This is a genomic window from Nocardia sp. CC227C, from assembly GCF_030767025.1.
Lineage (GTDB): Bacteria > Actinomycetota > Actinomycetes > Mycobacteriales > Mycobacteriaceae > Nocardia.
The window spans coordinates 459,101-515,390 of sequence record NZ_JASITE010000005.1 but is presented as its reverse complement, the minus strand read 5'-3'; the positions used below and the strand labels follow the sequence as shown (position 1 = coordinate 515,390).

Below are 56,290 nucleotides of genomic sequence, written 5' to 3'. Positions count from 1 at the left end.
CGAGTTCGTAGTCGGGCTGCTCGGCGAGTTCGCGTTTCTCCTTGGCCAGCAACGCTTTCTCGGAGTCGCGCTGGGTGCTCACCGAGACGTACTCACCGGCCGCCATGGAGATCGCACCGGCGGTGAGTCCGGCGACGCCCGCGGTGAGGATATTGGTGGCGTCCGTGGTCGCGGCCGCGACGCCCACCACCAGACCGGCGGTGGAGACGATGCCGTCATTGGCTCCGAGCACTCCGGCCCGCAGCCAGTTGAGCTTGGACGCGAACCCTTCGGCATGCGGTTCGTGCGGGTGCGACTGCGTCCCGGTTGTCTGGTCCACGACCGCAGCCTAAGTGATTCCTCCCATGAATCAAGCGAGGTAAAGCTCTCCTTTGCCGGTATGCGGCCGATTAGCTGGAAATATGGACGGCATGGCCCGCTTCTGTCTGCGTCACTGGTCCACTCTCGTTCCCCTGATCGCCGCCCTGGTGCTGGCGGTTTCCTGGGGTCGCGATCTGAACGCGGCAGCGGTGATCCTGGTGAGCGCGGCCTTGACGGGGGCGGTGCTGTCGGCGGTGCATCACGCCGAGGTGGTCGCGCACAAGGTCGGCGAACCGCTGGGCGCGCTGGTGCTCGCGGTGGCGGTGACGGTCATCGAGGTCGGCCTGATCGTCACGCTCATGCTGTCCAGTGGGGACAAGGCGGCATCGCTGGCCCGCGACACCGTCTTCGCGGCGGTGATGATCACCTGCAATGGCATTGTCGGCCTGTCGTTGCTGGTGGGCGCGCTGCGGCGGCGCGTGGCGGTCTTCAATGCCGAGGGCACCGGGGCGGCACTGGCCACGGTGGCCACCCTGGCCACGCTGTGCCTGGTGCTGCCGACCTTCACCACCAGTGAGCCGGGTCCGGTGTTCTCGGGTGCGCAGTTGGCCTTCGCGGCGGTGGCGGCGCTGGTGCTCTACGGCGTGTTCGTCATGGTCCAGACGGTCCGGCATCCGGGCGACTTCCTGCCGGTCGAGGGCGGTCCGGCCGCGACGGTCGACGTCGAGCACGAGGAGCCGCCGACCGGCGGGCGCGCCCTGGCCAGCCTCGGTCTGCTGCTGCTGGCCCTGGTCGGCGTGGTGGGCCTGGCCAAGACCGTCTCCCCGAATATCGAAGCCGCGATCGCCTCGGCCGGGCTGCCGCAGTCCGCGGTCGGTGTGGTGATCGCGCTGCTGGTGCTGTTGCCGGAGGCGCTCGCGGCGGTGCGGTCGGCCCGGCGGGGCCGGGTGCAGATCAGCATGAACCTGGCGCTCGGCTCGGCCATGGCCAGTATCGGACTGACCATTCCCGCCATCGCCCTGGCCTCGATCTGGATCGAGGGTCCGCTCATGCTGGGCCTCGGCGCCACGCAGATGGTGCTGCTGGCCCTGACGGTGGTGGTCGGCGCGCTCACGGTGGTGCCCGGCCGGGCCACGCTGCTGCAGGGCTGTGTGCACCTGGTGCTGTTCTCCGCCTTCCTGTTCCTGGCCGTCAGCCCCTGAGGTTCACGAGGTCCAGCGGTACACCTGTCCGTCGCGTAGCTCGTAGGCGCGGGCGGGCGGCGTCGAATCGCCATGGTGCGGACGTCCGGCGAGCATGGCCATCACCCGGGTGCGGCCCCGGGTGATGCGGCCGTTCTCGGACCAGTGCACGTAGGGGTGAACGAGTTTCGCGAATGTGGTCCAGTCGTCGGCTTCGATGGCCCCCAGGATCGCGGTCACGGTCTGATCCACACCGCCAGTGAACTCCTCCGAGCGCGGCGCGGGAGCCGAATCCCGCGAATCCGTGGGTCGCTGACCACGGCCATCGTGATTGCTGACAGTTCACTTGCTGCGCGCTCGAGGTATTACCGACGGCTCCGAAGCCCTGATGCCATTGGTTCACCGCAGGCGTGACGCGCACCATATTGATAGCCGTTACCGCTGATAACAGGTTTCACAACAGCTGCTCACATGCTGATATAGCCGCTTGACCTGGTCGGCGAGGTTATTACCCGTTGGTAACCAGGCGGTGTCGATCACACCATAACTCGATTTGTTGTAACCGCCCGTAACCATTAGCTTTGATGGCAGGCAGTGTTGCCGATCACGGAGAAGAATGATTTGAAGCCCGATACCCGGTCGCTCCCGACCTCATCCGCCGCGCGGATCGTGCGCGACAACTTCTCCGGAACCGTCGTGTCCTCCCTGCGCACCTTCGGACGGGCCGCCGGGATCGCCCAGGAGACCGTCACCGGCGCGGCGAGCGATATCGCGCGCGGGCAGTTCCAGTGGCGGGAGGCCATCATCCAGGCGTGGCGGCTCATCACCGTCACCGCGCTGCCCGCGATCCTCATCGCCATCCCGTTCGGCGTCATCGTCTCGGTGCAGGTCGGCAATATCATCCACACCCTCGGCGCGGATTCGCTGCTGGGCGCGGCGGGCGGACTCGGCGTCATCAAGCAGGGCGCGCCGCTGGCCACCGGCTTCCTGCTCGGCGGCGCGGGCGCGGCGGCCATCGCGGCCGATCTCGGGGCGCGCACCATCCGCGAGGAGATCGACGCGCTGAACACCATGGGCATCAGCCCGATTCACCGCCTGGTCATCCCGCGCATGGTGGCCATGCTGTTCGTCGCCCCGCTGCTGAACATCCTCATCATCTTCGTCGGCGTGCTCGCCGGATACGCGGTCGCGGTCGGCGGCCAGAACGTCACGCCGGGCAGCTACTGGGCGACCTTCGGCTCCTTCGCCACCACCGCCGACGTGTGGGTGTCGCTGGTGAAGGCGGTCATCTTCGGCTTCCTGGTGGTGGTCATCGCCTGCCAACGCGGACTCGAGGCCAAGGGCGGCCCGCGCGGCGTGGCCGACGCCGTGAACGCCGCGGTGGTGCTCTCGGTGGTGTCCATCGTGGTGGTGAACCTGGTCGCCACCCAGATCACCGCCATGTTCCTGCCCACGAGGCTGGCATGACCACATCGACCTACGTCCCCAAGGGACTCGGCTGGTTCGCGCGCTTCTACCGCCGCCGCGGGCTGATTCTGCGCCGCATCGAGAATCTCGGCTTCGTGCTGGCCTTCGTCTGGCAGGTGCTGTCGTCGATTCCGTTGACGCTGAAGCGCTATCGCGACGAGACCATGCGCGCCATCACCAATATGACGTGGGGTCGCGGCTCGGTCATCGTGGGCGGCGGCACCGTCCCGATGATGATCGTGCTCGGCCTGGTCATGGGCGCGTCGGTGGCGGTGGAATCGTTCGCCACCCTGGACATGCTCGGCATGGGACCGGTGACCGGCCTGGTGTCGGCCTACGCGACCACGCGCGAACTCGCGCCCATCGCGGCCGCCATCGGCTTCGCCGCGCAGGCGGGCTGCCGGATGACCGCCGAGATCGGCTCCATGCGCATCTCCGAGGAGATCGACGCCATCGAATCGCTCGGCCTGCGCTCGGTGCCCTTCGTGGTCACCACCCGCGTGCTGGCCGGTGCGGTGGCCATCATCCCGACCTTCCTGATCGCGCTCATCCTGTCGTACCTGTCCTGCCGCGGCCTGATCACGCTGGTGCACGGGTCCGCCGCGGGCGTGTACGACCACTATTTCTTCCAGTTCGTCACCGGATTCGACGTGATCGCGGCGGTGATCAAGGTGGCCATCTTCGCCACCGTGGTCATCCTCATCCACTGCTACTACGGGTTCTTCGCCACCGGCGGACCGGAGGGCGTTGGCATCGCGTCGGGCAAGGCGGTGCGGGCCAGCTCCGTGGCGATCGTCGCCATCGACATGGTGCTGTCCATCGCGCTGTGGGGCTTCAACTCGGCGATCACGTTCACGGGGTAGGGATGCCGAATTACGGAATGCCCGGGGTCGCGGTCGACCGCGGCCGGGCGATGAAGGTGGGAGCCATCGCGGTCGCGGTGGTGGTGGCCGTGACCGCGGCCTGGTACGGCGTGCGCGCCATGACCGCCGAGGCGGGACTGCGCATCTCGCTGCACACCGAGCAGATCGGTGACGGTGTGCTGGCGGGCACCCAGGTGCGCCTGGACGGCGTGCTGGTCGGCAAGGTCGTGGCGATCACGCCCGCCGCGCGCGGCACCCAGCGCATCGCCCTGCGACTCGACGAGTCGCGGCTGTACGGCCTCGACGACTCGCTGCTGGTGGACTACGCGCCGCAGAATCTGTTCGGCATCAGCGAACTCGAGCTGCGCCGGGGGCCGGGCGGCGCGCCGCTGCGCACCGGCGCCGAGATCGACCTGACCGGGGCCAACTCGGCGGGGGTGTACGACGCCACCATGGGTTCGCTGCTGCGCAGCATGTCGCAGGTCGGCGACTCGGTGCTCACCCCGCAGCTGGCCACGGTGATCGCGCAGGTCGCGGCCGATGTGGAGGCGTTCACGCCCCTGGCGCAGGCCATTGTGACGGCCTCGCGCACCGTGGTGGACAACCAGAGGATGCCGCCCTCACAGCTGTTCGGCAATCTCGGCCCGGCCTTCGACGGCGGCGGCCGGTTCGCGGGCGCGGCGGTCGAGGTGGTCGACGTGATCCGCAGTATCGAACGGCTGCAACAGGATCGGGAATCCTACGACCACGGCGTGGACATCGTGGTGAACAAGCTGCTGCCCACCCTGTCGGAAACCCTGGGCCAGGCCGGAACCCAGCTCTCCGCCACCACCGACACGCTCGCCGCCATCCTGTCGGTGCTGGCGCAGATGGTTCCCGCGCCGCAGCGCACCGCCGGTGAGCTGACCGAACTCCTGCAGCGGCTGCGCGCCGCCATGCCGGACACCCCGAACGGTCCGGTGCTGAACGTCGAAGTGGATCTGCGCGGCGTGCCCGCCGTGGCGGTGCCGCTCCTGGGTGCGGGAGGCAGCCGATGAAGGTGGGGGCCGCCGCCTGGCGGCTGGGACTGTTCGCGGTGGTGATCGTGGCCGTGCTGGCCATGGTCATCCAGCTCATCGAACGGCCCGTCGCGGGCGAGACCGAGGCGCACGACGCGCTGTTCACCGATGCCAACGGCCTCAAGGTCGGCGATGACGTGCGCATGTACGGCGTACAGGTGGGCAAGGTGAAGAGAATCGACCTGGACGGCACCCGGGCGCGGGTGCGTCTGACCGTCAAGTCCGACGCCGCCGTCTACGACAACAGCACACTGGCCATCCGCTACCAGAACCTGACCGGGCAGCGCTACATCGACCTCCAGCAGCAGCCGCGGCCCGGGGTGCGCCTGCCCGCCGGAGCCACCGTCGGCGTCGAGCAGACGGTGCCGTCCTTCGATGTCACCAGCCTGTTCAACGGCCTGCGTCCGGTGCTGGCCACCATTTCCCCCGATGCGATCAACCAGTTCACCGCCAGCATGGTGGCGGTGATCGAGGGCGACGGCAGCGGCGTCGGCCCGGCCCTGGACGCCATCGGCCGGCTCGCGTCCTACGTGGACAACCGCCAGCAGGTGATCGGCACCCTGATCCGCAATATGTCGGAGCTGTCGGACCGGGTCGGTGGCCGGGTGCACCACCTGGTGCCGCTGCTGGCCCGGCTGTCGGACATCTTCGAATCGCTGCGCGAGAACATCGGCGGTCTGGCGCGATTCGCGGTGACCGCGCCGTCGGTGCTGGCCCCGGTCGACTCGCTGCTGCGCACCCTGGGCCTGGCCGAGGGCAACGACGTGGACGAGCTGATCCGGCGACTGTTCCCCGATCCGCGGGAGGCGGTGGCGGTGTTCGGGCGACTGCCCGCGGTGCTGGCCGCCGCGGACGCCGCGCTGCCGTCGGCCTCGGGCTGGACGCCGCAGTGCAGCAGGGGAACCGCGGAACTGCCGGGCCTGCTCCAGGTCCTGGTTTCCGGACAGCGGGTGGTGCTGTGCAACGGATGAGACTGTCGAGCCTGCTGCCCCGCGCGCGCAGGGTCATCGACGACGACACCCGCAAGCGGCAGGAACTGCGCCGCGGCGTCGTCGGCGCGGTTCTGCTCGCCGTCTGCCTGCTGGCGGTGGGCGCGCTGTACGTGGTGCCGTTCGGAAAGCACACCTACACGGCGGAACTGACCGAGGCCCAGTCGGTGAAGGCCGGTGACGACGTGCGCATCGCCGGTATCTCGGTGGGCGAGGTGGAATCGCTGGAGCTGAAGCCGGACAAGGTCGTCATGCGCTTCACCGTGAACTCCAATGTGTTCGTGGGCGATCAGACCGCCCTGGACATCCGCATGCTCACCGTGGTCGGCGGCCACTACGTGGCGATGTTCCCGGCGGGGGAGCGGCCGCTGGGCGGCACCCCGATCCCCGCGGACCGGGTCCGGCTGCCGTACAGCCTGATCCAGACCTTCCAGGCCGCGGCCGCGCCGCTGCAACAGCTCGACGGCGATGCGCTGCACCGCAATCTGTCCGCATTGAGCGGTTCGCTGGAGGCCGCGCCGGACACCCTGCGCACCACCCTGGACACGCTCGGCACCTACGTCGACGCGTTGAACCGGCAGCGCACCCAGGTCTCGAACGCCGTCGCGGTGCTGGACGAGTACGTGCGCATGTACGACGGCGCGAAGACCGACCTCGGCCGCCTGATGGACAATGCCAACCTGCTGGTCACGGTGCTGCTGGACAAGCACGCCGAGATGGCCGAGGCGATCCGGCTGCTGAGCGGCGTGCTCGATCGGGTGGCGGTGCTGGGTCCGGTGTGGAACGACCGGCTGCAGACGAGGGTCACCGACGCGGTGGCGGCGCTGCGCACCCTCAGCGGGGAATTCCAGCCCATGCTCACCGCCGCGCAGGGTTTGCAGGACAAGTTGTCGCAGTTGGTGATTCCCGACGGCGGGGTGGGTGTGGACCGGTCCGGCCGGACCATCTCCCCGCCCGCCGCCATCTGCGTGCCGCTGCCCGGGAGGGACTGCTGATGTTCAAGCGGATGCTCGGATCGCAGGCGTTCATGTCGGTCGCCGGTGCGCTGGTGATCGTGCTCGTCGCAGTCATCGGTTACGTCGTCGTGTTCGACCCGATGAAGAAGACCATCTCCTACACAGCGATCATGCCCGACGCGGTGGGCCTGTACGAGGGCAACAAGGTGACCATGCGCGGGATCGCGGTCGGCACCGTGGATTCCGTGGAGCCGGAGAACGGCAAGGTGACCGTCGGCTTCTCGGTGGACGCGAAGTACCCGGTGTACGCCGACGCCGCCGCCACCACCGTCTCCGAATCGATTGTGGCCGACCGTAATCTGGCCGTGCTGTCCAGCGGTGAGGATCGGGCGCTGTGGGATCCGTCCCGGCCCATCACCAATACCCTCACCCCCAAGAGCATTACCGAGACGTTGACCGCGCTGGCGAATCTGTCCGCCGAGATCCAGCGGGCCGACGCCCCGGACGTGCTGGGCCGCGGCCTGGTCGCGCTCGACGACGCCACCCGGGGCACCGGCCGCGAGATCAACGACATCGTCAACGAACTCGGTGCGGCCATGACCTCCCCGGATGCCGACATCGCGCATCTGGTGGGCATTTTCGACTCCTTCGCCTCGGTGGCGGAGAAGGTGGAGACGCACTGGGGCGATCTGCGCAGCATGCTGCTGCGGCTGGCTCCGGCGCTCACCATCGCCAGCGACGAGCTGATCGGTCCCGGCGCGGTGCTGATCGACCGACTGGGCGCGGTGCTGCCGATGCTCAACGACCTGGTCGTGCTGGCGGGCGATCCGATCATGGACGCGCTCAACGACGCCGTGCCCATGGTCCGGCTGCTGCGCGCGAATATCGGCTCGCTGTCGGAGGTGGTGCGCAAGCTGCCGGTGATCACCTCGGTGGCGCAGGCGGTCACCGGCCCCGACGGCATCACCTACGGGTCGCCGCGGGTGGCGCTGCCCGCACCGGAGGCCGAGCAGGTGTGCGCGGCCATCGACGCCGTCGCGCCCGGTCGGTGCGCGAGTGCGGCGAACGGCATGGTCGAGATTCCTCTGGTTCAGCTGGTGCTGGGAACGGCGGGTGCGCGATGACGGCGAAACTCTTGCGCCGCACCGGAATCGCGGTGCTGGCGGCGGCGCTGCTGGCGGGTGCCGGCGGCTGCGGCTTCGATCCCGCCTCGGTGCCGGTGCCCGGCACCACGGTGTCGGGGCCGACCTATCGGCTGCACATCGAATTCGACAATGTGCTGAACCTGCCCGCCAAGGCCAAGGTCATCGCCAACGGCGCGCTGGTGGGCACGGTGGCCGGGGTCCGAGTGGTGGACGCCGCGCAGGCTCCCGCCGGTCGCGGCGGCTACGTGGTGGTGGACGTCGACATCGCCCGCGCCGTCCAGTTGCCCGCGACCACCGTGGCCGAGCTGCGGCAGAACACCGTGCTCGGCGATATCCACCTGGCGCTCACCACTCCGACCGACGGATTCGGTGACCTGCTGGGCGACGGCGGCACCATCCCGCTCGCCCGCACCGCGCCGCCGGTCCAGCTCGAGGACACCATGGCCGCGCTGGCAACCTTCACCCAGGGCGGGGCCATCGACCAGCTCCAGGACATCATCCACCGGTTCAATTCGGTGCTGCCACAGGATCCCGCGGAGACCCAGCGCATCGCGCAGGTGCTCGCCGCCGACGCCGTCGACCTGGCCGCCAATCTGGACCGGGTCGACCTGCTGCTCGACGGACTGGGCACCAACGCGCAGGTACTGCACGACAAGATGGAATTCCTGGACCATGAACTGAGTCAGGTCTCGGTGGATCAGATGAACGGCATCACCCACTCCATCGACGGCGTGGCGGGCCTGTTCACCGCGCTCGGCGCGCTGGGCACCTCGCTGACCTGGCTGGCTCCCATCGCCACCTCGGGTGACGCGGTCGCGCAGGCGTTCGTGCCGCTGGCGGTGTCGGGTGCGCCGTTGGACCTGTCCGCGCCCGGCAATCTGAACCTGCTCATCGCCCTGTTGCGGGACAAGGTGATTCCGTTCTTCGAACAGGGCGCGAAGGTGAATGTCACCGGGGTGTCGGTGGATTCGGTCGGCAAGGACGAGCAGGTGGATCGCATGGTCGCCACCCTGCGCATGATCGGAGCCGTGCGATGAAGTGGGGATCACTGGCCTCGCTGGCCGGTATCGGCGTCGTCACCGTGGTCGGCGCGAGCTATCTGACCTTCGGTGTGGTGCGGGCGGATCCGTTCGCGGAGTTCACCGACGCCTCCATGGTGCTGCCGAATTCGGGATCGCTCGAGGTGGGTTCGCCGATTCTGCTGACCGGTATCGAGGTCGGCGAGGTGACCGCCGTGCGGGGTACCGCCGCAGGGGTGGAGGTGCGCTTCCGGTTGGACGCTGATCGGCGGGTGCCGACCGACAGCACCGTGGTCATCGAACATCTCTCGGCGCTGGGCGAACCCTATGTGGAATTCCGGCCCAACCGCCCCGGCGGCCCGTATCTCGCCGACGGCCAGCGGTTGGACGCGTCGGCGGTGCGCCCGCCGCTGTCCATTCCGGAGGTCGCCCGCCTGGTCACCAAGACCATGAACCAGCTCGACCCCGAGGCGGTGGGCTCGCTGGTGAGCACCCTCGGCGACGCCTTCATCGGCACCGACAGCGCCATGCCCGCCCTGCAACGGTCGGGTGATCTGCTGGCCGCGGCCATTATGAGCCGCGAGCCCGAGATCGCTCAGCTACTGAACAGCTTCCAGGCCGCGGCGGCGGATATCGACGGCATGGGCGAGGCCACCGGAGCCGCCGCCCCGGCATTCGTCCAGTTCTCGCATGCTCTGACCGACCTGGTCGAGGCGGTCGGTAGACTGGTCGACGGTGCCCCCGGACCCGATGCGTATATGGCCGACAACGGGCTGGCTACCTTCCTGGCACGGCTGAACGACTGGTTGCAGCAGGCCGGACCCGAATTGAAGACCCTCGCACCCGCCCTGCAACCCCTGGCGGACGCGGTGCGCAGCACGGGACCCCAGATCGATATCAGCACCCTGATCTCGCAGGCGCTCGCCGACACCGGAGACGGTGCCGTGCGCGTGCGGGTGAATGTGAAGTAGTAGGAGGAAGCGGATGTCCGAGGACGCCGAGAAGCGCGAAGCCACCGCGGTGACCGCGCGCAAGACCGTGTCGCTGCCGGTGTCCACCCTGGTGGCCGGGGCCGTGGCGGCGGTGCTCGTCGCCGTGGCCGTGGTGACCACCGGCCTGTGGCTGTCGGCGCGCGGCGACCTCGACGACATCAATGCCGCGAACGCCGCCGAACAGCACGCCGAGCAGGTCGCCACCGATTACGCGGTCGGCGCGTCGAATATCGACTTCGCCGACCTCGGCGCGTGGCAGGGCCGCTTGAAGGCGAACACCACGAGCAAGCTGTCCGAGCAGTTCGACGCGGCCGGGCCGAAGCTGTCCGAGGCGCTCACCGTCCTGAAGTGGACCTCCAGTGCCACCCCCATCGCGGCCAAGGTCACCGGTCGGGACGGCGACGCCTACCTGGTCGATGTCTTCCTCGACGTCACCAGCACCAATGCCCAGAACCCCCAGGGCGTCAAGACCACCGTCACCTACAACGTGACGGTCAACCCCGACGGCTGGGCGATCGCCGACGTCGGCGGCATGGATATGACGCTGCCGCGGAAGTAGGGCCGCGGCAGCGGGGCCGGGCGCTCCTCAGCCCTTGCGCAGGGTGTCCGCCAGCCGGACCGCCAGGGCCACGATCATGAGCGTGGGATTGGCGTGCCCGTTGGTCGGGAACACCGAACTGCCCGCGACATACAGGTTGTCCATCCCGTGCACCCGGCAGTGCGCGTCCACCACGCCGGTGCGCGGATCGGCGGACATGCGGGTCGCGCCGGTGGGGTGCGCCCAGTCGGTGAGTCGCACCGGCTCCGAACTGTTCTCGCGCACCCACCGGTGCAGGTGCGGCGGATCGAAGCCGAGGCGCGCGAATTCACCGGCCGCCAGGGCGGCGGTGCGGCGGACGGTCGCGTCCTCGACGCCGTGGACCTTCCAGTCCACCCGGGCCAGCGGTATGCCGAGCCGGTCCACCTTGTCGCTCAGGGTGACCCGGCTGTCCGGATCGGGTTGCTGCTCGACCATGCAGCGCAGTTCCACCTCGGCGAGTTTGCGCGGCAGTCCGGTGCCGTTGACCACGCGGCGGCGCACCCCCGACAGCAGCAGGCCGGGGTGGGTCGACACGATGCGGGTGTCCCGCATCGTCACCTGCCCCCGCAGCAGGCGCTTGACCGATTCCCAGGGGTCGTCGTCGGTGGGCACCTCCTGAATCCACAGGCCGCAGTTGAGCAGTCCCTCGCGCTCCTGGACGGCCGGGGCGAGGGCGACGCCGTGCAGGAAGGTGTGTTTCCCGCCGCGCCCCTTCACGACGTACTTCCCGAAGCGGTCGCGAACGGCGGCCGAGGTGGCGGGGTCCAGCGTCCCGACCGCCCCGCAGCGGTGGTCGAGCAGATATCTGCCGACCATGTCGTGGCGGTTGCCCAGTCCGGCGGGCACGATGCGGTTGGCGGCCAGCAGCAGGCGCGGATTCTCGATTCCCCCGGCGGCCAGCACGATGTGCCGGGCGACAGCCACGCGTTCGCCGCCGTCGGCGTCGAGGAGCCGCAGCGCCCGCACCCGGGTGCCGTCCGGATCGGTATCGATGTGAGCGACCGTGGCATTCAGGACGACCCGGACATTCGCGGCGGAGATCGCCGGGACGTGTCTGCCGAAACGCTTGCAGTCGAAGGGGTCACCGGGGTCCTTGCTGATCTGCCAGAAGTAGGGGCGCAGCCACCGCCGGTCGAGTTCGGCCGCGGGTGCGGAGCGCCCGGCCAGCGTCCAGAACCGGTCGTCGGTGAACCCGACACCGTGCCCGAGCCCCAGATGTGCGCCCGCCCGCTCCAGATATGGCTCCATCTCGCTCGCGCCGATCGGCCAACCGGAGTCCGGAACCCATTCCCGCCGGGCGAAGTCCAGCTCATCCAGGGGTGCGCAGCGTCCGGCCCAGGTGTGCGAGCTGCCGCCGAGCACCCGGTTGCGGGCGTGGCGGTGCGGTAGCGAGCGCGGCGCACCGACATTGTCGATGTCGTTGAGTTCGTCGGTGTCCGGCTGCTCCGCGCGGCCGCCGCTCTCCAGCACCAGTACCCGCAGCGCTGTCCCCGCCAATTCGGTGGCGATGGTCAACCCGGCCGGTCCGGAGCCGATCACGCAGACATCGGCGGAGAGCTCCTCGTCCCGCAACCCCCGCAGGTCGTCGATACGCACCGGAATGTCCTTCCGATCCCCGCATCCACCCCCGAGACGGACGCGCAGTGACTGTCCGGGCTCATCGTAACCGCTCGATTGCCGCTTCGTGGCCCATCTTTCACCCGGCTCAACAGCCCGGCTGTCCCCGAGTCCCTTTGACGCCCCGCACCACCCGCCCGGTACCATCGGCCCAGCTCAACACCGTGGAGGAGAATCGTGTCCGCGAATCCGACTGCTGCGCAGCTAGTGGCGACCGTCGAGGCGTCCCCGAAGGCGGTGGCCGCCCACGATCGGGCCGCCTGGGTGGACCTGTTCGCGGAAGGCGCGAGCGTGGAGGATCCGGTGGGCTCCCGCCCGCATCGGGGGCGGGCGGCGCTGGAGCGGTTCTACGACACCTTCATCGCACCCAACGACATCGCCTTCGAGGTGGACCACGATGTGGTGTGCGGGATGACGGTGTTCCGCGATCTGACCATCCACACCACCATGTCGACCGGCGTCACGCTGCCGGTGCCGATGCACCTGCGCTACGACGTCGCCGAGGGCGACGGCGGGCTGAGAATCCGTGCCCTGCGCGCGCATTGGGAGCTGCCCGGCATGATCAGGCAACTGCTCGGCGCGGGCGTGCCGGGGTTGACGGCGGGAATGAAGTTGGGGCCGCAGCTGATCGGCAATCAGGGCGTGGGCGGCGCGCTCGGATTCCTGCGGGCGTTCAGCGGCGTGGGCTCCGGCGGCAAGCGGGCGGCGGCGCGCTTCCTCGACGCCGCCGGGCGCGGAGACGCCGCGGGGGTGCGCGCGGTGCTCGCACCGGTGGCGCGGCTGGAATGGCCGGTGGGAGACCGCATGTCGGTCGACGACTTCGCGGTGCGGGCCACCGGGCTACGCTGGCGCAAACTCATCGCGGCGGGCCGCACCGTGACCGCGACGGTCGAGAGCCCCGACGGTCGCGGCGTCGCCGAACTCGATTTCGCCGAGCACGGCACCCGCGTGCAGGCGGCGCGCGTCTACCTGGCGCGCTGAATCACCGCTGCGCGCCCGCGCTGAATCACCGCTGCGCGCCGACGATCTCGTTCACCGCATCGGTGCCGGTGAGGGTGCTGCCGCCGGCCGTGCCGACCACTCTGCCGTGCACCGCGATCAGCCACTGTCCGCAGACGCAGCGCAGATAGCGCACACCACGGTGACCGGTGACGGCGGATGCGGGCGGGGGCCACGAGCAGGAGGGGCAATTCACCCTTCCCATCCTTATCGGAAAATTCCCAGCGAAGATCAGCGACACGCGTCCGTATGCGAACCGTGTTGGGATCCCGCCTCGTTTGTCCGTTCCGCCGAGGGGTTCATCCGCGCCGCCCGCGACTTCCGCTGCGCCGCACCGCCGTCGGCGTCGCACCCCACCAGCGTCGGCAGCAGCGAGTGAAAACCGCCTGTTCCGACAATCCGATCAGCGAGGCCACCTGGCTCATCGGCATATCCGTGGTGGTGAGGTACCGGCGGGCCTCCTCCCGGCGCACCTCGTCGAGAATCGCCGCGAACGAGGTGCCCTCCGCCGCCAGCCGCCGTTGCAGCGTGCGCGGATGCACCGTCAGAAGTCGTGCCACCGCGCCGATTTCGGGTGCGGCGGTGCCGAGCAGCCGCTGTACGGCCGCCCGCACCCGCGGCGCGGTCTCGACGCCCGCACCGCCGGTGAGCTCGGCCAGGAACGCCATGGCGAGCCGGTGCAGGTGCGCGTCCCCACCCGAGAGCGGCCGGGTGGCAAGGCTACTGGGCACGCGCAGCAGCGCGGCCGGGCGCTCGATCCGCACCGGCGCGCCGAAGAACTCCTCGTACACCGGCAGCGGTGCGGCGGGTCGATACGGCAGCTCCACCGAGCGCAGGCCGTACCGCTCCGTCGCCAGCCGTTGCAGGATGGTGTGGTGCACGAAGGCCAGTCCGAGGTCGGTGCCCTGCACCGGGCTCGGCGCGCCGGGTGGCACGCCGTAGCGCAGGGCGATCACCCGCTCATCTCCGTACGGGTCCGGCTCCACCGTCAGGCTCAGCGCGCGGGCGTGCACGAACAGGTAGCGGGCGGTGCAGTTCATGACATCGGCGAGGGTCGGGGAGTTGCCGATGGCCAGGGCCAGCGGGCCGAGCATCGCCAGATCCTGGCGGCGCGAGATGCGCAATCCGAGGTCGGGGCAGCGCAGCCGGTGCGCGGCCAACTCCAGCACCGCGCCCACCGCGTAGTCGGAGACCAGCAGGTCGTCGGTGTCGAGAGCGGCCACGGGCAGCCCGCAGGCGCTGGCGAATTCCTCGGCGTCCCCGCCGAGTTCCGCGACGGTGGCGCGGAAGCCGCGCAGTCCGGCGGATCTGATGACCGACATGTCGTTCAGAATCAAATAGTTGTCGTGCAGAGTCAAGAAGCCCGAGCGGGGCGGCCCCAGACTGGAGATCATGAGTGAGCGCACAGCCGAACGGATCGAGCACCTCGATGTGGTGATCGTGGGCGCGGGACTGTCCGGGATCGGAGCCGCCTACCGGCTGCGGGCCGAGCATCCGGACCGCAGCTACGCCGTCCTCGAGGCGCGCGAGTCACTGGGCGGCACCTGGGATCTGTTCCGCTACCCGGGGATTCGCTCCGATTCGGATATGTTCATCCTCGGCTACCCGTTCAAGCCCTGGCGCGATGCCCAGTCCATTGCCGACGGGCCGTCCATCCTGCGCTACATCACCGAGACCGCCACCGAGAACGGTATCGACCGGCATATCCGCTACGGCGCCAAGGTCATCGCCGCCGCGTGGGACAGCGCCACCGCCCGGTGGACGCTCACCCTCTCCGGACGCGGTGCCGAACGCAGCACGCTCACCTGCGGTTTCCTCTACTCCTGCGCCGGCTACTACGACTACGAGCGCGGCCACGAACCGGAATTCCCCGGCATCGAATCCTTCGCGGGGCGGGTGGTGCACCCGCAGTTCTGGCCGGAGGACCTCGACTACGCCGGGCGGCGGGTCGTGGTGATCGGCAGCGGCGCCACCGCCGTCACCCTGGTTCCGGCCATGGCCGATCAGGCCGAGCGGGTGACCATGCTGCAACGCTCACCGACCTGGATCTCCGCGGTGCCGGGCCGGGACAAGGTGGCCGACCGGCTGCGAGCCCTGCTGCCGCCCGGGCTGGCGCACCGCGTCATCCGCACCAAGAACATTCTGTTCGGCATCGGCTTCTACCAGTACTGCCGCCGTCGCCCGGCGGCCGCGCGCAAGCTGCTCACCGGGCTGACCACGCGCATCCTGAAGGATGAGCGGCTGGTCGCCGAACACTTCACGCCCAGCTACGACCCGTGGGATCAGCGGCTGTGCGCGGTGCCCGACGCCGACTTCTTCAAGGCCATGCGCAAGGGCAAGGCCGAGGTGGTCACCGATCACATCGAAACGTTTGTGCCCGAGGGTGTTCGGCTGCGGTCGGGGCGGGTGCTGGACGCCGATGTGGTGGTCACCGCCACCGGGCTGCGACTGCTCGCCTTCGGCGGCGTCGACCTCACCGTGGACGGCGAGCCGGTGCGGTTGAGCGAACGCTTCGTCTGGCAGGGCACCATGCTCACCGGCGTCCCCAATTTCGCGGTGTGCATCGGCTACACCAATGCCTCCTGGACACTGCGTGCCGACCTCACCTCGCGCCTGGTGTGCAAGGTGCTCTCGTATATGGACCGCAATGGTTTCGCCGCCGTGGCGCCGCGGGCCGACGGTCCGCTCGCCGAGCGTCCGCTGCTGGATCTGGCCTCCGGTTACATTCAGCGCTCCATCGGTGACTTCCCGCGTCAGGGCGACCGGCATCCGTGGCGGGTGCGGCAGAACTATCTGCTCGATGTCGCGACCACTCTGCGCACGGATCTGCGCGGGACGCTGCGACCGCACACGGGGGCGCGGTGCGAGAATCCGTCGTTGTCGGAGCGAGCCGCGCTCAACACGCCGTGAATGCCCGGTAGGCCGGTGATCAGGTTCTTTACGGAACTTGTCGGGTCGTGCGATGCTGGCGCAATCGCATCGCGCGGGAATCCACCGGTGAATGGGGGAGCGGGCACATGGCATTTCGAGGCCGGTATCTGTCCCCGGCGCCCGATCCGGAGCCGCCGCTGACGCCCTGCTGCGCACATGTGACGCTCGACGCCCAATCCCCGCCGCCGTGCCGGAATCGGGTGGCCCGCAATGACACCCGGACGGCGCGCAATGACGCCCGCGCACTGGGCCGGGGGCTGGAACGGGTGGTGCGTGGCGCGCATCCGGAAATTGCCGCGAACGAAGTCGAAGTTTGTTCCGGGGCACGGAATTTCGCATGGCGGACGGTGCGGTTCGCCCTGGAAGTGCTGGATGGTCGCCGATCGGTCGCGCAACTGGGCGCGGTCGCCGATTCCGAGGTGGTGGCGGCCGTGCGAACCCTGGTGGGCGCGCGGCTGGTTCCCGGCCGCGCTCTCGGCGTGGCCGTGCTGACCAGGGTCGATGTGGTGATGGTCGATTCCGCGAAGGCCGAGGTGTGTGCCGCCTACGATCGTGGCGCCCGGCATTTCGCCCTGGCCGCCCACATTGCCCGTGGTCGGCGGGGCTGGCGGATGACCGCATTCCGGGTGCGTTGACCGCGGGCGGCCTCGTGCCCGACTGCTCGGTAATAGCCGAATAGCCTGACGGTTGCGAATTCCAATCGCGCCGGGTTTGAATTCTATCGGTACCGGGCATAATATTTCCGGCGAAAAGCGGCATCAACGTGAAAGGGCAGTCCATGGCGAAGAAAGTCACCGTGACTCTGGTCGACGACTACGACGGCGAATCGAAGGCCGATGAAACCGTCTATTTCTCGCTGGACGGCATGGACTACGAGATCGACCTGTCGCTGAAGAACGCAGGTAAGCTGCGCGGGTCCCTGGAACCGTGGACCGAGAAGGCGCGCAAGGTCGGCCGTTCCAAGCGGAAGGGCACCGGCGGCAAGACCCGCCCCGCGGTGGACCGGGAGGAGAGCACCGCGATCCGCGAGTGGGCGCGGGCCCAGGGCCACCAGGTCTCCTCGCGCGGTCGTATCCCGGCGGAGATCGTCGAGGCATACCACAAGGCGAAGTAATCCGGAAATCCGGAACTCCGGAATTCGGCGGCGCCGGTGATCCTGCGGTGGGTCACCGGCGCTTGCCATATCCCGACAATCGCGTCGATGCGCGCGTGTCCGCTGAATACACACATCCGGGGTGAATCGGCACCCGGGTAGCGGGGCGGTCGCCTCGCGCGCCCTACGGGGTCCGCGCGTGGCAGTCGGCCGCGCGGTCGTCCACCCGGGGCGGGGAGACCGCCCGCAACTCGGTGCGGGCGCGGTCCAGGACGGCGCGGGCCCGGGTGGCATGGGCGAGCGCGGCCTCGTGATCGTCCAGGGCCACCGCCAGGCTCGCCAGGACGGCCTCCACCGGTCCGAACGTCACCACGCCCATCTCCAAGCCGACGATCTTGCCCGCATGCGGTACGAGGTAGTCGTACAGTTCGCGAATGGTGTCCTCGTCGTCGAACTGGATCGCGGCCGCCGCGCGGAAGACCGACATGGTGATGGGGTAGATGCCGTCCTGGGGCGGCTTGGCTCCGTCGTACACCGCGCGCGCCGCGTCGCGGTCGCCGCCGTGCACCAGCGCGATCGCGTAGATGTGCGACATCACGTCCGGCAGCGCCGCGTAGGCGTGCGCGAGCTCGTCGACCACGCCGGACAGATCGGCGCGCGCCCAGGCGAGGGCGACCCGACCGGCCAGCGCGGCCTCGGCGGCATTGGTCAAGCCGGAATGCGTTATGCGCGTCATGAATTCGCTGTACAACTGCTCGGCGCGCGCGAGATCGCCGCGCAGCAGTTCCATACTCGCCGCGGCGCAGCAGGCGATATCGAGCAGCGGCCGCAGCTGTCCCTCGTCGGCGAGTTCGACGGCCAGCGCGGCGTGCCGATCGGCCTCGGCCAGATCACCGGCGGCGAAGGCGCTGCGAAACCGCAGATGATGTGCCACCGCCTGGTACTCGGCGAATCCGGCCGCGGCGGAGACGGTTTCCAGCTCCGTCGTCAGCGCCGCGTGCTCGGGACCGTAGTCGTAATCCATGTAGGTGACCGCATTGACGGCGGCGCAGAGCAACTCGGCATCGCCGAGGGTGCGCGCCGCCGCGAGAGCCTGGGTGCTGAGGTGGTGATAGCTCTCGCGGTTCTCGGCGTCGATTTCGAAGGCCGCCGCCAGCAGCAAGCGCACCCGCTCCGCACCCGAGGCGGAATCCAGGACCCGCCACAGGGCTTCGAAGAAGTGCGCGCTCGACTCCCGCCACTCCCGAATCGGCCAGATGACCGGTGCGCGCCAAGCCGTGAGCGCTCGAATCACCGGCTCGTCGCCGCCGATTCGCTCGGCCAGCCGCAATGCCTCGTCGCGGGCGACGCGGGCCTCGCGCTGACGGCCGTGGTAGGCGAGTGCGGTCACCAGGGCACAGTGCGCGTCGAGCAGCGCGGTGCGGTCGTGATGGTCGGCGTGCTCGGTGCCGTGCCCGGCGAGTTCGTGCAGCTCGATTATCGAGCGCGCCAATTCCACTGCCGTCGAACGCATCCCACGATCCACGCAGTGCCTGGCCGCTGCCCGCACATGCTCGATGGCGTGCCGTGCGGTGTCGGCGCTCGCACCGAGCACGGCATGCCGTGCCAGCAGCAGCGGGTCGACCGGGACGGCGCCGCCCTGCCACCGCCGCTCCATGACCTCGAGCGCCGACCAGTGCATGCGCGCCCGCCGCAGCGACGCGATCCCCTGGTAGACGGCGTCCCGGATCAGGCTGTACCGGAAGCGGATTCGCCCCGCACGATCGGTGTGCACCAGGCCCGCCGATTCGGCGGCCGCCACCATGTCGATGAGCGCGTCCTCGGGCATTCCGGTGGCCGGGCCGAACAGGGCCAACTCCACCCCGTCACCCCAGACCGACAGCTGTTGCAGCACATCGGCGACCCCGGACGGCAGCCGCGCGATGCGGCTGTCGATCAGTTCGCGCACGGCGCCGGGGACGGCGTCGGGATCGCCGCCCGCGGCCAGCAGTCGCGCCGATTCCCGGACGAACAGCGGATTGCCGCCCGTGCGCAGGTACATCCGGTCCAGTGCGGCATCGTCGGGTGCGGTGTATCCCGCGGCCAGCGCGACGGACCGGGTGCCGATCCGGTCCAGGCCGGTGAGTTCCAGCCAGGCGGCGGTGTGCCGGGCCAGGGCGGCCGTGGTGGCGTGGGTGGCGGGGCCGCCCTCGGAGCGCCGCATTGTCACCATGATCAGCACCGGTTCGTCGCGCAGCCAGCTGGTGATCTGGCGCAGCACCTGCAGGGTGGCGGTGTCGGCGCGGTGCAGATCCTCCAGCAGCAGCGCGACCGGCGCCGCGACGCCCGCGCAGAGCTGGGTCACGGTGCGCGACAGGGTGAACGGATCCGTGGCCGGTTCCGGTGCGGCGGTGGCTTCCAGTCCGGCCACGACTTCCGACCAGGCCCAGGCCATGGGTGCGCCGTCCACCTCCGGACAGGCGCCGGCCGCGACCGTCCAGCCGTTGCCGCGCAGCCGGGCCAGCACGGATTCGGCGAAGGTGGTCTTGCCGAATCCCGCCTCCCCGGCCACCCAGGCCAGCCGCAGGCGGCCGTCACGAGCGGCCTCGGCCACCGCGAGCACCTCGGCGAGTTCGCTGGAATAGTCCGTGGCGCACGCTGTCGCACCGCTGTCGCGGTCGACGGCGGTCTCGTCGGTGGCGGCGGCGGTGATCGGCGGCTCGGCGGCTCCGGTCAGATTCGCGGCGTGGTTCAGGATGGCGGTTTCCAGCACACGCAGCCCGGGGCCGGGGTCGACGCCGAATTCCTCGCCGAGAAACTCGCGGCAGCGGCGAATGGTGGCGAGTGCCTCCAATTGCTGACCCAGCTGATACTGCGCGACCGCGAGCAGCCGGGCGATCTCCTCACGCCCGGGGTGGCAGTCGAACAGCTGGCGCAGTTCGATGACCACATCGCCGGGGCGCTGTAGCTCCAATTTCGCCTGCGCGTCCAGTTCGGCCGCGGTCAGGCGCAGATCGGTGAGCCGATTCGCCTCCGCCACCGCCCATTCCGTATCGGTGAACGCTTCCAGTGCCGGACCGTTCCAGCAGGCGAGCGCATTCTCCAGCAGGTGGCTACGGTCGAGGGTGTCGGCGCGCCGATCGGCGTCGTTGAGCAGTTCCTGGTGAGCGCGCAGCAGTTCCTCGAAGTGCCAGGCGTCCACGGCTTCCGGCGGCAGATTCAACGCGTAGCCGGAGGATTCCGAGACGATGAACCTCGACGGTGCGCGGCGGGGGCGATCGGGTTCGAAGAGGCGGCGCAGGTTGTGGATGTGCACCTGGAGAACGGTGGCCGCCTTGGGCGGCGGTGCTCCGGCCCAGAGGTCCTCGATCAGCCGTTCGGTGCTGACGGCCTGACCGCGGGCGACGATCAGGCGGCCGAGGACGGCGCGCTGCATCGGGGTGCCGAGGGGGACTTCGCTTCCGTCGATGGACATGTGCAGGGGGCCGAGCACCCTGACGTGCGGTCCTGCCATCGCCGAAACCCTTCTCGCGCGGGTAGGCGGTACCGGTCGTCCGCCTCAAAAGAGGACTATCATCCCACAAATCGATGACGCCAAACGTATGCTGAATAGTTGCTGAATGGTTATCGCAGTTTCGAGGGCTCGAAATTGCCACGAAAAGGGCGCTGATCAGCCCCGATGGTCTCGAAATGCCGCCCTTGCTATCCGATATGATCGTTTGCCCGTCGAATGATTGCTCGGGTTGCTATGTGAACATGCGTCCAGTTGCCTGCGGTGGCGAGTCGAGCGCATATTTCCCCCGCTCGAGCGGGTTATGACATGCATCACAAGCTCGTGAGTTCGTGAAATCCACGGTGTCCTCCCATCGAAATTCCCCGCCCAATTCCATTCGCGACGCGCCTCGGAATCGGGCTGGAAGTGAATCGGAAGATCGATGGCGAATAATTCCAAGGGGAAGTATTCAGAGGAGGTCCTAGCAATGTTGACGCGATTCGAGTGGCTGACAGGGGGCGAAGTGATGCGGGACCAAGCGATGCCCATGGTGGAACCCGAGATCTCCGGCTTCTACCTGGACCGAGACGGCGATATCTGGGAGCGGCGCAACGAGGGTTGGCGGCTGATCCTGCAGCGTGGCGTGGCCGTCGATCCCGAAGCGCTGTGGGACTGGGCCGAAGGCCACGTCCGCGATTACGCCCCGTTCACCCTCGTGCACGGCGACGCCTACGCCGCGCGCATGGCCGCCGTCGCCTTCCCGACCGCGCGCCCGCAGGACGGCACCTCGCCCTAGCGCTCCCGCCGGGGCTGCGGATGCCGGAGTACGTCGGGTCGCCGCCGCGGGCGCCGGGGTGGCGACGCTGGCTCAGAGGAAGACCTGTGCGGCCAGACCCGCGAGCGCGCCGCCGAGCAGCGGGCCGAGGACCGGGACCCAGGCGTAGGCCCAGTCGGGGTCCTTGCGGTGGGCGGCCTTGCGGTCGGGCAGTTCGCGGTGACCGGTCACGCCGACGGTGAGGTCGGCCGACACGGCCTTGGGCGGCACCTCGGCGGAGTGATGGGTGGGCAGCAGGGCGTAGGCGATGCGGGGGCCGAGGTCGCGGGCCGGGTTGATGGCGTAGCCGGTGGGGCCGCCGAGGGACGCGCCGATGCCGACGACCAGCAGGGCCGCGGCGAGCGGGCCCAGGCCGCTGGGCGTCTTGCCGAAGGCCACGATGACGAAGACCAGTACGAAGGTGGCGATCACCTCGGTGAGGAAGTTCCACGGGTAGGAGCGGATGGCGGGCACCGTGGCGAACACCCCGAGCTTCTTCTCCTCATCGGGTTCGGCGTCGAAGTGCCGTTTGTAGGCGAGGTAGGCCACGCACGCGCCGAGGAACGCGCCCACCAGCTGCCCGCTGAGATAGGCGAGGGTATTGGCGGCGTTCACCGGAACGCCGGGCGCGTATTCGTCGAACCCGGCGAACAGATTGCCGATGGTGACGGCCGGGTTCAAATGGCCGCCGGTCTTGTAGGCGGCATAGACGCCCGCGAAGACGCCCAGTCCCCAACCGAAGGAGATGAGCAGCCAGCCGCCCTCGAAGCCTTTCGACTTGGCTAGCAACACATTGGCGACGACACCGGCACCGAGCAGGATCAGAATGCCTGTGCCTACTGCCTCGCTCGCGAATATCGTGCCGAAATTCATGAACAGAGCCTCCGATACGCGAGGGGGCGCGGACGCGGCCCCGGGTCTGGAATGACCCTATGATTCTCGCTCAGCAAACTCTTGGAAACACACGGGATCATCTCGAATGCGGCATGAGAAATCCCACATTCACCGCGGCGTCCGTGCGCGCCGAAAACGCTTGTGCCGCGCCGGAACCGAGGTTCCGGCGCGGCGGTGCGGGTAGGGGCGAATGGACCCGATCAGCGGGCGGCCACCAGCCGGGCGGCGTTCGCGGACGCGTCGTCGCGGGCCTCGTTGGCGGCCAGTTCGGCGCGCACCCGATCGCAGTAGCGGTTGACCTCGGCCGCGGTGCGCTCGGCGTCCCAACCCAGGTGCGGTGCGACCAGTTCGGCGATCGCGGCGGCGGCGCGCAGTCCGCGGTCGGCCACCTCGATGGAGATGCGGGTGCGGCGGGTCAGGATGTCGTCGAGATGCAGCGCGCCCTCGTGGGTGGCCGAGTAGACGGCCTCCGCGCCGATGTAGTCCTCCGCGCCCGGAATCGGGTGGCGCAGAGCGGGATCGCGGGCGATGAGCTCGAACAGATCCTTGGCCACGGCCCCGTAGCGGCCCAGCAGGTGCTCGACGGTCTCCACCGGCAGGCCCGCGTCCTTGGCGACGCCCGGGATATCGGCGAGCATCTCCTGGTATCCGGCCGCGCCGAGCAGCGGCAGGTGTTCGGTCACCGAGTCGGCGACGCCGCTGCCGAGCCCCTCGACCGCGGCGTTCACCACGTCGGCGGCCATCACCCGGTAGGTGGTGTACTTGCCGCCCGCGATGACGAACAGGCCCGGCACCGGCTCGGCCACCGCGTGCTCACGCGACAGCTTGGAGGTATCCGACGACGCGCCCGACAGCAGCGGCCGCAGCCCGGCGTAGGTGCCGACGATGTCGTCCTCGGTCAGCGGTTCCTTCAGCAGGGAGTTGACATGGTCGAGGATGTAGCGCACGTCCGCGGCGCTGGCCGCCGGATGGTCCTTGTCGAAGGCCCAGTCGGTGTCGGTGGTGCCGATGATCCAGTGCTGCTCCCACGGGATCACGAACAGCACGCTCTTCTCGGTGCGCATGATGATGCCGGTGTTCATGTTCAGCCGCTCGCGCGGCACCATGATGTGCACGCCCTTGGACATGCGCACGTGGAACGGGAAGTCCACGCCGGTCATCTTGTTCATCTCGTCGGTCCACACGCCGGTGGCCGAGATGACGCTGCGGGCGCGCACGTTGTACTCGCGGCCGGTCTCCAGATCCATGACGGTCGCGCCGATCACGCGCTGCCCCTCGCGCAGCAGGCCGGTCACCCGGGTGCGGGTGAGCACGGTCGCGCCGTGCTTGGCGGCGGTGCGGGCCAGCATCATGACGTAGCGGGCGTCGTCGACCTGGGCGTCGTAGTAGCGGATCGCGCCGGTGAGCGCGTCGTCCTTGAGCGCCGGGGCCAATTCCAGTGCGCCGGAACGAGACAGGTGCTTGTGCATGGGCACCGCCCGGGCGCCGCCGAGGGTGTCGTAGAGCGCGACGCCCGCGCCGATGTAGGCGCGCTCCCAGACCCGGTGCTGGAGCGGGAACAGGAACGAGACCGGGTGCACCAGATGCGGCGCGATCTTGTTCAGCAGCAGTCCGCGTTCCTTCAGAGCCTCGCGCACCAGCGCGAAGTCGAGCTGTTCCAGGTAGCGCAGGCCGCCGTGGATGAGCTTGCTGGAGCGGCTGGAGGTACCGGCCGCCCAGTCGCGGGCCTCCACCAGGGTGACGTTCAGGCCGCGGGCGGCGGCGTCCAGCGCGGCCCCGGCGCCGACGATGCCGCCGCCGACTACGAGGACGTCGATCTCGGTGTCCTCCAGGTGCGCGATGGCGTCGTCGCGGTAGGCGCGATCCAAGCGTGCAGACACGGGAATCTCCTTGTTCTCCAGGGTGATAAGTCTTGTGGGGCCGGGATCAATCGTCGAGATCGACCCAGTCGAGGGTGCGCGCAACGGCCTTCTTCCAACGGCCGTAACCTTTTTCGCGCTGCTCCTCGGACCAGGTCGGTTCCCAGCGCTTGTCCTCGTGCCAGTTGTGGACGAGTTCGTCGGTGCTGCTCCAGAATCCGACCGCCAGCCCGGCGGCGTAGGCCGCGCCGAGCGCGGTGGTCTCCCGAACCACGGGGCGCGACACCGGAACTCCGAGAATGTCGGACTGCAACCGCATGCACAGTTCGTTGGCGGTGATGCCGCCGTCCACCCGCAGGGTGTCGAGCTTGACCCCGGAGTCGGCCTCCATCGCCTCCACCACGTCGCGGGTCTGATAGCCGATGGCCTCCAGGGTGGCCCTGGCGATGTGGGCATTGGTGCTGTAGCGCGACAGGCCGACGATGATGCCGCGGGCGTCGGAGCGCCAGTAGGGCGCGAACAGGCCGGAGAAGGCGGGCACGAACACCACGCCGCCGGTGTCGGCCACCTGACTGGCGAGCAGTTCGCTCTGGGTGGCCCCACCGATGATGCCGAGCTGGTCACGCAGCCACTGCACGGCCGAGCCGGTGACGGCGATGGAGCCCTCCAGCGCGTACACCGGCGCTTCGTCGCCGAAACGGTAGGCCACGGTGGTGAGCAGCCCGTGCCGGGAGCGCACGATATCGGTACCGGTGTTGAGCAGCAGGAAGTTTCCGGTGCCGTAGGTGTTCTTGGCCTCGCCGGGCCGGAAGCACACCTGTCCCACGGTGGCGGCCTGCTGATCGCCGAGGATGCCGGTGAGCGGCACCGCGCCCTTGAACGGGCCGTCGGGGTTGGTGAGCCCGAACATCTCCGGATTCGACGACGGCGCGATGGTCGGCAGCATGGCGCGCGGCACCCCGAACACGGCGAGCAGTTCCTCGTCCCAGTCCAGGGTTTCCAGGTCCATGAGCATGGTGCGGGAGGCATTGGTGGGGTCGGTGACGTGCACGCCGCCGTGGATGCCGCCGGTGAGATTCCACAGCAGCCAGGTGTCCGGGGTGCCGAACAGTGCGTCACCGCGCTCGGCGTCCTCTCGCACGCCCGGGATGTTCTCCAGAATCCACTGCAGCTTGCCGCCGGAGAAGTAGGTGGCGGGCGGCAGGCCGGTCTTGCGGCGGATGAGATCGCCGTGGGTGCGGTCGAGTTCGGCCGCGACGCGGTCGGTGCGGGTGTCCTGCCAGACGATGGCGTTGCAGTAGGGGCGGCCGGTGCGCCGGTCCCACACGATGGTGGTCTCGCGCTGATTGGTGATGCCGACCGCGGCCAGGTCGGCGGCGCTGAGATTCGAGGAGGTCAGCACGGTCTTGACCACCGTGCGCGTGCGCTCCCAGATCTCGGCCGGATTGTGCTCGACCCACCCCGCGCGCGGCATGATCTGCTCGTGCTCGAGCTGGTGACGGGCAACCTCGTTGCCATCGTGGTCGAAGACCATGAAACGAGTGCTCGTCGTTCCCTGGTCGATGGCTCCGATGTATCGGCTCATCGTGTCCCTTTCGAAAGGCTCACCTTTGAGCCCGTCGTATGCCCTGTGGACGCGGGTGGCGGCCACGTTCGACCTCGAATCTACGAGTCGATGAGTGCGCTCAACAGTGGACGCGTTCGACAATGTCGAACGTTTCGGTGGCTGCTCGGTCACAGGTGTCGTTACTGTCCGGCGAATTCCGCAGCGGCTAGGTTCGTGAGGTGCCGGGTCCCATCCAGTCCATCGAGCGCGCCGCCGCCGTGCTCCGCCTGCTGGCCCGCGGCTCCGGGCGCATGGGCGTCGGCGAGATCGCGGCGGCGCTCGGACTGGCCAAGCCGACGGCGCACGGGATCCTGCGCACCCTGCAGGGTGTCGGCTTCGTGGACCAGGATCCGGCCACCGGCAAATACTTCCTTGGTGCGGCGCTGGACCAGCTCGGCGGCGGCTACCTGGACGCGAACGAATTGCGCTCGCGCGCCATCAACTGGGCCGACGCCCTGGCGGCGCGCACCGGGGAAGCGGTGCGCATCGCCGCGCCCCAGTACGGTGCGGTGGTGGTCGTGCACCACGTCTTCCGCCCCGACAACACCGAACAGGCGCTGGCACTGGGGGAGTCGCTGCCGCCGCACGCCACCGCCCTGGGCAAGGTGCTGCTCGCCTACGACGCGGACCTGGCCGCCGGCCTGCGCGGCGCGACCCTGACCGCGTCGACCTACCGCACCATCACCGACCGCAACACGCTGAACCGGGCCCTGTCCGAGGTGCGCAGCACCGGCTGGGCGGGTGAGATGGAGGAGTTCCACACCGGTGAGGCGGGCATCGCGGCCCCCATCCGCTCGCGCGGCGGCCTGGTGGTCGGCGCGATCGGCATCTCCGGCCCCATGGACCGGCTCTGCGACGCCCGGTCGCACCCGCGCCGCCCGCTGGTCGACCGCGTACGCGAAGCGGCGCACGCGGTGTCACGGGATCTCGGTGCGGCGCAGTGATATTCGAACCGAACCTCGGGAGCCGGTAATGACGCAACGGTATGTGCTGGCCATCGACCAGGGCACCACATCGACCAGGTGCATCCTGTTCGACCAGCGCGCCCGACTGGCCGGAGTGGCCCAGCGCGAGCATCGGCAGCACTACCCTCGCCCCGGCTGGGTGGAGCAGGACGCACAGGAGATCTGGCGCAATGTCGAGCGCATAGTGCCTGCCGCCCTGCGGAATTCGGGCATCGAGATCGACCAGGTGGCGGCCGTGGGCATCGCCAATCAGCGCGAGACCACCGTGGTGTGGGACCGCCGTACCGGGGTCCCCATCGGCAGGGCCATCGTCTGGCAGGACGTGCGAACCGAGCCGGTGGTGCGAGAACTCGCGGAATCGCCCGGGGCGCAGCGTGTCCGTGAGCTGTGCGGCCTCCCGCTGGCGACCTACTTCGCCGCTCCCCGGCTGCGCTGGCTGCTCGACACGGTGCCCGGTCTGCGGGCGCGCGCCGACCGCGGCGAGGTGCTGTTCGGCACCATGGAGACCTGGCTCATCTGGAATCTGACCGGCGGCGAGCACGTCACCGACGTCACGAACGCGGGCCGCACCCTGCTGATGAATCTCGACACCCTGGCCTGGGACGACGAGCTGCTGCGTTTCTTCGACATCCCGAAGGCGATGCTGCCGCGCATCGAACCCTCCACCGGATCGTTCGGCACCGCTCGAAAAGTCCTGCCGGGCATACGCATAGCCGCTGCGTTGGGCGACCAGCACGCGGCCCTGTTCGGCCAGACCTGCTTCGTGCCCGGGGAAACCGAGTGCACCTACGGCACCGGCGGCTTCCTGATGATGAACACCGGCCGAGAGCTGGTCCGCTCCCAGCACGGACTGCTGACGACCATCGGCTATCAGGTCGGCAAGGAGCCGGTGTACGCCCTGGAGGGCCCCATCGCCGTCACCGGCTCTCTGGTCCAATGGGTGCGCGACAATATCGGCCTGATCGGCTCCGCCCCCGAAATCGAAACCCTCGCCCGCACCGTGGAGGACAACGGCGGCTGCTACCTGGTCCCCGCCTTCTCCGGCCTGTACGCCCCCCACTGGCGCAGCGACGCCCGCGGCCTGCTGATCGGTCTCACCTCCTACGTCACCAAGGGTCACATAGCCCGAGCGGTCCTGGAGGCGACCGCATGGCAGACCCGCGACGTGGTCGAGGCGATGAACGCGGATTCCGGCCTGCACGCCGAATCCCTCCGGGTAGCAGGCGGAATGACATCCGACAACCTGCTCATGCAGACCATCGCCGACGTACTCGACATCCCCGTACAGCGCCCGATAGTCGCCGAAACCGTATCCCTCGGAGCCGCCTACGCGGCCGGGCTGGCAGTGGGGTATTGGCCGGATCTGGAAGGGCTGCGCAGCAATTGGCGGGTAGCGGCGCAGTGGATTCCCGCCATGGAAGCCGGATTGCGGGAGGCCGAATACGAGAATTGGCGGCGAGCCGTCGAGCTGACATTCGGATGGTTTCGAGACAAGAGCTGAACGTACGAATAGGACATTTCGGGGAACCCGCTACCCCGGACTCCGACCCCGCCCCCACCGCCAGCCCGCCCGCCGGAATCGCAGCCCCCGGCTACCGTCATGTCCATGCAACTGCACGTCGGATGCGCAATGTGGACCCACCCGGCCTGGCGCGACCACCAACCCGTCCCGTCCCGCCGCCTCCACAGCTACGCGACCTGGTGCAATGCGGTAGAGGGCAACACCACCTTCTATGCCACGCCCGCCCGCAAATCCGTGGAGCAGTGGGCCGACCAGACGGCCCCCGACTTCCGCTTCGTCCTCAAACTTCCGAAGACCGTCACTCACGAACGCCGCCTGCACGGGGCCGAGCAGGAGCTACGGGCCTTCCTGGACGCCGTGGCACCCCTCGGCCCACGCTTGCACGCACTCTGGGTCCAGCTTCCAGGCTCGTTCGGTCCGAACGACCTCGGCACACTCGCGCGCTTCCTGCGTACCCTCCCCGGCCGCTGTGCGGTGGAGGTCCGGCATCCGGCCTTCTTCAGCGACGAGCGAGCCGCGCGGCAACTGGAACGCGCCCTGGCGACCGTCGACGCCGAATGGATACCTTTCGACACCGCAGTGCTTTTCGACGGCCCCGCCACCAGTCCCGCCGAGTACGAGGCGCGGTCGAAGAAGCCGAACCTGCCGCGCCGCACCACGGCGCTCACCGAGTTCCCGATCGTGCGCTACCACGGCCGCGACGACGACGCCCGCACCATCGCCGGTTGGCGGCGCTGGGCGGATATCGCGGCGGAGTGGTTGCGGGAGGGGCGATCTCCGACGGTCTTCATCCACACTCCCGACAATGCGAGTTCGCTGCCGCTGGCACGCGCGTTCCACGAAGAGGTGCGCACCCGCGTCCCGGAGCTGCCCGCACTGCCCGAGCCCGAGCAGACGGAGCCCATGACGCTGTTCTGAGCCGCAAGCCGCGAGCCGCAAGCCGCGAGCCGCCCTCCGGTTTCAGGCCGCCTCGTCGCTCTCGACGAACCCCGGCACCCATTCGCGCACCAGCGCGAGGAACGGCCCCGTGGTGTCCAGTTGCGCGCAGATGCCCGCCACCCCGCCCAGCACCCGCCCGATCATCGGCATTTCGGGGAACTCCGGCGTCGCCTTGAAGGCCAGCGCGTTGTGGATCGACATATTGCGCACGTCCATGGAGCGCTGCGCCTGATCCTGGAGCACCTGCCGGGTCATGTGGAACTCCTCCTCGCGCAGCAGTACCACCAGCGGCCCCAGCGTGCGTTGCAGCGGTCCGATGTCGACGGTGGTGCCCTCCTTCACGAATCCGGAGCGGCGTACCACGTCGACCGCCTTGTCGAAGTCCTCCGCCAGCAGGTAGCGTGCGGTCTCGCCGATGAAAGGCGGTAGCCCGTTGGGTGTTTCGGTGCACGCGCCGAAGTCGATGATGCCCAGCCGCCCGTCCTCGAGCAGTCGGAAGTTGCCCGGATGCGGGTCGCAGTGCAGAATGCCGAACCGCTTCGGTGACGACACCGCCAACTCCCACAACAGGATTCCGGCCCGATCGCGCTGTTCCCGGTCGCCTCCGGCGATCACCTTGGACAGCGGCATCCCGTCCATCCACTCGGTGACCATGACCTTGGGTGCGGAGGCGATCACCTTGGGCACGAAGAACTTCGGGTCGTCCGGCCCCAGCGCCTTGGCGAACCGCCGCTGGTAGTCGCATTCGATGCGATAGTCGAGTTCGTCGTGGGTGCGGTCGATGAACTCGTCGACCAGTTCCTTCACATCCGCCCCGGGCAGGATGAGGTTGAACACCGACGAGAACATCTTCAGCAGCGCCAGATCCGCCTTCAGCGACTCCTCGGCGTGCGGGTACTGCACCTTCACCGCGACATCGCGCCCGTCCGACCACACCGCCCGGTGTACCTGCCCGATGCTGGCCGCCGCCACCGGTTTCGGATCGAAGGACCGGAAGCGGTCCCGCCACCGCGTGCCCAGTTGCTGGGTCAGCATGCGGTAGGTGTCCGACTCCGGCATGGGCGGCGCTTCGGCCTGGAGTTTGACCAGCGCCTCCCGGTAGCGGTCGGCGAACTGCGGCGGTACCGCGGCCTCCATGACCGACAGCGCCTGCCCGACCTTCATGGCTCCGCCCTTGAGTTCACCGAGTACCGTGAACACCTGGTCGGCGGCCTCGGCGATGAGCTTTTCGTCGAGTTCACCGCGCTGCGCCCCGGTGATGATCCGGGTGCCGAGAGCGGCGGCGCGTTTGGCCATGATGCTCATCGGCAGGGCCGCCAGTCTGGCCCCGCGTGCGATCCCCTTGCGTCTGGTTCCGGCCACAGTCACGTCCTCACACCCACACCCGATCGTCTTGGTCGCCACTGTCCCAGACGGGGTGGGCAGCGTCAAGGCGAGGGTTGTGTAGGGTTCACGTGCGTGTCGCCGGGGAGACCGGTTCGATCGACGCCCGATAATGTGGGGCAATCTTCCGGCGACCGTAGTTTTCGAGCTTTTTCCGCACCACCGCTTTCCCGCCCCGCCGCACTTGCGGGCAGGGCGTTATGGCCACTGACCAGGCGTGTTACGGAGAGTGAGCGACAGATGAGTTCTTATACGAGCGCGGACGGCTTCCCAGACGTGGTCGTCACGAGTCTCGCGGCCACCACGTCCATCGCGGGTGATATCGATTCCACCTGGAAGGGACTGCTGAGTGGCGAGAGTGGAATCGACGTTCTCGATGATTCGTTCATCGATGATTTCGAGTTGCCGGTGCGCATCGGCGGACATCTCGAGGTGTCTCCCGGTGCCGCACTGACCCCGGCCGAAGTGCGGCGACTGTCCTATGTCGAGCAGATGGCGACCGTACTCGGCCGCGAGGTCTGGCGAAACGCAGGCAATCCCGAGGTGGACACGCACCGCCTCGGCGTCTCCATCGGCACCGGCCTGGGCGGCGCGGAGTCGCTGATCGTGGCCCGCGACAAGCTGTCCAAGGGCGGCTACCGCAAGGTGTCCCCGCTGACCGTGCAGTGCGTCATGCCCAATGGCCCGGCCGCCTGCGTCGGCCTGGAGCTGGGCGCGAAGGCCGGTGTGACGACCCCGGTTTCGGCCTGTTCCTCGGGTTCGGAGGCGATCGCCAACGCCTGGCGCATGATCGTGATGGGCGATGCCGACATGGTGGTGACCGGTGGCGTCGAAGGTTCCATCCAGGCGCTGCCCATCGCGGCCTTCACCATGATGCGGGCCATGAGCACCCGCAACGACGATCCGAAGGCGGCCTCGCGCCCGTTCGACGCGGACCGTGACGGTTTCGTCTTCGGCGAGGCCGGTGCGCTCATGGTGCTCGAGACCGAGGAGCACGCCAAGGCGCGCGGTGCGACCATCCACGCCCGCCTCATGGGCGCCGGAATCACCTCGGACGGTTTCCATCTGGTCGCACCCGATCCGGAGGGCACCGGCGCGGCGCGGGCCATGACCCGGGCGCTGGAGACCGCGGGCATCACGAAAACCGATGTCACGCATATCAATGCGCACGCCACCGCCACCCCCATCGGTGATACCGCCGAGTGCAACGCCATCCACAAGGCGATCGGCAACCATGCTTCGGTGTACGCGCCGAAATCCGCTTTGGGGCATTCCATCGGTGCGGTGGGCGCGCTGGAATCGGTCATCACCGTGTTGAGCATTCGAGACGAGGTGGTCCCACCCACGCTGAATTTGGACAATTTGGACCCGGAAATCGATCTCGACGTCGTGAGCGGACAGGCTCGGCGGGGACGAATCGACTACGCGGTCAACAACTCTTTCGGATTCGGCGGGCACAACGTCGCGCTGGCATTCGGCCGGTACTGAGTGTCGCCGATCACCACACCTGCTACTGTTTCCCAGTTTTGGTGTGTCGATCTTTGTTCGGTGTCACTGCACGATGGAGTGCGTTGAAAAAGGATAGGGAATGATCGGCGAGACCTTCGATGACTATCTGGACGAGCACGGCAATATCGAGATCACGGGTGACTGGACCCTGATCGACGTCGTCGACAAGCACAGCGAGACGAATCAGGACGATCTCGCCTACCGCTATATCGACTATTCGCGAGAGCGCGACGGCGAGTACCACGAGCTCACCTGGCGGCAGTTCGGCGTCCGGCTGCGCGCCGTGGCGGCCCGGCTGCAACAGGTGACGCGGCCGGGCGACCGGGTGGCGATCCTGGCCCCGCAGGGCTTGGACTACATCGTCGGCATGTTCGCCGCGGTCTACGCCGGGACCATCGCCGTACCCCTGTTCGATCCGGACGAGCAGGGGCATTCGGATCGGCTGCACGCGGTGCTCGGCGACTGCGAGCCCACGGCCATCCTCACGGTCGGTTCGGCGGCGGCGGGCGTGCGGGAGCTGTTCCGTCACCGGCCCGCGCCGCAGCGGCCGCGCATCCTCGCCGTGGAGGCGATCCCGGACACCGTCGGCCGGACCTGGGTGCGACCGCAGCTCGATATCGACAGTGTCGCCTACCTGCAGTACACCTCCGGCTCCACCCGCACCCCGGCGGGCGTGGAGATCACCCACCGGGCGGTGGCGACCAACCTGCTGCAGATGATCGACGCCATCGGCATCACCGCGAACGCGCGCGGCGTCACCTGGCTGCCGCTGTTCCACGATATGGGCCTGTTGACGGTGATCCTGCCGACCATCGGCGGCAAGTTCATCACCATCATGTCGCCGAGCGCTTTCGTGCGTCGCCCGTACCGTTGGATCAAGGAGCTGGCGGCGCAGGAGGACGGGGCCGAGATCTTCGCGGCGGCACCGAATTTCGCCTACGAGCACGCCGCCCTGCGCGGACTGCCCAAGCCGGGCGAGGAGCTGGACCTGTCGAATGTGATCGGCCTGATCAACGGCAGCGAACCGGTGTCGGTGGCGTCGATGAAGAAGTTCAACGACGCCTTCGCGCCCTACGGCCTGCCCAGGACGGCCATCAAGCCCTGCTACGGCATGGCGGAGGCGACCCTGTTCGTCTCGGCCACCAAGCGCGAGGACGAGGCCCGCGTGGTCTACGTCGACCGCGGGGAGCTCAATGCCGGACGCATGACGCCGGTCGAGCCGGAATCCGACAGTGCCGTGGCCCAGGTTTCCTGCGGATACGTGGCGCTGTCGCAGTGGGCCGTGATCGTGGACCCGGAGAACGGCAAGGAGCGGCCGGACGGCGAGGTCGGCGAGATCTGGCTGCACGGCCAGAACATGGGCATCGGCTACTGGGGTCGTCCGGAGGAGTCGGTCGCGACCTTCCACAACACCCTGACCGCCCGCCAGCCCATGGGCAGCCACGCCGAGGGCACCGAGCCCGGCGCGAAGTGGATGCGCACCGGGGATTTCGGGGCCTATCTCGACGGCGAGCTCTACATCACCGGCCGGGTCAAGGATCTGGTGATCGTGGACGGCCGCAATCACTATCCGCAGGATCTGGAGTACACCGCACAGGAGGCCAGCACCGCGCTGCGTCCGGGCTTCGTCGCGGCCTTCTCGGTGGCGGCCGACCAACTGCCGCCCGAGGTCGAGTCCAGCCCCGGTGCGCCCGCGGAGGCGTTGGTGATCGTCGCCGAACGCGGCACGGGCGCGGCGAAATTGGATCCCCAGCCCATTGCCGAGACCGTGCGCGCCGCCATCGCCAAGCGGCACGGCGTGACGGTGCGCGACCTGCTGCTGGTGCCCGCGGGCTCGATTCCCCGCACCTCCAGCGGCAAGATCGCGCGGCGGGCCTGCAAGGCGGCGTACGTGGAAGGCACGCTGCGCGGGGGATATCAGCAGAAGGACTTCCCGGACCAGGCGGACTGAGCGCGGACCGCGATCGCGAGCACAGAGGGGCGCGGGCTCACCCGCGCCCCTCTGCTCGTGCCGCCGACGCGTTATTCCGGGCGCGTGGCACGGTAGTAGGTGACGCGCCCGATGCGGCGGGTGACGGTGGAGGCAACCTCCTCGGCGTCGAATCCGGCGGCGCGCAGCAGGCGGGGGATGCCGTCGCCGAGATTGTCGGTGACGTGGCCGCCCTTCAGCATGCGCCGGGTCATGAAACCGTCGGCCGTGGTCATTCGGCCGCCGACGTCCGCGATGTGCAGTCGCCCGCCCGGCCGCAGAATGCGCAGGGCCTCGGCCGCGGCGGCGGCCTTCACGTCGATGGGCAGGTGGTGCAGCATGAAGGCGGAGAGCATGTCGTCGATGCTGGCGTCGGCGAAGGGCAGCTCCTGGGCGTAGCCGTGGCGGAAGTCGATCCCACTGCGACCCTTGGCTTTTCGCTCGGCGCGGGCGAGCGCGAGCGGATCGGGGTCGGTGCCGGTGATCTCGATGCCCGGGTGGGTGTCCTTGGCGAGGATGGTGAGATTGCCGGTGCCGCATCCGATTTCGACGACCCGCGTGCCCGGTGTCAGTCCGGCCCGGGCCAGCAGGGTGCGGTGGACGGCGGGGACGCCGAGCGCCCGCGTCATCACGTCGTAGAACGGCAGCAGGCCATTGCGTCCGGCGGCGGGCAGATAGTCGTGCCGGTTGCCCGTCGCGTGGACGATATCGGAGCCGGTAGCGGGATTATTTTGCGTCATAGCTCCATGGTGAGGCCCTATTTCTCGGGTCAATTGGTGGATTATCGGCAGTAGTGGGACTATCTTTCGATAGATGCCCGAACATGCCCCGCCGGTCCGGTACGAGGCCGGGGTGCCCGTCTACCGCTACTGGTCGGACCCGGCCGCGCCACCGCTGTCGGTGGTCCGCTTCACCCCGTCGGCGCATCCCACCCCCGGACACGCGCACATCCACGAGTTCCCGGTGCTGCTCTACGCCCTCCGCGACGGCGGCACCCTGTGCGCCGACGGTCGGCGGTCCGAGGTGTGCGCGGGCGACATCTTCGTGGTCGCCCTGGGCGAGGTGGTCGAGGCCACCGATGCGTCCACCTTCACCGATGCTCGCGGCCTCTTCTTCGATCCGGCGGTTCTCGGCGGCGACGGCCGCGCACCCTGGCCCGCCTGGCGGGGACATCCGCTGCTCTACCCCTTCCTGCACGGCCGTCCCGGCGGCATGCTGCGCCTGCGCCTCCCGGTGGACCGGCGGCAGGTGTGGGAGCACACCATCACCGCCATCGAGGCGGAATTGTCCACGCGCCCGGCCGGTTACCGGCAGGCCGCCACCGCCCACCTGACCCTGCTGCTGGTGGAGGTGGCGCGGCTGGCCGCCGACGTGGTGGGCGAGTTGCGGCGCAGCGGTGAAACCGTGCTGGCCGAGGTCTTCGACGTCATCGAGGAGCGTTTCGGCGAGCCGCTGTCCCTGCGCGATGTGGCCCGCGCCGTCGGCATGACCCCCGCCTACCTCACCACCCTGGTGCGCCGCCGCACCGGCCGCACCGTGCAGGGCTGGATCACCGAACGCCGGATGAGCGAGGCCCGCCGCCTGTTGTCCGACCCGGACCTGTCCGTCACCGAGGTGGCGCGCCGGGTCGGCATCGCCGATCCCGGCTATTTCACCCGGGTGTTCCGCCGCGAGAACGGCATGCCGCCGCGGGTGTGGCGCGATCGGGTGGCCGCCGCCTGACGGTGCTTGTCGTTACGCTGAGGCGATGGGCACCGAAGAGACCCGGCGGGGCGTGCGGCTGACCAACCTGGACGTCGCGCTGTTCGACGGCGCGGACGCGACCAAGCGGGATCTGATCGACTACCTCGAGGCCATGGCGGACCGGCTGATCCGGCAACTGCACGATCGGCCGCTGTCGGTGGTCCGGGTGCGGCCGGGCCAGGACCCGTTCATGCAGAAGAACCTGCCCAAGTACACGCCGGACTTCGTCAACCGGGTGGCCCTGTGGGCCGACAGCGCCCACCGCGAGGTGACCTACGCGCTGTGCGACGACATCCGCACCCTGTTGTGGTTCGGCAACCAGCGGGCCGTGGAATACCACCCCACCCTGATCCCGGTGGACCACAGCCTGGGACAGACGCACCTGATCCTCGATCTGGATCCCCCGGCGGGCGAGGATTTCGCGGTGGTGGTGCGCGCCGCCGAACTCGTGCGCGCCGCCCTCGCCGCCGACGGGCTCGCGGGAGCCGTGAAGACCAGCGGTTCCAAGGGGGTGCACATCTTCGTGCCGATCGAGCCGGGCCTGCCCGTGGAGGACGCCGCCGCGGTCACCCGGGCCATCGCCGCTCGTGCCGAACGCCTGGACCCGGCGCTGGCCACCACCGCCTTCATTCGAGAAGACCGGGGCGGCAAGGTCTTCCTGGATTCCACGCGGGCGGCCGGCGCGACGGTCGTCTCCGCCTACAGCCCCCGCATCCGGCCGGGGACGACGGTGTCCTTCCCGGTGGACTGGGCCGACCTCGGCGACATCCATCCGCGCGACTTCACCATCCACACCGCACCGAAGACCCTCGGCGACCGCGACCCGTGGACCGAGAACATGCCCGCGCCGCAACGGGTTCCGGCCGATCTGCTGGAGGAGGGCCACACCATTCCGGTGGCGCGGGTGCAGGCCATGCACGAGGGCAAGCGCCGGGCCCGGGCGAAACGGGAGAGCTAGCGGCCGGTCAGAGCTGCCGCGCCGCCGTGTCCTCCGCCGCGGCCAGCAGTTCGGTGATCCGCGCGGCGGGCATCGGATGGTGGAAGTACCACCCCTGCGCCGTATCGCAGCCCAGCGCCCGCAGCTGGTCGGCCTGGTGCCGCGTCTCCACGCATTCGGCCGTCACCGTGTACCCCAGGTCGTGCGCGAGCGCGATGATCGTCTCCAGGATGCGCAGATCCGCCGCCTCCATGGCATCGGGGGTGCGCAGGTGCCGCACGAACGGTCCCGCCAGTTTGACCGTGTGCAGCGGCAGCCGCCCGAGATAGGCCAGATTCGAATAGCCGGTCCCGAAATCGTCGACGGCGATGCGCACCCCCGATTCGGCCAGGGTGCGCAGTGCGTGCAGCGGCCGCCCGGTGGTGGCCATGAAGGCGCGTTCGGTCAGTTCCAGTTGCAGCTGTTCGGGTTTCAGCCCGCTGTCCGCGACGGCCTGCTGCACCAGGTCCAGCCAGGCCGGATCGGAGACCTCGGTGGCCGAGACGTTCACGCTCACCAGCGGGGTGAGCGCGGGGTAGCGCTCGCTCCACGCCCGGCTGTCCGCGATGGCCAGATTCAGCACCAGCGACCCCAGCGCGCCGATGTGGCCGTTGTCCTCGGCCAGGTCCACGAAGCGGGCGGGCGGCAGGATGCCGAGTTCGGGATGCCGCCAGCGGGCCAGCGCCTCCACCGCCACCATGCCCCGCCCGTCCAGCGCCACGATGGGCTGGTAGTCGAGGAAGAACTCCCCGCGCGCCAGCGCGTCGGGCATGGCGGCGGTGAGTTCGACGCGGGTGTGTTCGCGGTGGCTGCGGGCGGCGTCGAAGATCTCGTAGCGGCCGCGCCCGGCGGCCTTGGCCCAGTACATGCTGGAGTCGGCCGAGCGCAGCAGTTCCTCTGCGGTGGTGTGCCCGGCGCGGTCCTCCATGACGCCGACGCTGGCGGTGACGGACAGCCGGTAGCCGTGCACGTGGAAGGGCCGGGAGAAGGCGGCGAGCACGCAGCGGGCCAGGCTCGCCACCTCGTCCGCACCGCCGCTGTGCGGCACCAGGATGACGAATTCGTCGCCGCCCATGCGGGCCACCAGCTGCCCGGGACCGGTGGCGCAGGCGGTGAGGCGGGTGGCGGCCTGGGCGAGCAGTTCGTCGCCCACCGCGTGGCCGAAGGTGTCGTTGACGGCCTTGAAATGGTCGAGGTCGACGTAGCACAGCCCGACGCGCGCGCTGGGGTCGGCGAAGACGGTGGTGAGGGCATCGAAGAAGCGGGTGCGGTTGGCCAGTCCGGTGAGCTGGTCGTGATTGGCGCGGTAGTGCAGCCGCTCGCGCAGCGCCCGCCGCTCGGAGATGTCCTCCACCAGGATGAGCGTGTACTGCGGCTCCCCGCGCTCGTCGCGGATGAGCGAGACGTTGATATTGGTCCAGACCCCGTGCCCGTCCTTGTGCGGATAGCACTTCTCCAGCTGCACATTGTCCAGATCGCCGCGCAGCACCCCCGAGTACAGCTTCCACATGCCGGGATCGTCGCTGGGATGGCCCAGATCGGTGACGGACAGCCGCAGCATCTCGGCGGGCGTGTAGCCGAGCATCTGCGCGAACGCGGTGTTGACCTCGATGATGCGGCCGGTCATATCGGAGAGCCCGGTGCCGATTCCGGCCTGCGCGAAGACCGCCCGGAAGCGGGCCTCGCTCTCGCGTAATCGTTGTTCGACGAGGCGGCGCGCGGTGATGTCGGCGACGCGCACGCTCTCCTGTTCGGCGAGCAGCCAGGCGCGGAAGGCGCGCACGTAGCCGGTGGTGAAGGCGGCCAGCAGCATGGCCACCCGGTCGGCGGGGACGTCGTCGGCGATCTCGGCGAAGTACTCCTCGAGCACGGCGACGCTGCGGCCGAGTACCTCGTCGCCGACGAAATGCGCCCGCGCCAGCTCCGCACCCAGTTCCGCGATCCGCCGATCCGCCGCCGGATCCTGCGCGGCGGCGTCGAGTTCGCGGGCGAACCGGGTGAGCAGGGTCCGGGTCTCGGCGCGACTCATCGGCACCACGTGATCGCGTGTGCCACGGGTGAGTGCGGCGACCCACTGCTCGACGAGGTCGGCGTGTGGGCCACCCGAGTACCGCTCACCCCCGGCTTCCCACGCCATGGGGATCGATCGTAGTCCTACCGCCGTACGGCGGCGAACCACCTCCCGCTGGGATACCATTGCGGCGCTTGATTGTTCGTGGCGAATCACAACCGTTCCGGGTGAATGGTGTGAGCGAGGCGAACAATGTGTTTACTTTCTCGCTGTCAGAAGGGTTCGCGATGACCAGGCCGAGTTGGGCTCCCGAGGGGATTGATCTGGATCGTCCCAGTGCCTCCCGCGTATACGACTACTTCGTCGGCGGCATGCACAATTTCGAGATCGATCGCGAATTGGCCCGCCAGATCGAGGCATTTACCCCGAATATCGCCGAAACCATGCGCGCGAACCGGGATCTGCTGCGCCGCCTGGTGCGTTTCCTGGTGGACGAGGGCATCACCCAATTCCTGGATCTGGGGTCGGGCATTCCGACCGTCGGAAATGTGCACGAGGTCGCCCAGGCCCGAAATCCCGAGGCGCGCGTGGTGTACGTGGATATCGATCCGGTGGCGGTCGCGCACAGTATCGCCATTCTGGACGGCAATCCGAAGGCCGGAATCATCCAGGCCGACGTCGCCGATCCGGAGCGGATCCTGACCGATCCGGTGGTCGGCGAACTCATCGACTTCTCGAAACCGGTGGCGGTGCTGCTGCTCGGCGTGCTGCATTTCGTCCCGGACGAAGTGGATCCCGCCGGTGCCGTCGCGCGCCTGCTGAAGCCGTGTGTCCCCGGCAGCTATGTGGCCATCACCCACGCCACCGCCGACGGGCAGCCGGCGGAGGTGCTGGAGGGGCAGAAGCTGTCCGGTCGCACCTCCACCGAGATCTCGCTGCGCACCCGCGACGAGATCGTCACCTACTTCGGCGACTGGACGCAGCTCGAGCCCGGGCTGGTGCACCTGCCGCTGTGGCGGCCGGAGAATCCGGCCGATGTCGGTGCGGAGCCGTGGCGCTCGGGCGCCTACGGCGGCGTCGCCCGCAAGGACGGCTGAGCCGAGTTCGCCGCGCCGTCCGTTCGCCGGGGCCGGGTGGTCCACAGGCGGACGGCGCGCGTGGTGATGACGGTGACCCCGGCGACCACCGAGACGGCCAGGAAGACCAGCACGGCCGGGAACACGTAGAGCACGTGCTGGAAGCCGCCCACCCGTCCGGCGAAGACGAAACTGCCCAGTCCGGGCAGGAATGCCAGCACGGGCACGGCCGTCAGATACGGCAGCTGCCGCAGCGCGACGAGCCAGCCCGGCAGCGACATCTCGCGCTGCCGGTGCGCCCAGCGCCGCGAGCGCACCACCGCGATACCCGCGATCACCGCCACGGCGGCGGTGGCCGCCGCGAGCCCCCAGTCCGCGTAGATCCCGGCTGGCCGCCGCACCGTCGGCTGGTCGCCCCGGGTGATGTCGACCAGTCCGTCGGCGATGATCGACGGATCCGACTCCAGCGCCATTCCCATATCGGCCAGCACCACGATGCCGTACCCGGTCCTGGGCAGCAGCACCTGCTCGGCGGTGTAGGTGAACCAGGATCCGGTGTGGTGCAGCCGTCCGGGGTCGGATTCGTCCACCTGCCAGCCCATGGCGTAGTCGGAGCCGGTCGGCGGGGCGTGCATGAGTTCGACGGCGGCGGGGGAGACCAGTTCCTGTCCACCGGCCCCGCGGCCGCCGTTGTTCTGCATGATGAGCCACTGCGCCAGATTCGACGCGGTGGTGACGATGCCGTGGCTGCCGCCAACGAACCAGTCGATCTCGGGGACCGGAATCGCCATCCCGTACAGGCGGATATGGCCGCGCGGCAGGTCCGCGTCCCGCGGTCGGCTCACGGTGGTGCTCTCGTCCATGCCCAGCGGCCCGAAGATCCGCTCGCGCAGATAGTCCGCGTACGGCTGGCCGCTCACCAGCTCCACGAGTCGGGCCGCGACCTGGTAGTTCGGATTGTGATAGTGGTAGTCCGTGCCGGGTTCGTCGGCCAGCCCCGCCCCGTGCAGCCGATCGACCGCCTCGGCGAGCGAATGCGCCTGGGGTCGTTTGAGGTCCGGGAAGGCACGGTCGGACATGCCGGAGGTCTGGTTCAGCAGCTGCCGCACCGTGATCGTCTCGGCGCGTCGGTCGGCCATGCCGAATTCGGGCAGATACTGCCGCACGGGTGCGTCCAGGTCCACCCGGCCCGCCTCGACGAGCTGCATAACGGCCAGTGCCGCAAACGATTTGCTCAGCGAGGCCACCGGCATGGGGGTGTCCGCGGTGATGGCCGCGCCGGTGGAGTCGCGGCCGTAGCCCGCCACGTGCACCACCCGGTCGCCGTGCGTGACGGCCACCGCGGCGCCCGGCAATCCGGTGCGCGCCAGATAGTCTGCCAGGAACCGGTCGATCTCGGCCGGATCGACCTCCCCGGTCTGTGCCGACGCCACCGCGACCGACGGCGGCAGGGCCGGCAGCAGCAGCATCGCGATCACGGCGAGAACCGCCGAACCCGAGATCCGCACCGTGTCCGCGAGTTTCCGCATACCTTCTCCCGATCTCAGCACAGCGCTGGGATCACCTCGCGCTCGAACAACTCCATTCCGGAGCTGTCGTAGGCAGCCTCCGGGAAATTGAGAATGGCATATCCGAGGCCGAGTTCGCGTAGGCGGGACATATTTTCGACGACCTGCTCCGGGGTGCCGACGGCGGCGGTGCCCCGCAACCAATCGCTGACCTGCTGCTGCGCGTTGTCTGCCCCCACAAATGGGGTCAGGCGCGCGGCGAGCGCCGCCAGCCGGTCCTCCACTTCCGCCTCGGTCGCGCCGATGGCCACATTGAAATTCGAGGAGCGGGTGATGGCGTCGAAATCGGTGCCGACCTCAGCGCAGTGGCCGCGCAGCAGTTCGGACTTGCGTGCGAATTGCTCCGGCTCGCCCGCGAAATTGGTGTACCGCGCGTACCGGGCGGCGATGCGCAGCGTCACCTTTTCCCCGCCGCCCGCGATCCACAGCGGAATACCGCCCTCCTGGATCGGCAGCGGCCGCACGATCGCGCCGTTCACCTGGTAGTACTTGCCGTCCAGGGTGGCCGCGCCGCTGCTCCACGCTTGCCGGAAGATCTCCACGCCCTCGCGCAGGCGGCCCAGCCGCTCACCGGCGGGCGGGAATCCGTACCCGTAGGCGCGCCATTCGTGTTCGTACCAGCCCGCGCCGATCCCCATCTCGACCCGGCCCGCCGACACGTGGTCGACGGTGGCCGCGACCTTGGCCAGGTGGGCCGGATTGCGGTAGGCCATGGCGGTGCACATCTGGCCCAGGCGCACCCGCTCGGTGCTCGCGGCGAAGGCCGACATCAGCGTCCACGCCTCGTGCGTGGCCTCCTCGGTGGGCACCGGCACGGTGTGGAAATGGTCGTAGACCCAGATCGACTCCCAATCCGGGTTGGCGTCCGCGCGCCGCGCGAGGTCGCGCATGACCGGCCACTGCTCGGCCGGGTCGATTCCGACCAGGTCGAGCCGCCAGCCCTGCGGGACGAAGATGCCGAAGCGCACGGGAATCTCCTTCGTGTGTGATCAGCTGTCGTTCCAGTCTGCCGTTCCGACGCTACAAGGCCGGAACTCCGATCTCCGTCGCATAAAACCCGCCATCGGTTTGCTGAGATTTGCCAGCGAGGTGGTTCGATGAGGAATCGTGGAGCCTCGCACCGATCTCGCCGCCGCTGTCGACGCCCTGATGCCCGAGCTGAAAGACAAGCTCGAGCGGCTGATATCAATCCCTTCCATCGCCTTCCCCGACTACCCCCGGGAGAATGTGCTGCGCGCCCACGACTTCGTTGCCGAAGAATTGCGAGCTGCCGGAATCGGTGATATTCGGGTCCTCGAGCTGCCCCGCACCTTCCCGGTCGTGTACGGCCGCATCCCCGCTCCCGAGGGCGCGCCGACCGTGCTGCTGTACGCCCACTACGACGTCCAGCCGCCGGGTGACGCCGAACTCTGGACACCCCGCCGTTCACGCCGACCGAGCGCGACGGCGCGATCTACGGGCGCGGCGCGGCCGACTGCAAGGCCAATGTGATCGCGCATATCGCCGCGCTGCGCGCCCACGGCGGCACCCCGCCGGTGGGCGTGATCGTGGTGATCGAGGGCCAGGAGGAGTACGGCTCCGACTTCGACGACTATCCGGCCGCGCATCCCGAGCTGTTCCAGGCCGACGCCATGCTCATCTGCGACGCGGGCAATCTGCGGGCGGGCACGCCGACGCTGGTGACCGCGCTGCGCGGGGTGGCCGATGTCTTCGTGGAGGTGCGGACGCTGGACGCGCCCGTGCACTCGGGCCAGTTCGGCGGTGCCGCACCGGATGCCCTGCTGGCGCTCATGGCCGGACTGGCGACCCTGCACGACGCCGACGGCAATGTGGCGGTGCCGGGGCTGCGGCGCGACACCTGGACCGGAGCCGACTACACCGCGGCCGAATTCGCCGAGATCACCGGAATGCGGCCGGGCATGCCGCTGCTCGGCACCGGACCCATCGGGGAGCGCGTCTGGTACGGCCCGGCGATCACCGTGATCGGACTCGACGCCCCGGCCGTGGAGACCGCCGCGTCGGCGGTGGTGCCCTACGCCCGCGCCTACCTGAACGTTCGCGTGCATCCGGAGCAGGACCCGGCCGAGGGACAGCGCGCGGTGATCGAGCATCTGCGCCGGGCCCGGCCCTTCGGCATCCCGCTGACGGTCAGCGGCGGCGACGTGGGCGCCGGTTTCGCCGCCGGAACCGACGGCCCCGCCTACACCGCCATGCGCGCGGCCATGGCGAAGGCATGGGGGACCGACGCCGTGGATTCCGCCATGGGCGGTTCGATTCCGCTCACCAACTCCATGGCCGCGGCCGCACCGCATGCCGAGGTGCTCATGCTCGGCGTCGAGGACGCCAACTGCGATATGCACGGCTACAACGAGCGGGTGCTGCTCAGCGAACTGCGCAAGGTGGCGGTGGCGGAGGCCGAGTTCTTCCAGCTGTTCGCCCGCACCTACGCGGAGCGGACCGGCCGATGAGCGACACCACCGCCGACCCGGCTGCCCCCGAGCGCCACCGCAAGTGGACGTTCCCCTCCACCTACACCATTCTCGCGGGCGTCACGGTCCTGGTGTGGTCGGCGGCCTTCGTGATTCCACCCGGGACCTACGACCACGACGACAACGGCCGCCCCGTCGCCGGGACCTATCACCGCCTCGACGAGTCGCAGAGCTTCGGCGACCGGCTCCGGGATCTGTTCCTGGCCCCCATCAACGGCCTCTACTGCGTGCAGGACGACACGACCGGGCAGGTCGGCCCCGATATGTCGGGTGCGCTCTACGGTGCGGCGGCGGTGTTCCTGTTCGTGCTGGCGGTCGGGGCCTTCATCACCGTCGCTTTCGGCACCGGCGCGCTCGACGCCGGTATCGGCCGACTGGCCTACGCCCTGCGGCGGCGTTCCTTCCTGCTGATCGTCGGCATCATGGTGGTCTTCGCCCATCTGGTCACCCCCACCACCGCGGTGGTAACCGGCGGCATCGCCCTGGCCAAGGTCCGCTACGACCGCTACGTACGGTTCGTCGCCCCGCTCATGGGCATCCTGCTCGTACTCATCTGCGCGTTCCTGGCGGTAGGGGCCTGGATCGGCTGAGGGGCTATCGGTCACCGGAGCACCGCCGAGCGAGCCGACATCGCTCCGGATCGCAATCCCGGTGCAGCGCGCGCACCGTCGATTCCTCGAAGGTCCGGATCGTGGCCGGGTCCAGGTCGCAGTCCGCCAATTCGATCGTGCGCGGGGCCTCGTACGTCATACCCATACCCCTGTCACCTGCGATGCTTTCCGGCCCGGCGGTGCCTGCCTCGCTCCACGGGCATCAGCACCCGATTGCGGTGCAGCCGCCCGCAATGGATGAGGATGGCCCGCGCCGCGGCCTTGGCGGCGCACACGGTGACCGGGTGCTCCCGGTGTAGATCCCAGACCAGAACGGTGTCCTGCTCGGTCCAGCGATCCGCGTCGGGTGCCGTGCAGTCGTCGAACGACGTCGGGTTGTCCTTGGCTACCAACATCATCGGCCTCTGAGTGGTGTGGGGTGATGGGGCCCCTGATGGCCGGTACTTCGCGCGCTGCCCGAGCCGTCGAACTGCGTGGGGCACACTCAGCGATCCGAATTGTGTTGCGGCTCGGTGATCTTCGGCTGTTCCCGGCCATCCGGGGTGAACCCAGTAGACACCTGACGACCGGGATTTGGAACTTCCGCCTTGTGCGAAACATGGCGGGGATGCCAAACTTTCAGAACGGCTACACCCAGCTCGGATACTTCCAAAGCTTGCCCCCTTCAGTAGCGAGGCTAATGGCTATGGCTGGTTCAACCCTGGCGAGTAGAGCACTCGGACGTCTGCTCGCGCAGCATCGCACCCACGCCGGACTCACGAGGTATGCCGCAGCCCAGATCGTGGAGACCTCACAGCAAACGATCGGGCGTCTGGAAGACGGCCTGAAAACCAAAGTCCCCCAACTATGGATAAACGCGTTCTCTGACGCCTATGGGGTGGCAGATGAGGACCGCAGAGTAATGCTCGGGCTGGCTCAGGAACTCAACTCCGCGCAGAAGAACTGGTGGCGCGCCTATGCCGATGAGATGCGCCCGGGATTCGATCACTACATGGGATTGGAGGACGCCGCCCGCAAGGTCACCGCATGGAAGACCGCCATAGTTCCCGGCCTGCTCCAGACTCCCGCGTACCGCCGCGCGATGGCCTGGTTGGAGACGCCCGACATGCCTACCGGACAGGTGGAGAAACTGATCGAGGTCGCGGAGAAGCGGCAGTTACGGCTGCGTGATGCCGACTTCGAAGTGGATGTGATCCTGTGGGAAGCCGTGATCCGTGATCAGATCGGTGGCCGGGGCGTCATGGCCGAGCAACTCGAGCGGCTCATCGAGGTGAGTGAGCTGCCGAACGTCACCGTCCGAATGGTTTCTTTCGATGCGGCAGGACACCTGGGCTCCCGGGTGGGTTCATTCGTCTTGCTCGAGTTTCCCAAGCTGCCTGCCACCGGAATCGCTGAACCGCCTGTGATCTACGTGGAGGAATGGGCCGGAGACCTCTACCTCGAACGAGCGGCGGAAGTGACGCGTTATCGCGACGCGTTGGCCGAAATCAGCCGTGTAGCGTTGGATCCCGACACGACCAAGAAAATCGTGTCGGCGACGGCAAAGGAGTACCGCGCGTGAACGTCGACCTATCCGAGGCCGCGTGGTTCAAGAGTAGCCACAGCAGCGCGCAAGGTGAGTGTGTGGAGGTGACGCACCTTGCGGGCGGAGCAGTGGGCGTCCGGGACTCCAAGAACGCAACGGGTTCTGTGCTGGTCTTCGCTCCCGGCGAATGGGATGCCTTCGTATCCGGTGTGCAGGGCGGCGAGTTCGACAGCGGCCTCCGTTGACGTGCGCGGATGCTTGCTGGTCGCGGATTCGTCAGCGCAATGACTTCAGTCCCTGACCCGCGCCCGGAACCAGGCCGCTTGCTCGGCACTCATCGACGATGAAATGGCGATCACATCCCCGGCGCGGGTACCGCCGTGACGACATCGCTGTGTCTCAATGGTGTTCCGGTCCGAGAAGTTCTCGGCGAAGTCGGTGCCCAGGATCGCGGTGACCTGATCCGGGCTGGCCGTAGGCCCGACACCGAGGACCGTTCCGGACATGCGATCAGAACGGTGGGCGCTCCGAACCGTATCGGCACAGCCGCCGCTGCCGTGGGTGGTCCCGACCAAGTCGGAGTGGCGAATCCCGTCGCGGGTGCGCTGGTTTCGTCGGCCGGGTGGGATGTATGGCGTTCAGTTATCGGCGGTCAGAATCGAGAGATTCTGTCAGGTTTCGAAGTCGCCTTCAGTAATGTTCGAAGTCGTGTTCAGCGCATGCTGATCGCGGTGCGGTAGCGGTGCAGAATAGTCGTTTCATGCGGATCGGACGTGGTCGGCAGTGCGGCACGTTCCGAACCAATTACCTAGTTAGACACCGGTTTTGGCGTCCTCGGCCAGGCGGGCGGCGGCCTCGTTCAACTTGCCTGCGTCATAGCTGATCTGCGAGGTATCGAAGATCGAGACACTGCACGGCCCGTAACCGACCTTGATCTCGTCGTAACGCACCTGCCCGCCCTCCTCCGGCGGCAGCGACAGATCCACGCCATCGAAGTGCACGACCGTGACGGTGTGGGGGTGGAAGTCGAAATCGACATGGGTGTGATTGGTGATCGCACGAGCGAAACCACCAGCGCCGAAAGTGAATTCGTTGTGAAGCATCGTGATCCCCGCGCGGCCTAAGATGGCCTTGTGAAAATGAGAAAGATCGTCGCCACAGCTGCGCTCACCATCGGCGCCATGGCTATCACGGGGGGCACATCGTATGCGGCGCCGGAATCGAACGCACAGGATGTGCAGGCTGTTTCGCAGCTGTCCGGAGACCAGGGCGGTATCCACTACGACGTGGTTCGCTCCGATACGGACCAGACCGTCACCACCACCCTGACCGGGGGCACGTTCCAGCTCACCGACGCCGCGGTGAACATCCTCGACGGAAACGGCATCGTCACTTCCACGATGCCGCTCTCGGTGACCATCGGCGGCACCGATCAGGTGCTCTCGTTGAACCCCAGCATCGCTGACGACGGCGCCGCACTGGTCGCACACCCGACCGCCACCGCCGTCGCGGAGGGCACCGCCCAAACCGGCAGCGCCAGCGCGGCGGCTGGCGCGCTCATCGGGGGCATCTTCGGTCTCGTGGTCACCGTCATCAGCTTCGGTTTCGGGTTCATGGCGATACCCGCCGGGATCCTGCTCGGCGCGATGATCGGCGGGGCCAGCGGCTCCGGCACGCCGAGCAACACCCGGCCGTGCTACGTCCCCCCGAACACCAACCTGGCGTACTGCTACTGACCGCTGAGAGCCGTAAACCCCACCTCTCCATCGCTTTCGAGCCGGTGCCAGCTTCCGCTGGCACCGGCTCGAGCCGCTAGTCCGACGCCCGTATTCAGCTCGGCACTCAGGACACTCCGGGTGCTCTTCCTTCACGCGTGGCCATTGACCCGTGTTGGCATGCCCGCTCACGTCCATGTCGTCCGTAGATATCCCGCAGAGCGTCTCCACGCCGTCCCAAGGCGCTCGCTGCTCTTCGACTGTCATCTCACCGAGGTTGACACCATCGGCGTATTAGACCGCGTGTGCTTGCCCTACACGGAGCCAGACGACTCTCGCACGGGCCGCGTTGGCGAACCGAGACCTAACCTTGTACGCAGTGGCCCACTGCACCATCCACTGATGATAGCCGCATATACGCCAGAAGGCTCGAATGTCACTAGGTTTGGATCTTGAGCTCTAATTATTCTGTTTGCCACTCATTGACCATCGGGCAAGCGTCAACCCGTTTAGGTGTGTCTTTTGTCAGGTTTCGTGTTGTCCTGCACGCCGAGCAGGGTGGCCGCGCTGACACCGACCTGCACCAGCGCACGCCGCGCGGTCGGGGCGGGAGTGCGCGGGTCGCGGCGGGGATAGTCGGGCTGGTCGTGGCCGGGATAGCCGGGCTGGTCGCGGCGGGAACAGTCGGGAGTGTCGCAGCCGCAGGTGAGTTGGCCGCTGCCGTCGGCCAGCGCGACCAGGGCGTCGGCGCGACGCTGGTTCATCGTGCGCGGGTCCGCGGCACAACATTGCGTGATCGCCATCTCCCGCAGCCGTTCGTACAGTGTCCCCCCTCCGGCGGCGGGCAGCACCGCGTCGAGCAGCGCGGTGCCGTCATCGGCGGCGCGCACGGCGACGTAGCGTTCGCGTTCGGCGTCCTGGCGGCGGCGCGACTGCCCGGCCGGGTCGGTTTCGAGGAGTTTCTTACGGATGCCGCGCCGCAACCGGGCGGGATCACAGCGTTCGGCGCGGGCGACGACCGTTTCCTCCAACGCGGTCACGGTGTCGTCGGGTGTGTTGACCAGCGTGTCGTGAATCGCGCGTGCCCGTGCCAGGTCGATACGTCCGTGGGCGAAGGCGCGTCGAGTGACGGGTAGCCGCTGTAATCCCATCCCGAGGGCGATCAGCCCGTCGGCGCTGCGTTGGGAGACCCGTACCGCCACACCGATTTCGGTGGCCGCCGATTCCCCGGCATAGCGTGGCGCGACTCCGGCTTCGAGCTGTTGTGCCCGTCGTAGCCGGTACAGCCGTGTCATCAACGCGACTTCTTCGGCTTGGGCGGCGGCGATGTGCGCGTGGACCGCTCGCAGTCGTGCCACCAGTTCGTAGCTGGTGTCCTCGAAAGCCGACGCCGCAGCTCTGGTCACCGATTTCCGCGTGGCGACTCCCGTCGGATCATGCGTCCGCGAGGGCCTTCGAGCTACCCGCTTCGATCCCCTCACACCCTGCGCCGCACCGTGAGCGCCATCAGCCGCTCCGCGGTGTCACACGGATCGGCGGCGGACGACTGCACCCACCAGGTGACCGCACCCGAATCACTGGTGGTGACACCGCAGGCCGTCGGTTCGCCCGGCCGACGCTGCGAAAACCCTTGCAGGTCGGCATTGATGACTGGGGTGACCTCGTAGCCGAGTTCGCGCGCTGTCGCTTCCTCGCGTTCCACCGAACCGTTCTCCAACCACCCGAAGGTGAGGTCCACGCGCCCGCCGATGCGCCACATGCACACGGCTCCATGGAAATACATTTCCGAGCGGCCGGATTCGCCGACGGTCGCCATGATGTCGTCCGGCGGCACCGCCGTGCATTCGTGCAGCAGTTCGTCGAGGCGTCCGGGCGGCTGCGTGGGGGCGGGGGTCGTGGCGCGCGACCGGTCGAGGGTGAGGCGGGCCAGTGGGTGGAGTACCGCGCAATCCATGCCGGGGGCGAGGATGAGCCAGTGGAAGAAGTCCGCGCCGTCCTGGACCGCGGCCTGGCACAGGCTCGTGGCATTGGCGGTGAAGCCGTGGAAGCCGTCGATCGAGAAGTCCGCCACGGTCTTTCCGCCCACGGTGGCGATGGTGCGTTCGCGTTCGACGGGGCTGTCGCGGAACCAGGTGAACATGACCCGGCGGTCTCGGCCCGGAGACTCCCACACGCATTTGAGGCCGTTGCGGGCGACGGCGGTGAGGGTGGACAGGCCCGTGATGGCGCGGATGTCGTCGTCGCGAGCGCCGCCGCACTCGCCGAGGAAAGCCCCGGGAACAGCGGAGGAACGGGACGAATCCGGCTCCGGTGGGCTGTCTTTCGAGCAACCGGACAGCAGTCCGGCGATCAGTGTCGCCGTGGCGATCACAACGGTCTTCCGCACTCGTATCCCCCTCGCACCAGCCCTGCTCGCGGGTGACGGTGCGACCGCGCCGGGGGCCTTACTCCGGGATGCCCAGCAGCGCGGCCTGCACCTGCCGCAGCCGGTCCACGTCGCCGCGGATACCGGCCGCCGTGTCGTTGTAGAGGAAAGCTTCCAACAGCCGGATGAGAGTGTAGGCGAGCAGCTGCCGGTCCAGGATGGCGTGGTAGCCGTCCTCGTCCTCGGTGCGGGTGACGAGGTCCTCCACGGCGGCGACGGCCTTGGGCTGGACCGGTCCGTCGCTGGCCGTCAGCACCCGCAGGCCCACCAGGCGTTCGTTGTCCAGGTAGCGCTGGAGCGGCGCGCTCGCGGCCAGCCAGTGGTTGGTGCGGTCCAGGGCTTCCAGAATGCGATGTGCGCCAGTGGTTTTCCGGCGGCTGTCGGCCAGCCGCAGCAGGCTTTCGAACTCATCGGCCAGCACCGCGCCCATGAGTCCGTCCCGGGAGCCGAACCATCGGTAGATCGAGGCCCGGCTCAATCCGAGTTCGGCGGCCACGGCTTGCACGTCGACTCGCTCGCCCGCCAGGAAGGCCCGCCGGGCGAGTTCGACGACCTCCGCCCTGGTGGCCGAGGCCGGACGCCCGGGGGAGCGGGCGGGCTGCTGCCGAGTACTCATCGAGAAAATGATACGGCTTGTATCTCATGTATCTAACTCGGTGGTCGTCGCGCCCGCGGCGCGGGTTCAGCGCAGCGCGTTCGCGAGGGCGTTGCGCTCCACGCTGACGAAGGTGTCGTCGGCGGGCAGCAGCCACTCGGGGCCGACGAAGTACCGCTTCGCGCCCTCGTCCCCGAGCGCGAGATAGCGCAGCCAGGCCACCGCCACCCCCGCGGACCGATAGCGCGCGAGCCCGTCCACGGGCGAGAAATGGCTGACACCAAGGGCATTCGCGATCCAGGCCGGCGCGTGCCAGGTCAGGTTGTACTGCCACCAGCGCACCCACGCGACATCGGGAACCACGAAATCGTCGGAGCCGGTGAGGAACAGCGTCGGCACCCCGACCGACGCGCCGAGGGCGAGCGGACCCGGCTGGATGGCCAGCACTCCGGCGACCCGCAGCCCCGGATCGACGAGCCCGGCGATTCCGGGGAACAGCGCGCCCGCCTGCAAGGCCGCCTGACCGCCGCCCGAATGCCCGGCGAATACCGTGCGCCCGAGGTCGATACGGTTGTGCAGCGGCGAGTTCGGGTCCCGGTGCGCGGCCACCGCCGCCGCCAACCCCAGGGCCGGAACGTGAATCAGGGAGTTGAAGAACTCGTAGGGGATCACGACCACGAATCCGTGACTCACCCACTGCCGCGCCATGGCGTCGTACATGCCGGGATTGGCGTGGTAGCCGGGCGTCATGACGATGAGCGGTGCGCCGGGCAGCTCGGCGATATCGGCCGGGTGGTAGACGTTCACGCCGACGGGCGAGTCGAGCCCGTTCGGAAACGCCCGCGTGCAGGTGAGCTCGTCGCGATTGCCCAGGGCGTGGACCGCGAGCTGCTGCAGCGTGCCCCACACCGATTCGCGGCACGGATCGACACGCACCGTCGTGGCCACCGCATGCGGGCCCGCGGTGTTGAACAGGCTCTGGACGGTCGGTGCGGGTGTCTGCGCCGGTTCCCGCGCCGTCACGGGTCCGGCGGTCCCGCACACGGCCGCCGTGACCACCGCCAGTGCCGCGATCGCGCGCGGTACCGCCGCGGCCGGCGTCCGGGCATGAATCGCCCGGCGCGAGGCCCGCATCGTCGTGGTCCCCGTCAGACCGGCCCCGGCCGGCCTGACCAGCCGTGCTCGTCCGCCATGTGTTCGCGGTGCCGGCCTGCGCGGATCGCGTCCGGGCAGCCCGGTCCACGGGAGCAGGATTCGTCCGGCCGAGGCCCTCCACATCGAGGTCCCTCCCTTGTCTCGATTCGCCCCGGCGACCGGTGCGGGGAACCGCTCGACCGCGCTCACGGCGACGTGCGTCCACCTTCCCGCGCCTCCGGGTCGCCCGCATTGTTCGGCCACACAGCCCGCACCCGCCTCCGATGTGGCCGTACCCATTGGGCCGCGCCTCCCGCGGTCGCAGAATATGAGCCGGACCGAGGAGGAGATTCGATGAGCCTGCGAACCATCACCGCGGCACTGGCGGGCGTCGCCGCGACGGTGCTGTCCCTGACGACCGCGACGGCCGCCCCGGCCGACGGCGGCGCGGAGTACGTCGCGCTCGGCGATTCGGGCGCGGCCACCACCGGTGTGGTCAATGTCGATATTTCCGCACCCCTGGCCTGCGTGCGCTCCACCACCAACTACCCGCACCTGGTCGCCGCGCAGCTGGGCCTGCGGCTGGACGACCGGACCTGCAGCTCCGCCCGGCTCCCGCATCTCACCCAGTCCCAATCGGCCGGTGTGCCACCGCAATTGGACGCACTCGGTCCCGGCACCCGCCTGGTGACCCTGCACATCGGCGCGAACGACGCCCGGTTCACCGCCCACCTGGTGGACTGCTACCTGGCCGCGGCGCGCGGCGGCTGCGCCGCGACCCCCGACGGCTGGGACGCCGATATCGACGCCGTCGCCGCACCCTATGCCGCCGCCCTGCGCGAGATCGCGCGCCGCGCGCCGCATGCCGCGATCGTGGTCGACGGCTGGCCGCGCTACCTGCGCGACGGCGGCTGCCCGGAGACGCTGGGTCTGGCCCCCGGCGATGCCGCCTACATCCAATCCAAGTTCGAGCGCCTGAATGCGGTGGTGGCTCGCGAGGCCGCGGCCGTCGGCGCTCTCTACGTGGACACCGTCGCCGCCTCGGCGGGGCGTGACGCCTGCGCGCCCGCGGGGGTGCGCTGGTTCGATCCGCTGCTTGCCACCGAGACGCTGGTGCCCTACCACCCGACGGTGCAGGGCATGCGCGGGGTGGCCGACCTGGTGGTCGCGGCCGTGCGGGACGCCGGAGTCCCGACCCCCTGATTGACATCACCTGCCATCAGTTCATACTTGCGGGTATGAGTGACAACGAAGTCGGGACCGCCACCCCACCGCTGGCAGATGTGATCAACGGCGCGCTGGAATTCACCATTCCGGCCGCTCACCGCATGGGAGTGCGCGCCCTCGAAGTACGGCCCGGCTTCGCGGCCACCACCGTGCCCGCCGAGGGCAACGCCAACCACTTCGGCGCGATCTACGCCGGGGTGCTCTTCACCGTGGCCGAGATCCTCGGCGGTGCCATCGCCATCGCCAGCTTCGACAGCGCGGAGTACTACCCCCTGGTCAAGGACCTGCGGATCGCCTTCCGCAAGCCCGCCCGCACCGACGTGCGCGCCGAGGCCACCCTCGCCGAGGAGGAGATCGCCCGCATCGCCGCCGAGGCCGCCACCAACGGCAAATCCGACTTCACCCTGCGCGCGGTGGTCACCGACGCCGACGGTGTGCTGGTCGCCGAGACCGAGGGTCTGTACCAGCTGCGCGCCCACGGCAGGTAGCCGCCGCGCCGGGTCCGTCGTGCGGCGGTCTCCGGCTCGGGGGCGGGCCGCCTGCTCGGCGGGGCGGCCCGTTCGCCATACCGGGGCTCGCTCGCGTCGGCGGACGGTTCGCCGCCGCTGCGGAATCGCTCGTACGTGGGTGCAGTTCCATTCGGCTGGAATGTGGGCATTCACCGGGCTCGTTCGCCAGGATGGGGGCATGGATCGGTTTCTGGTGCTGCACGACTACGGAATCAGCCGGGCCTGGTGGTGGGTGCGGGCGCGCTCACCCCGGGAGATCCTCGAGACCTTCGCCGAGGTCGAGGTGGTCGACGACGAGGAATTGCTGGAGCAGGCGCGGCATCTGCATCTCGACGAGAGCGCGGTGGACGGCGAGGACCTGCCACCCGGCCTGCGCGACCTGCGTGAACAGCGGCGGTCGCAGCGCGCGCGGCCCGGGTTCGGCGCGCTGGTCGGGCGGGGCATCGTGCATCTGCGCCAGAGCGAGGGCGCGTTCGTCGCCCTGATGGAGCTGGGGCCCGACGGGCACCGACTACGCGAGGTGGCCATTGCCGGTGACGGCACCGTGCTGCGCACCGGTGCGGACGAATGGCCCGCGCATCCGCCCGTCGACCTCTACGACCCGGAACTGGCGTGGCAGACCATCAGCCGCGACGAATTCGAATTCGCCTGGGCGGCTGCCGGATCCGACGACGACGCCTGATTCAGGCGCAGACATTGTCGCGCACGCAGGCCAGCAGCAGCTGGGTGATGTCGGCCCGCGGCGGTGTGGTCGACCGGGGCTGGGCGGCCAGCGGGATCCGCTCGAAGTCCGCGGTGTGCGCCGCGCCGAGTTCGGTCGCGGAGCGGAATCCATAACGCTTCCAAGCGATCTCTTGAATGCGGGGATCCCGCAGCGCGGTCACCAGCCGACGGGCGTCGGCGGTGAGGGTCAGCACGGGATTGCTGTTGAAGATGGTGGGGTCCGGGTAGAGCAGCCGGGTGCCCGCCAGCAGCGCCTCGGTGGCGGAGCTGTTATCGCGGTAGGCGACCAGCTGCTGGAGTATCTGGTTCTCGTATCCGGCGTAGAGCGTGGCGGCGCCCTGGATGAGCCACTCCCGGAAGCCGCCGTCGGAGCTGTCCGCCTGGAGCCCCTGCGCGTCGTAGAGCCCGCGCACGATGGGCAGACCGGTCTGGGCCTCGGCGACGGTGGGCGGCTGGAAGATGTCACCGGAGGCGATGACGGTCAGTTCCAGTTGCAGCAGTGTGAATCCCGAGTTGGACGTCGCCGGATCGGTGCTGGTGATGCGAATCGGGCCCGCTATGTGCTGCGCCCCGAGCACCTCCCACTTCTGTTTGGGCAGCACGTAGTCCAGCAGCAGACGCTTGAAATCGATGATGTAGTACGAATTCTCGCGCTGTTCCACGATTCCGGCGCGCAGCAGCGCATCGGTGGCCGCCGCGCCCGCGTAGATCACCTCCGGTGTCTCCAGCACCGACTCGGCCTGATAGTCCGGGAAATCGGCGGTGTCGTGCGAACTCTCGAAGACGCTGGTGGCGCTGGCCGACGCGGGCCACAGGCAGTCGATGCCCTGCTCGCGCAGTTGCCGCGTGGGTACCTGCACCAAGTCGTAGGAACCGCGCTCGTCGAAGCGCACCCGCAGCCCGAACTCCTCGCGCAACAGGTCCCGGACCTCGGTATCGGCCATCAGCGCGGATTTCTCGGAGCCGCCCAGGCAGGTGATCGAGGTGGCCTCGGCCGGGGCGCGGTCGGTGTCGCGAATCACGTGGACGCCCACGGCGATCGCCACCACGGCGACCACGACGGCGATGAGCAGCGGTAGGCGGGATCCGGTCATCGGTCCTCCCTCGGGGGCAGCTGGGGCGGATTCATGAGTTCGAGATGCGCCAGGTCCCGGAAGAACGTCACCAGGTCGGCCTCACCGACCTGGGCGGCGGCATGCGCGGCGAAGGTCTCGAAACCGACGAGCGCGCGGCGGCTGCGGGCCAGCAGCTCCTCCGCATCCCGGTAGGAGCCGCGGTGCTCCTGGATCTCCACATGCCGTTCCAGCGTCGATTCCACGCTGACCAGGTAGTCGAGCAGCCGGTTCGAGGTCATGGGCAGACTCGCCGGATCGGCCTTCTCGGTGCGTTCCAGCAGCCGCGGAACCGTATCGCAGGCCCGCAGCAGCGAGGCGCGGGTCTCGGCATCGGCGACCCGGGCGGCCAGCGCCGCCACCCGGCGATTGGTGTCGGCCACCCGCCGCGCCAGCCGCCGCCGCCCCGCCACACCCGATATCGACTGTGCGGCAAGGGCGGTGAGCACCGCCGCGCCCACCGCCACCAGGGCCGCGCCGAGCGCGGTGCCGAGCAGTGCGTAGAGGCCGAGGAACACGGCGACGAGGACTGCCAATGCCGCGATGGCTGCGCTGTTGCCCGGCACCGTCGCCCCCTACCGATATCCGGTCGCCTGGCGCAGCGCCGCGACCATATCGTCGGAGGTGAGGTAGGAGCCGCCGGTACGCTGCGCGATCTCCCGCAGCGCGTCCTCCTTGACGTCGGAGCCGAATCCGATGACCACCACCGGGATTCCGGTGCGGGCCACG

55 protein-coding genes (2 of these 55 cut by a window edge) are annotated in these 56,290 nt (G+C 69.0%); 32 read left to right on the top strand and 23 right to left on the bottom strand.

Annotated features, from left to right (window positions below; all coding sequences use genetic code 11):
• Positions 1 to 319, bottom strand: the 5' end (the start) of a protein-coding gene (locus QMO76_RS13440; protein WP_306361581.1) for a VIT family protein. It extends 407 nt beyond the left edge of the window; 319 of the gene's 726 nt are visible here — the first part of the coding sequence; it begins with the start codon at positions 317 to 319; its stop codon lies off the left edge, out of view.
• 91 nt (positions 320 to 410) lie between these two features.
• Between QMO76_RS13440 and QMO76_RS13435 the strand changes: the two genes are divergently transcribed.
• A complete protein-coding gene (locus QMO76_RS13435; protein WP_306361608.1) occupies positions 411 to 1,502 on the top strand; it encodes a calcium:proton antiporter in 1,092 nt (363 codons plus the stop codon).
• A gap of 3 nt (positions 1,503 to 1,505) precedes the next feature.
• On the opposite strand, the gene QMO76_RS13430 is transcribed toward QMO76_RS13435, so the two are convergent.
• Entirely contained in the window at positions 1,506 to 1,733 is a 228-nt protein-coding gene (locus QMO76_RS13430) for a nuclear transport factor 2 family protein (protein WP_306361580.1), read from the bottom strand.
• 369 nt (positions 1,734 to 2,102) lie between these two features.
• On the opposite strand from QMO76_RS13430, the gene QMO76_RS13425 reads away from it, so the two are divergent.
• Genes QMO76_RS13425 through QMO76_RS13385 form a run of 9 tightly spaced genes read left to right on the top strand, consistent with a single transcriptional unit; the run spans position 2,103 to position 10,529 of the window.
• A complete protein-coding gene (locus QMO76_RS13425) occupies positions 2,103 to 2,948 on the top strand; it encodes an ABC transporter permease (RefSeq protein WP_306361579.1) in 846 nt (281 codons plus the stop codon).
• Positions 2,945 to 3,811, top strand: coding sequence for an ABC transporter permease (locus tag QMO76_RS13420; protein ID WP_306361578.1), 867 nt, complete (start codon positions 2,945 to 2,947; stop codon positions 3,809 to 3,811). The genes QMO76_RS13425 and QMO76_RS13420 overlap by 4 nt, the downstream gene beginning before the upstream one ends.
• A gap of 2 nt (positions 3,812 to 3,813) precedes the next feature.
• On the top strand, positions 3,814 to 4,848 hold the full coding sequence (locus tag QMO76_RS13415; protein ID WP_306361577.1) for a mammalian cell entry protein: 1,035 nt from the start codon (positions 3,814 to 3,816) through the stop codon (positions 4,846 to 4,848).
• Positions 4,845 to 5,840: an MlaD family protein gene (locus tag QMO76_RS13410; protein ID WP_306361576.1), complete on the top strand. Its 996-nt coding sequence runs from the start codon at positions 4,845 to 4,847 to the stop codon at positions 5,838 to 5,840. Before QMO76_RS13415 ends, QMO76_RS13410 begins: the two co-directional genes overlap by 4 nt.
• Positions 5,837 to 6,853: an MlaD family protein gene (locus QMO76_RS13405; RefSeq protein WP_306361575.1), complete on the top strand. Its 1,017-nt coding sequence runs from the start codon at positions 5,837 to 5,839 to the stop codon at positions 6,851 to 6,853. The genes QMO76_RS13410 and QMO76_RS13405 overlap by 4 nt, the downstream gene beginning before the upstream one ends.
• Positions 6,853 to 7,938: an MlaD family protein gene (locus tag QMO76_RS13400; protein WP_306361574.1), complete on the top strand. Its 1,086-nt coding sequence runs from the start codon at positions 6,853 to 6,855 to the stop codon at positions 7,936 to 7,938. Before QMO76_RS13405 ends, QMO76_RS13400 begins: the two co-directional genes overlap by 1 nt.
• A complete protein-coding gene (locus QMO76_RS13395) occupies positions 7,935 to 8,996 on the top strand; it encodes an MlaD family protein (RefSeq protein WP_306361573.1) in 1,062 nt (353 codons plus the stop codon). Before QMO76_RS13400 ends, QMO76_RS13395 begins: the two co-directional genes overlap by 4 nt.
• Positions 8,993 to 9,949, top strand: coding sequence for an MlaD family protein (locus QMO76_RS13390; protein WP_306361572.1), 957 nt, complete (start codon positions 8,993 to 8,995; stop codon positions 9,947 to 9,949). Before QMO76_RS13395 ends, QMO76_RS13390 begins: the two co-directional genes overlap by 4 nt.
• 13 nt (positions 9,950 to 9,962) lie before the next feature.
• Positions 9,963 to 10,529: a hypothetical protein gene (locus QMO76_RS13385; protein ID WP_306361571.1), complete on the top strand. Its 567-nt coding sequence runs from the start codon at positions 9,963 to 9,965 to the stop codon at positions 10,527 to 10,529.
• 27 nt (positions 10,530 to 10,556) lie between these two features.
• Here the strand turns inward: QMO76_RS13385 and QMO76_RS13380 are convergent, their stop codons facing one another.
• Positions 10,557 to 12,146: a GMC oxidoreductase gene (locus tag QMO76_RS13380; protein ID WP_306361570.1), complete on the bottom strand. Its 1,590-nt coding sequence runs from the start codon at positions 12,144 to 12,146 to the stop codon at positions 10,557 to 10,559.
• A 198-nt stretch (positions 12,147 to 12,344) separates the two neighbouring features.
• Between QMO76_RS13380 and QMO76_RS13375 the strand changes: the two genes are divergently transcribed.
• A complete protein-coding gene (locus QMO76_RS13375) occupies positions 12,345 to 13,148 on the top strand; it encodes a nuclear transport factor 2 family protein (RefSeq protein WP_306361569.1) in 804 nt (267 codons plus the stop codon).
• A gap of 25 nt (positions 13,149 to 13,173) precedes the next feature.
• Here the strand turns inward: QMO76_RS13375 and QMO76_RS13370 are convergent, their stop codons facing one another.
• Positions 13,174 to 13,362 carry a hypothetical protein gene (locus QMO76_RS13370; RefSeq protein ID WP_306361568.1) on the bottom strand — a complete coding sequence of 63 codons (189 nt, stop codon included), beginning with the start codon at positions 13,360 to 13,362 and terminating at the stop codon, positions 13,174 to 13,176.
• A gap of 103 nt (positions 13,363 to 13,465) precedes the next feature.
• Positions 13,466 to 14,488 (bottom strand): AraC family transcriptional regulator, encoded by a 1,023-nt coding sequence (locus QMO76_RS13365; RefSeq protein WP_306361567.1) that lies wholly within the window; start codon positions 14,486 to 14,488, stop codon positions 13,466 to 13,468.
• 70 nt (positions 14,489 to 14,558) lie between these two features.
• Between QMO76_RS13365 and QMO76_RS13360 the strand changes: the two genes are divergently transcribed.
• The 3 genes from QMO76_RS13360 to QMO76_RS13350 all read left to right on the top strand — a co-directional run bounded on the left by QMO76_RS13360 (position 14,559) and on the right by QMO76_RS13350 (position 17,211).
• Positions 14,559 to 16,076 (top strand): NAD(P)/FAD-dependent oxidoreductase, encoded by a 1,518-nt coding sequence (locus QMO76_RS13360; RefSeq protein ID WP_306361566.1) that lies wholly within the window; start codon positions 14,559 to 14,561, stop codon positions 16,074 to 16,076.
• A gap of 107 nt (positions 16,077 to 16,183) precedes the next feature.
• Positions 16,184 to 16,732 carry an Rv3235 family protein gene (locus tag QMO76_RS13355; RefSeq protein ID WP_306361565.1) on the top strand — a complete coding sequence of 183 codons (549 nt, stop codon included), beginning with the start codon at positions 16,184 to 16,186 and terminating at the stop codon, positions 16,730 to 16,732.
• 143 nt (positions 16,733 to 16,875) lie between these two features.
• Positions 16,876 to 17,211: an Lsr2 family protein gene (locus QMO76_RS13350; protein ID WP_306361564.1), complete on the top strand. Its 336-nt coding sequence runs from the start codon at positions 16,876 to 16,878 to the stop codon at positions 17,209 to 17,211.
• Between the two features lie 163 nt (positions 17,212 to 17,374).
• Here QMO76_RS13350 and QMO76_RS13345 read toward each other — a convergent pair whose 3' ends face one another.
• Positions 17,375 to 20,683, bottom strand: coding sequence for a BTAD domain-containing putative transcriptional regulator (locus QMO76_RS13345; protein WP_306361563.1), 3,309 nt, complete (start codon positions 20,681 to 20,683; stop codon positions 17,375 to 17,377).
• Between the two features lie 505 nt (positions 20,684 to 21,188).
• Between QMO76_RS13345 and QMO76_RS13340 the strand changes: the two genes are divergently transcribed.
• Complete coding sequence (locus QMO76_RS13340; protein ID WP_306361562.1) at positions 21,189 to 21,458, top strand: hypothetical protein; 270 nt, start codon at positions 21,189 to 21,191, stop codon at positions 21,456 to 21,458.
• 72 nt (positions 21,459 to 21,530) lie between these two features.
• On the opposite strand, the gene QMO76_RS13335 is transcribed toward QMO76_RS13340, so the two are convergent.
• The 3 genes from QMO76_RS13335 to glpK (QMO76_RS13325) form a co-directional block, all read right to left on the bottom strand.
• Positions 21,531 to 22,349: an MIP/aquaporin family protein gene (locus QMO76_RS13335; protein ID WP_306361561.1), complete on the bottom strand. Its 819-nt coding sequence runs from the start codon at positions 22,347 to 22,349 to the stop codon at positions 21,531 to 21,533.
• Positions 22,350 to 22,570: 221 nt separating this feature from the next.
• A complete protein-coding gene (glpD, locus tag QMO76_RS13330; protein WP_306361560.1) occupies positions 22,571 to 24,250 on the bottom strand; it encodes a glycerol-3-phosphate dehydrogenase in 1,680 nt (559 codons plus the stop codon).
• Between the two features lie 46 nt (positions 24,251 to 24,296).
• Positions 24,297 to 25,814, bottom strand: a complete 1,518-nt coding sequence (glpK, locus tag QMO76_RS13325) for a glycerol kinase GlpK (RefSeq protein ID WP_306361559.1) — start codon at positions 25,812 to 25,814, stop codon at positions 24,297 to 24,299.
• Positions 25,815 to 26,014: 200 nt separating this feature from the next.
• Between glpK (QMO76_RS13325) and QMO76_RS13320 the strand changes: the two genes are divergently transcribed.
• The 3 genes from QMO76_RS13320 to QMO76_RS13310 all read left to right on the top strand — a co-directional run bounded on the left by QMO76_RS13320 (position 26,015) and on the right by QMO76_RS13310 (position 29,240).
• The gene (locus tag QMO76_RS13320) at positions 26,015 to 26,779 is read left to right on the top strand and encodes an IclR family transcriptional regulator (protein WP_306361558.1); all 765 of its coding nucleotides are present in this window, start codon (positions 26,015 to 26,017) and stop codon (positions 26,777 to 26,779) included.
• 28 nt (positions 26,780 to 26,807) lie between these two features.
• The gene (gene glpK, locus QMO76_RS13315) at positions 26,808 to 28,301 is read left to right on the top strand and encodes a glycerol kinase GlpK (RefSeq protein ID WP_306361557.1); all 1,494 of its coding nucleotides are present in this window, start codon (positions 26,808 to 26,810) and stop codon (positions 28,299 to 28,301) included.
• 105 nt (positions 28,302 to 28,406) lie between these two features.
• Positions 28,407 to 29,240: a DUF72 domain-containing protein gene (locus QMO76_RS13310; protein ID WP_306361556.1), complete on the top strand. Its 834-nt coding sequence runs from the start codon at positions 28,407 to 28,409 to the stop codon at positions 29,238 to 29,240.
• Positions 29,241 to 29,282: 42 nt separating this feature from the next.
• On the opposite strand, the gene QMO76_RS13305 is transcribed toward QMO76_RS13310, so the two are convergent.
• Positions 29,283 to 30,623, bottom strand: coding sequence for an AarF/ABC1/UbiB kinase family protein (locus QMO76_RS13305; protein ID WP_306361555.1), 1,341 nt, complete (start codon positions 30,621 to 30,623; stop codon positions 29,283 to 29,285).
• 261 nt (positions 30,624 to 30,884) lie between these two features.
• On the opposite strand from QMO76_RS13305, the gene QMO76_RS13300 reads away from it, so the two are divergent.
• The gene (locus QMO76_RS13300) at positions 30,885 to 32,132 is read left to right on the top strand and encodes a KasA/KasB family beta-ketoacyl-ACP synthase (protein WP_306361554.1); all 1,248 of its coding nucleotides are present in this window, start codon (positions 30,885 to 30,887) and stop codon (positions 32,130 to 32,132) included.
• 100 nt (positions 32,133 to 32,232) lie between these two features.
• A complete protein-coding gene (gene fadD32 / locus QMO76_RS13295; protein WP_372341960.1) occupies positions 32,233 to 34,104 on the top strand; it encodes a long-chain-fatty-acid--AMP ligase FadD32 in 1,872 nt (623 codons plus the stop codon).
• A 71-nt stretch (positions 34,105 to 34,175) separates the two neighbouring features.
• Here fadD32 and QMO76_RS13290 read toward each other — a convergent pair whose 3' ends face one another.
• Positions 34,176 to 34,862 (bottom strand): class I SAM-dependent methyltransferase, encoded by a 687-nt coding sequence (locus QMO76_RS13290; RefSeq protein ID WP_306361553.1) that lies wholly within the window; start codon positions 34,860 to 34,862, stop codon positions 34,176 to 34,178.
• A 73-nt stretch (positions 34,863 to 34,935) separates the two neighbouring features.
• Here QMO76_RS13290 and QMO76_RS13285 point away from each other — a divergent pair, with 73 nt between their 5' ends.
• Entirely contained in the window at positions 34,936 to 35,844 is a 909-nt protein-coding gene (locus QMO76_RS13285; RefSeq protein WP_306361552.1) for an AraC family transcriptional regulator, read from the top strand.
• 25 nt (positions 35,845 to 35,869) lie between these two features.
• Positions 35,870 to 36,823, top strand: a complete 954-nt coding sequence (locus QMO76_RS13280; RefSeq protein ID WP_306361551.1) for a DNA polymerase domain-containing protein — start codon at positions 35,870 to 35,872, stop codon at positions 36,821 to 36,823.
• Between the two features lie 7 nt (positions 36,824 to 36,830).
• On the opposite strand, the gene QMO76_RS13275 is transcribed toward QMO76_RS13280, so the two are convergent.
• Positions 36,831 to 38,978, bottom strand: coding sequence for a bifunctional diguanylate cyclase/phosphodiesterase (locus QMO76_RS13275; RefSeq protein ID WP_306361550.1), 2,148 nt, complete (start codon positions 38,976 to 38,978; stop codon positions 36,831 to 36,833).
• A gap of 161 nt (positions 38,979 to 39,139) precedes the next feature.
• Between QMO76_RS13275 and QMO76_RS13270 the strand changes: the two genes are divergently transcribed.
• Positions 39,140 to 39,949: an SAM-dependent methyltransferase gene (locus QMO76_RS13270; protein ID WP_306361549.1), complete on the top strand. Its 810-nt coding sequence runs from the start codon at positions 39,140 to 39,142 to the stop codon at positions 39,947 to 39,949.
• Here QMO76_RS13270 and QMO76_RS13265 read toward each other — a convergent pair.
• Both QMO76_RS13265 and QMO76_RS13260 read right to left on the bottom strand, forming a co-directional pair.
• Entirely contained in the window at positions 39,919 to 41,457 is a 1,539-nt protein-coding gene (locus tag QMO76_RS13265) for a serine hydrolase (RefSeq protein WP_306361548.1), read from the bottom strand. The genes QMO76_RS13270 and QMO76_RS13265 overlap by 31 nt on opposite strands.
• Before the next feature lie 14 nt (positions 41,458 to 41,471).
• A complete protein-coding gene (locus QMO76_RS13260) occupies positions 41,472 to 42,464 on the bottom strand; it encodes an LLM class F420-dependent oxidoreductase (protein ID WP_306361547.1) in 993 nt (330 codons plus the stop codon).
• A gap of 139 nt (positions 42,465 to 42,603) precedes the next feature.
• Between QMO76_RS13260 and QMO76_RS13255 the strand changes: the two genes are divergently transcribed.
• The 3 genes from QMO76_RS13255 to QMO76_RS13245 are packed head-to-tail and all read left to right on the top strand — an operon-like array spanning position 42,604 to position 44,575.
• Entirely contained in the window at positions 42,604 to 42,987 is a 384-nt protein-coding gene (locus QMO76_RS13255; RefSeq protein WP_306361546.1) for a hypothetical protein, read from the top strand.
• A complete protein-coding gene (locus QMO76_RS13250) occupies positions 42,906 to 43,964 on the top strand; it encodes a M20/M25/M40 family metallo-hydrolase (protein ID WP_306361606.1) in 1,059 nt (352 codons plus the stop codon). Before QMO76_RS13255 ends, QMO76_RS13250 begins: the two co-directional genes overlap by 82 nt.
• Positions 43,961 to 44,575: a hypothetical protein gene (locus tag QMO76_RS13245; protein WP_306361545.1), complete on the top strand. Its 615-nt coding sequence runs from the start codon at positions 43,961 to 43,963 to the stop codon at positions 44,573 to 44,575. The genes QMO76_RS13250 and QMO76_RS13245 overlap by 4 nt, the downstream gene beginning before the upstream one ends.
• 173 nt (positions 44,576 to 44,748) lie before the next feature.
• On the opposite strand, the gene QMO76_RS13240 is transcribed toward QMO76_RS13245, so the two are convergent.
• Positions 44,749 to 44,994, bottom strand: a complete 246-nt coding sequence (locus tag QMO76_RS13240; RefSeq protein ID WP_306361544.1) for a hypothetical protein — start codon at positions 44,992 to 44,994, stop codon at positions 44,749 to 44,751.
• Positions 44,995 to 45,281: 287 nt separating this feature from the next.
• Here QMO76_RS13240 and QMO76_RS13235 point away from each other — a divergent pair, with 287 nt between their 5' ends.
• Complete coding sequence (locus QMO76_RS13235) at positions 45,282 to 46,157, top strand: helix-turn-helix transcriptional regulator (protein ID WP_306361543.1); 876 nt, start codon at positions 45,282 to 45,284, stop codon at positions 46,155 to 46,157.
• Positions 46,154 to 46,366 carry a DUF397 domain-containing protein gene (locus QMO76_RS13230; RefSeq protein ID WP_306361542.1) on the top strand — a complete coding sequence of 71 codons (213 nt, stop codon included), beginning with the start codon at positions 46,154 to 46,156 and terminating at the stop codon, positions 46,364 to 46,366. Before QMO76_RS13235 ends, QMO76_RS13230 begins: the two co-directional genes overlap by 4 nt.
• Before the next feature lie 567 nt (positions 46,367 to 46,933).
• Here QMO76_RS13230 and QMO76_RS13225 read toward each other — a convergent pair.
• Positions 46,934 to 47,401, bottom strand: coding sequence for a hypothetical protein (locus tag QMO76_RS13225; protein WP_306361541.1), 468 nt, complete (start codon positions 47,399 to 47,401; stop codon positions 46,934 to 46,936).
• Between the two features lie 6 nt (positions 47,402 to 47,407).
• On the opposite strand from QMO76_RS13225, the gene QMO76_RS13220 reads away from it, so the two are divergent.
• On the top strand, positions 47,408 to 47,857 hold the full coding sequence (locus QMO76_RS13220) for a hypothetical protein (RefSeq protein ID WP_306361540.1): 450 nt from the start codon (positions 47,408 to 47,410) through the stop codon (positions 47,855 to 47,857).
• A gap of 488 nt (positions 47,858 to 48,345) precedes the next feature.
• On the opposite strand, the gene QMO76_RS13215 is transcribed toward QMO76_RS13220, so the two are convergent.
• From QMO76_RS13215 to QMO76_RS13200, 4 genes are all read right to left on the bottom strand, one after another.
• Positions 48,346 to 49,242: a DUF222 domain-containing protein gene (locus QMO76_RS13215; protein WP_306361539.1), complete on the bottom strand. Its 897-nt coding sequence runs from the start codon at positions 49,240 to 49,242 to the stop codon at positions 48,346 to 48,348.
• Positions 49,243 to 49,313: 71 nt separating this feature from the next.
• Positions 49,314 to 50,222 (bottom strand): DUF3558 family protein, encoded by a 909-nt coding sequence (locus QMO76_RS13210; protein WP_306361538.1) that lies wholly within the window; start codon positions 50,220 to 50,222, stop codon positions 49,314 to 49,316.
• A gap of 58 nt (positions 50,223 to 50,280) precedes the next feature.
• Positions 50,281 to 50,877 carry a QsdR family transcriptional regulator gene (locus tag QMO76_RS13205; RefSeq protein WP_306361537.1) on the bottom strand — a complete coding sequence of 199 codons (597 nt, stop codon included), beginning with the start codon at positions 50,875 to 50,877 and terminating at the stop codon, positions 50,281 to 50,283.
• Between the two features lie 66 nt (positions 50,878 to 50,943).
• Positions 50,944 to 51,990: an alpha/beta hydrolase gene (locus QMO76_RS13200; RefSeq protein ID WP_306361536.1), complete on the bottom strand. Its 1,047-nt coding sequence runs from the start codon at positions 51,988 to 51,990 to the stop codon at positions 50,944 to 50,946.
• A 354-nt stretch (positions 51,991 to 52,344) separates the two neighbouring features.
• Here QMO76_RS13200 and QMO76_RS13195 point away from each other — a divergent pair, with 354 nt between their 5' ends.
• From QMO76_RS13195 to QMO76_RS13185, 3 genes are all read left to right on the top strand, one after another.
• On the top strand, positions 52,345 to 53,193 hold the full coding sequence (locus QMO76_RS13195) for an SGNH/GDSL hydrolase family protein (protein ID WP_306361535.1): 849 nt from the start codon (positions 52,345 to 52,347) through the stop codon (positions 53,191 to 53,193).
• Between the two features lie 35 nt (positions 53,194 to 53,228).
• Positions 53,229 to 53,705, top strand: a complete 477-nt coding sequence (locus QMO76_RS13190; RefSeq protein ID WP_306361534.1) for a PaaI family thioesterase — start codon at positions 53,229 to 53,231, stop codon at positions 53,703 to 53,705.
• A gap of 199 nt (positions 53,706 to 53,904) precedes the next feature.
• Positions 53,905 to 54,408, top strand: coding sequence for a hypothetical protein (locus tag QMO76_RS13185; RefSeq protein WP_306361533.1), 504 nt, complete (start codon positions 53,905 to 53,907; stop codon positions 54,406 to 54,408).
• 1 nt (position 54,409) lies between these two features.
• Here the strand turns inward: QMO76_RS13185 and QMO76_RS13180 are convergent, their stop codons facing one another.
• The 3 genes in view from QMO76_RS13180 to QMO76_RS13170 are tightly spaced (at most 9 nt apart) and all read right to left on the bottom strand, a layout consistent with a single transcriptional unit that may run on beyond the window.
• The gene (locus QMO76_RS13180; RefSeq protein ID WP_306361532.1) at positions 54,410 to 55,543 is read right to left on the bottom strand and encodes a hypothetical protein; all 1,134 of its coding nucleotides are present in this window, start codon (positions 55,541 to 55,543) and stop codon (positions 54,410 to 54,412) included.
• Positions 55,540 to 56,127, bottom strand: coding sequence for a hypothetical protein (locus QMO76_RS13175; RefSeq protein ID WP_306361531.1), 588 nt, complete (start codon positions 56,125 to 56,127; stop codon positions 55,540 to 55,542). The genes QMO76_RS13180 and QMO76_RS13175 overlap by 4 nt, the downstream gene beginning before the upstream one ends.
• A gap of 9 nt (positions 56,128 to 56,136) precedes the next feature.
• Positions 56,137 to 56,290: the 3' portion of a VWA domain-containing protein gene (locus tag QMO76_RS13170; RefSeq protein ID WP_306361530.1), read on the bottom strand. The gene runs 1,469 nt beyond the window's last position; only the last 154 of its 1,623 coding nucleotides appear in the window; its start codon lies beyond the right edge, outside the window — the gene reads right to left on this strand; it ends in the stop codon at positions 56,137 to 56,139.

Bases quoted from the DNA above. Each gene is read 5' to 3' on its own strand.
- QMO76_RS13435 (WP_306361608.1), top strand. From the start codon at position 411: ATGGCCCGCTTCTGTCTGCGTCACTGGTCCACTCTCGTTCCCCTGATC.
- QMO76_RS13420 (WP_306361578.1), top strand. From the start codon at position 2,945: ATGACCACATCGACCTACGTCCCCAAGGGACTCGGCTGGTTCGCGCGC.
- QMO76_RS13415 (WP_306361577.1), top strand. From the start codon at position 3,814: ATGCCGAATTACGGAATGCCCGGGGTCGCGGTCGACCGCGGCCGGGCG.
- QMO76_RS13410 (WP_306361576.1), top strand. From the start codon at position 4,845: ATGAAGGTGGGGGCCGCCGCCTGGCGGCTGGGACTGTTCGCGGTGGTG.
- QMO76_RS13405 (WP_306361575.1), top strand. From the start codon at position 5,837: ATGAGACTGTCGAGCCTGCTGCCCCGCGCGCGCAGGGTCATCGACGAC.
- QMO76_RS13400 (WP_306361574.1), top strand. From the start codon at position 6,853: ATGTTCAAGCGGATGCTCGGATCGCAGGCGTTCATGTCGGTCGCCGGT.
- QMO76_RS13395 (WP_306361573.1), top strand. From the start codon at position 7,935: ATGACGGCGAAACTCTTGCGCCGCACCGGAATCGCGGTGCTGGCGGCG.
- QMO76_RS13390 (WP_306361572.1), top strand. From the start codon at position 8,993: ATGAAGTGGGGATCACTGGCCTCGCTGGCCGGTATCGGCGTCGTCACC.
- QMO76_RS13385 (WP_306361571.1), top strand. From the start codon at position 9,963: ATGTCCGAGGACGCCGAGAAGCGCGAAGCCACCGCGGTGACCGCGCGC.
- QMO76_RS13365 (WP_306361567.1), bottom strand. From the start codon at position 14,488: ATGTCGGTCATCAGATCCGCCGGACTGCGCGGCTTCCGCGCCACCGTC.
- QMO76_RS13360 (WP_306361566.1), top strand. From the start codon at position 14,559: ATGAGTGAGCGCACAGCCGAACGGATCGAGCACCTCGATGTGGTGATC.
- QMO76_RS13355 (WP_306361565.1), top strand. From the start codon at position 16,184: ATGGCATTTCGAGGCCGGTATCTGTCCCCGGCGCCCGATCCGGAGCCG.
- QMO76_RS13350 (WP_306361564.1), top strand. From the start codon at position 16,876: ATGGCGAAGAAAGTCACCGTGACTCTGGTCGACGACTACGACGGCGAA.
- QMO76_RS13345 (WP_306361563.1), bottom strand. From the start codon at position 20,683: ATGGCAGGACCGCACGTCAGGGTGCTCGGCCCCCTGCACATGTCCATC.
- QMO76_RS13340 (WP_306361562.1), top strand. From the start codon at position 21,189: ATGCGGGACCAAGCGATGCCCATGGTGGAACCCGAGATCTCCGGCTTC.
- QMO76_RS13335 (WP_306361561.1), bottom strand. From the start codon at position 22,349: ATGAATTTCGGCACGATATTCGCGAGCGAGGCAGTAGGCACAGGCATT.
- glpK (WP_306361559.1), bottom strand. From the start codon at position 25,814: ATGAGCCGATACATCGGAGCCATCGACCAGGGAACGACGAGCACTCGT.
- glpK (WP_306361557.1), top strand. From the start codon at position 26,808: ATGACGCAACGGTATGTGCTGGCCATCGACCAGGGCACCACATCGACC.
- QMO76_RS13310 (WP_306361556.1), top strand. From the start codon at position 28,407: ATGCAACTGCACGTCGGATGCGCAATGTGGACCCACCCGGCCTGGCGC.
- QMO76_RS13300 (WP_306361554.1), top strand. From the start codon at position 30,885: ATGAGTTCTTATACGAGCGCGGACGGCTTCCCAGACGTGGTCGTCACG.
- fadD32 (WP_372341960.1), top strand. From the start codon at position 32,233: ATGATCGGCGAGACCTTCGATGACTATCTGGACGAGCACGGCAATATC.
- QMO76_RS13290 (WP_306361553.1), bottom strand. From the start codon at position 34,862: ATGACGCAAAATAATCCCGCTACCGGCTCCGATATCGTCCACGCGACG.
- QMO76_RS13285 (WP_306361552.1), top strand. From the start codon at position 34,936: ATGCCCGAACATGCCCCGCCGGTCCGGTACGAGGCCGGGGTGCCCGTC.
- QMO76_RS13280 (WP_306361551.1), top strand. From the start codon at position 35,870: ATGGGCACCGAAGAGACCCGGCGGGGCGTGCGGCTGACCAACCTGGAC.
- QMO76_RS13275 (WP_306361550.1), bottom strand. From the start codon at position 38,978: ATGGCGTGGGAAGCCGGGGGTGAGCGGTACTCGGGTGGCCCACACGCC.
- QMO76_RS13270 (WP_306361549.1), top strand. From the start codon at position 39,140: ATGACCAGGCCGAGTTGGGCTCCCGAGGGGATTGATCTGGATCGTCCC.
- QMO76_RS13265 (WP_306361548.1), bottom strand. From the start codon at position 41,457: ATGCGGAAACTCGCGGACACGGTGCGGATCTCGGGTTCGGCGGTTCTC.
- QMO76_RS13245 (WP_306361545.1), top strand. From the start codon at position 43,961: ATGAGCGACACCACCGCCGACCCGGCTGCCCCCGAGCGCCACCGCAAG.
- QMO76_RS13240 (WP_306361544.1), bottom strand. From the start codon at position 44,994: ATGATGTTGGTAGCCAAGGACAACCCGACGTCGTTCGACGACTGCACG.
- QMO76_RS13235 (WP_306361543.1), top strand. From the start codon at position 45,282: ATGGCTGGTTCAACCCTGGCGAGTAGAGCACTCGGACGTCTGCTCGCG.
- QMO76_RS13205 (WP_306361537.1), bottom strand. From the start codon at position 50,877: ATGAGTACTCGGCAGCAGCCCGCCCGCTCCCCCGGGCGTCCGGCCTCG.
- QMO76_RS13200 (WP_306361536.1), bottom strand. From the start codon at position 51,990: ATGCGGGCCTCGCGCCGGGCGATTCATGCCCGGACGCCGGCCGCGGCG.
- QMO76_RS13195 (WP_306361535.1), top strand. From the start codon at position 52,345: ATGAGCCTGCGAACCATCACCGCGGCACTGGCGGGCGTCGCCGCGACG.
- QMO76_RS13190 (WP_306361534.1), top strand. From the start codon at position 53,229: ATGAGTGACAACGAAGTCGGGACCGCCACCCCACCGCTGGCAGATGTG.
- QMO76_RS13185 (WP_306361533.1), top strand. From the start codon at position 53,905: ATGGATCGGTTTCTGGTGCTGCACGACTACGGAATCAGCCGGGCCTGG.
- QMO76_RS13180 (WP_306361532.1), bottom strand. From the start codon at position 55,543: ATGACCGGATCCCGCCTACCGCTGCTCATCGCCGTCGTGGTCGCCGTG.